53 protein-coding genes and 2 tRNA genes (2 of these 55 cut by a window edge) are annotated in these 56,137 nt (G+C 55.7%); 32 read left to right on the plus strand and 23 right to left on the minus strand.

What is annotated here, in order from left to right; genetic code table 11:
- On the plus strand, positions 1-474 hold the 3' portion of the coding sequence (locus ABDK75_RS01300) for a rhodanese-related sulfurtransferase (RefSeq protein ID WP_346004756.1). The gene continues 468 nt to the left of window position 1, outside the view; only the last 474 of its 942 coding nucleotides appear in the window; the start codon falls outside the window, past its left edge; the stop codon is at positions 472-474.
- Between the two features lie 344 nt (positions 475-818).
- Here the strand turns inward: ABDK75_RS01300 and uvrA are convergent, their stop codons facing one another.
- Positions 819-3,851, minus strand: coding sequence for an excinuclease ABC subunit UvrA (uvrA, locus tag ABDK75_RS01305; RefSeq protein WP_215749838.1), 3,033 nt, complete (start codon positions 3,849-3,851; stop codon positions 819-821).
- A 129-nt stretch (positions 3,852-3,980) separates the two neighbouring features.
- Between uvrA and ssb the strand changes: the two genes are divergently transcribed.
- Positions 3,981-4,562 carry a single-stranded DNA-binding protein gene (ssb, locus tag ABDK75_RS01310; RefSeq protein WP_086634612.1) on the plus strand — a complete coding sequence of 194 codons (582 nt, stop codon included), beginning with the start codon at positions 3,981-3,983 and terminating at the stop codon, positions 4,560-4,562.
- Between the two features lie 65 nt (positions 4,563-4,627).
- Here ssb and ABDK75_RS01315 read toward each other — a convergent pair whose 3' ends face one another.
- On the minus strand, positions 4,628-5,095 hold the full coding sequence (locus ABDK75_RS01315) for a GNAT family N-acetyltransferase (RefSeq protein ID WP_346004757.1): 468 nt from the start codon (positions 5,093-5,095) through the stop codon (positions 4,628-4,630).
- Positions 5,092-5,889, minus strand: a complete 798-nt coding sequence (locus ABDK75_RS01320; protein ID WP_346004758.1) for a helix-turn-helix transcriptional regulator — start codon at positions 5,887-5,889, stop codon at positions 5,092-5,094. Before ABDK75_RS01320 ends, ABDK75_RS01315 begins: the two co-directional genes overlap by 4 nt.
- Positions 5,890-5,973: 84 nt before the next feature.
- Here ABDK75_RS01320 and ABDK75_RS01325 point away from each other — a divergent pair, with 84 nt between their 5' ends.
- The 4 genes from ABDK75_RS01325 to ABDK75_RS01340 all read left to right on the plus strand — a co-directional run bounded on the left by ABDK75_RS01325 (position 5,974) and on the right by ABDK75_RS01340 (position 10,680).
- Positions 5,974-6,738, plus strand: a complete 765-nt coding sequence (locus ABDK75_RS01325; RefSeq protein ID WP_346004759.1) for a class I SAM-dependent methyltransferase — start codon at positions 5,974-5,976, stop codon at positions 6,736-6,738.
- Between the two features lie 73 nt (positions 6,739-6,811).
- The gene (gyrA, locus tag ABDK75_RS01330) at positions 6,812-9,652 is read left to right on the plus strand and encodes a DNA gyrase subunit A (protein ID WP_099211489.1); all 2,841 of its coding nucleotides are present in this window, start codon (positions 6,812-6,814) and stop codon (positions 9,650-9,652) included.
- On the plus strand, positions 9,645-10,163 hold the full coding sequence (gene coaD, locus ABDK75_RS01335) for a pantetheine-phosphate adenylyltransferase (protein WP_046900542.1): 519 nt from the start codon (positions 9,645-9,647) through the stop codon (positions 10,161-10,163). Before gyrA ends, coaD begins: the two co-directional genes overlap by 8 nt.
- Before the next feature lie 31 nt (positions 10,164-10,194).
- Complete coding sequence (locus ABDK75_RS01340; protein ID WP_099211491.1) at positions 10,195-10,680, plus strand: peptidylprolyl isomerase; 486 nt, start codon at positions 10,195-10,197, stop codon at positions 10,678-10,680.
- Between the two features lie 36 nt (positions 10,681-10,716).
- Here the strand turns inward: ABDK75_RS01340 and ABDK75_RS01345 are convergent, their stop codons facing one another.
- Positions 10,717-11,097, minus strand: a complete 381-nt coding sequence (locus tag ABDK75_RS01345; RefSeq protein WP_339406477.1) for a DUF6525 family protein — start codon at positions 11,095-11,097, stop codon at positions 10,717-10,719.
- A 132-nt stretch (positions 11,098-11,229) separates the two neighbouring features.
- On the opposite strand from ABDK75_RS01345, the gene ABDK75_RS01350 reads away from it, so the two are divergent.
- Positions 11,230-11,305 (plus strand) — tRNA-Lys (locus ABDK75_RS01350).
- 142 nt (positions 11,306-11,447) lie between these two features.
- Here the strand turns inward: ABDK75_RS01350 and ABDK75_RS01355 are convergent.
- Positions 11,448-12,287 carry a GntR family transcriptional regulator gene (locus tag ABDK75_RS01355; RefSeq protein ID WP_339406475.1) on the minus strand — a complete coding sequence of 280 codons (840 nt, stop codon included), beginning with the start codon at positions 12,285-12,287 and terminating at the stop codon, positions 11,448-11,450.
- Between the two features lie 53 nt (positions 12,288-12,340).
- Between ABDK75_RS01355 and ABDK75_RS01360 the strand changes: the two genes are divergently transcribed.
- The 5 genes from ABDK75_RS01360 to ABDK75_RS01380 all read left to right on the plus strand — a co-directional run bounded on the left by ABDK75_RS01360 (position 12,341) and on the right by ABDK75_RS01380 (position 18,846).
- Positions 12,341-14,677 (plus strand): TonB-dependent receptor domain-containing protein, encoded by a 2,337-nt coding sequence (locus ABDK75_RS01360; protein WP_346004760.1) that lies wholly within the window; start codon positions 12,341-12,343, stop codon positions 14,675-14,677.
- Positions 14,678-14,760: 83 nt separating this feature from the next.
- Entirely contained in the window at positions 14,761-16,074 is a 1,314-nt protein-coding gene (locus ABDK75_RS01365; protein WP_346004762.1) for a cation:dicarboxylate symporter family transporter, read from the plus strand.
- Entirely contained in the window at positions 16,071-17,114 is a 1,044-nt protein-coding gene (locus ABDK75_RS01370; protein WP_346004763.1) for an Ldh family oxidoreductase, read from the plus strand. Before ABDK75_RS01365 ends, ABDK75_RS01370 begins: the two co-directional genes overlap by 4 nt.
- A gap of 196 nt (positions 17,115-17,310) precedes the next feature.
- On the plus strand, positions 17,311-18,624 hold the full coding sequence (locus ABDK75_RS01375; RefSeq protein WP_346004764.1) for an AAA family ATPase: 1,314 nt from the start codon (positions 17,311-17,313) through the stop codon (positions 18,622-18,624).
- 63 nt (positions 18,625-18,687) lie between these two features.
- The gene (locus ABDK75_RS01380; protein WP_167386119.1) at positions 18,688-18,846 is read left to right on the plus strand and encodes a hypothetical protein; all 159 of its coding nucleotides are present in this window, start codon (positions 18,688-18,690) and stop codon (positions 18,844-18,846) included.
- Positions 18,847-18,868: 22 nt separating this feature from the next.
- Here the strand turns inward: ABDK75_RS01380 and ABDK75_RS01385 are convergent, their stop codons facing one another.
- Positions 18,869-21,514, minus strand: coding sequence for a 2-oxoglutarate dehydrogenase E1 component (locus tag ABDK75_RS01385; protein WP_346004765.1), 2,646 nt, complete (start codon positions 21,512-21,514; stop codon positions 18,869-18,871).
- Positions 21,515-21,598: 84 nt separating this feature from the next.
- Positions 21,599-22,573, minus strand: a complete 975-nt coding sequence (locus tag ABDK75_RS01390; protein WP_346004766.1) for an alpha/beta hydrolase — start codon at positions 22,571-22,573, stop codon at positions 21,599-21,601.
- 238 nt (positions 22,574-22,811) lie between these two features.
- Between ABDK75_RS01390 and ABDK75_RS01395 the strand changes: the two genes are divergently transcribed.
- From ABDK75_RS01395 to ABDK75_RS01415, 5 genes are all read left to right on the plus strand, one after another.
- On the plus strand, positions 22,812-23,129 hold the full coding sequence (locus tag ABDK75_RS01395; RefSeq protein WP_211509525.1) for a hypothetical protein: 318 nt from the start codon (positions 22,812-22,814) through the stop codon (positions 23,127-23,129).
- 80 nt (positions 23,130-23,209) lie between these two features.
- Entirely contained in the window at positions 23,210-23,848 is a 639-nt protein-coding gene (locus tag ABDK75_RS01400) for a 2OG-Fe(II) oxygenase (RefSeq protein ID WP_264648995.1), read from the plus strand.
- A gap of 27 nt (positions 23,849-23,875) precedes the next feature.
- Positions 23,876-24,919: an aspartate-semialdehyde dehydrogenase gene (locus tag ABDK75_RS01405; protein ID WP_064275290.1), complete on the plus strand. Its 1,044-nt coding sequence runs from the start codon at positions 23,876-23,878 to the stop codon at positions 24,917-24,919.
- 79 nt (positions 24,920-24,998) lie between these two features.
- Positions 24,999-25,886 carry an N-acetylmuramic acid 6-phosphate etherase gene (locus tag ABDK75_RS01410; protein ID WP_346004768.1) on the plus strand — a complete coding sequence of 296 codons (888 nt, stop codon included), beginning with the start codon at positions 24,999-25,001 and terminating at the stop codon, positions 25,884-25,886.
- Positions 25,887-25,899: 13 nt separating this feature from the next.
- Positions 25,900-27,000: an anhydro-N-acetylmuramic acid kinase gene (locus ABDK75_RS01415; RefSeq protein WP_346004769.1), complete on the plus strand. Its 1,101-nt coding sequence runs from the start codon at positions 25,900-25,902 to the stop codon at positions 26,998-27,000.
- 24 nt (positions 27,001-27,024) lie between these two features.
- On the opposite strand, the gene ABDK75_RS01420 is transcribed toward ABDK75_RS01415, so the two are convergent.
- Together ABDK75_RS01420 and ABDK75_RS01425 are read right to left on the minus strand one after the other, a co-directional pair.
- A complete protein-coding gene (locus tag ABDK75_RS01420) occupies positions 27,025-27,447 on the minus strand; it encodes a host attachment protein (protein ID WP_046900557.1) in 423 nt (140 codons plus the stop codon).
- Between the two features lie 130 nt (positions 27,448-27,577).
- The gene (locus ABDK75_RS01425) at positions 27,578-27,943 is read right to left on the minus strand and encodes a hypothetical protein (protein ID WP_167386120.1); all 366 of its coding nucleotides are present in this window, start codon (positions 27,941-27,943) and stop codon (positions 27,578-27,580) included.
- Between ABDK75_RS01425 and hemH the strand changes: the two genes are divergently transcribed.
- The gene (gene hemH / locus ABDK75_RS01430; protein ID WP_211508160.1) at positions 27,914-28,945 is read left to right on the plus strand and encodes a ferrochelatase; all 1,032 of its coding nucleotides are present in this window, start codon (positions 27,914-27,916) and stop codon (positions 28,943-28,945) included. The genes ABDK75_RS01425 and hemH overlap by 30 nt on opposite strands.
- Positions 28,946-29,003: 58 nt before the next feature.
- On the opposite strand, the gene ABDK75_RS01435 is transcribed toward hemH, so the two are convergent.
- Entirely contained in the window at positions 29,004-29,375 is a 372-nt protein-coding gene (locus tag ABDK75_RS01435; RefSeq protein WP_046900560.1) for a hypothetical protein, read from the minus strand.
- A gap of 270 nt (positions 29,376-29,645) precedes the next feature.
- Between ABDK75_RS01435 and ABDK75_RS01440 the strand changes: the two genes are divergently transcribed.
- From ABDK75_RS01440 to ABDK75_RS01455, 4 genes are all read left to right on the plus strand, one after another.
- A complete protein-coding gene (locus ABDK75_RS01440; RefSeq protein WP_215749873.1) occupies positions 29,646-29,924 on the plus strand; it encodes a hypothetical protein in 279 nt (92 codons plus the stop codon).
- An 87-nt stretch (positions 29,925-30,011) separates the two neighbouring features.
- On the plus strand, positions 30,012-31,349 hold the full coding sequence (locus tag ABDK75_RS01445) for a glycoside hydrolase family 68 protein (RefSeq protein WP_046900562.1): 1,338 nt from the start codon (positions 30,012-30,014) through the stop codon (positions 31,347-31,349).
- A 201-nt stretch (positions 31,350-31,550) separates the two neighbouring features.
- Positions 31,551-32,303, plus strand: a complete 753-nt coding sequence (locus ABDK75_RS01450; RefSeq protein ID WP_346004771.1) for a hypothetical protein — start codon at positions 31,551-31,553, stop codon at positions 32,301-32,303.
- Positions 32,300-32,911 (plus strand): hypothetical protein, encoded by a 612-nt coding sequence (locus tag ABDK75_RS01455; RefSeq protein ID WP_346004773.1) that lies wholly within the window; start codon positions 32,300-32,302, stop codon positions 32,909-32,911. The genes ABDK75_RS01450 and ABDK75_RS01455 overlap by 4 nt, the downstream gene beginning before the upstream one ends.
- Before the next feature lie 2 nt (positions 32,912-32,913).
- Here the strand turns inward: ABDK75_RS01455 and ABDK75_RS01460 are convergent, their stop codons facing one another.
- From ABDK75_RS01460 to metK, 8 genes are all read right to left on the minus strand, one after another.
- Positions 32,914-33,372: an NUDIX domain-containing protein gene (locus ABDK75_RS01460; RefSeq protein WP_346004774.1), complete on the minus strand. Its 459-nt coding sequence runs from the start codon at positions 33,370-33,372 to the stop codon at positions 32,914-32,916.
- Between the two features lie 115 nt (positions 33,373-33,487).
- Positions 33,488-33,564 (minus strand) — tRNA-Pro (locus ABDK75_RS01465).
- A gap of 59 nt (positions 33,565-33,623) precedes the next feature.
- Positions 33,624-34,355 (minus strand): signal peptidase I, encoded by a 732-nt coding sequence (lepB, locus tag ABDK75_RS01470; protein ID WP_346004775.1) that lies wholly within the window; start codon positions 34,353-34,355, stop codon positions 33,624-33,626.
- 89 nt (positions 34,356-34,444) lie between these two features.
- Positions 34,445-35,350, minus strand: a complete 906-nt coding sequence (locus ABDK75_RS01475) for an electron transfer flavoprotein subunit alpha/FixB family protein (protein WP_211502388.1) — start codon at positions 35,348-35,350, stop codon at positions 34,445-34,447.
- Positions 35,350-36,099: an electron transfer flavoprotein subunit beta/FixA family protein gene (locus ABDK75_RS01480; RefSeq protein ID WP_099211529.1), complete on the minus strand. Its 750-nt coding sequence runs from the start codon at positions 36,097-36,099 to the stop codon at positions 35,350-35,352. Before ABDK75_RS01480 ends, ABDK75_RS01475 begins: the two co-directional genes overlap by 1 nt.
- A 106-nt stretch (positions 36,100-36,205) precedes the next feature.
- Positions 36,206-37,846: an electron transfer flavoprotein-ubiquinone oxidoreductase gene (locus ABDK75_RS01485; protein WP_339406451.1), complete on the minus strand. Its 1,641-nt coding sequence runs from the start codon at positions 37,844-37,846 to the stop codon at positions 36,206-36,208.
- Between the two features lie 41 nt (positions 37,847-37,887).
- Entirely contained in the window at positions 37,888-38,583 is a 696-nt protein-coding gene (locus tag ABDK75_RS01490) for a tRNA (guanine(46)-N(7))-methyltransferase TrmB (protein WP_346005815.1), read from the minus strand.
- 4 nt (positions 38,584-38,587) lie between these two features.
- The gene (gene metK / locus ABDK75_RS01495) at positions 38,588-39,772 is read right to left on the minus strand and encodes a methionine adenosyltransferase (RefSeq protein WP_211502386.1); all 1,185 of its coding nucleotides are present in this window, start codon (positions 39,770-39,772) and stop codon (positions 38,588-38,590) included.
- A gap of 287 nt (positions 39,773-40,059) precedes the next feature.
- Between metK and ABDK75_RS01500 the strand changes: the two genes are divergently transcribed.
- Positions 40,060-40,857 carry an SDR family NAD(P)-dependent oxidoreductase gene (locus ABDK75_RS01500; RefSeq protein WP_064275659.1) on the plus strand — a complete coding sequence of 266 codons (798 nt, stop codon included), beginning with the start codon at positions 40,060-40,062 and terminating at the stop codon, positions 40,855-40,857.
- 24 nt (positions 40,858-40,881) lie between these two features.
- Here ABDK75_RS01500 and dapB read toward each other — a convergent pair whose 3' ends face one another.
- Entirely contained in the window at positions 40,882-41,628 is a 747-nt protein-coding gene (gene dapB, locus ABDK75_RS01505; RefSeq protein ID WP_346004777.1) for a 4-hydroxy-tetrahydrodipicolinate reductase, read from the minus strand.
- A gap of 45 nt (positions 41,629-41,673) precedes the next feature.
- Positions 41,674-42,054 carry a helix-turn-helix domain-containing protein gene (locus ABDK75_RS01510; protein ID WP_064275657.1) on the minus strand — a complete coding sequence of 127 codons (381 nt, stop codon included), beginning with the start codon at positions 42,052-42,054 and terminating at the stop codon, positions 41,674-41,676.
- A 93-nt stretch (positions 42,055-42,147) separates the two neighbouring features.
- Here ABDK75_RS01510 and ABDK75_RS01515 point away from each other — a divergent pair, with 93 nt between their 5' ends.
- Positions 42,148-42,753, plus strand: a complete 606-nt coding sequence (locus tag ABDK75_RS01515) for an FMN-dependent NADH-azoreductase (RefSeq protein WP_346004778.1) — start codon at positions 42,148-42,150, stop codon at positions 42,751-42,753.
- Between the two features lie 3 nt (positions 42,754-42,756).
- Here ABDK75_RS01515 and ABDK75_RS01520 read toward each other — a convergent pair whose 3' ends face one another.
- The gene (locus ABDK75_RS01520; RefSeq protein WP_346004779.1) at positions 42,757-43,935 is read right to left on the minus strand and encodes a globin domain-containing protein; all 1,179 of its coding nucleotides are present in this window, start codon (positions 43,933-43,935) and stop codon (positions 42,757-42,759) included.
- Positions 43,936-44,014: 79 nt separating this feature from the next.
- Between ABDK75_RS01520 and ABDK75_RS01525 the strand changes: the two genes are divergently transcribed.
- The 5 genes from ABDK75_RS01525 to ABDK75_RS01545 all read left to right on the plus strand — a co-directional run bounded on the left by ABDK75_RS01525 (position 44,015) and on the right by ABDK75_RS01545 (position 48,797).
- Positions 44,015-44,485, plus strand: a complete 471-nt coding sequence (locus ABDK75_RS01525; protein ID WP_211515748.1) for an Rrf2 family transcriptional regulator — start codon at positions 44,015-44,017, stop codon at positions 44,483-44,485.
- A gap of 135 nt (positions 44,486-44,620) precedes the next feature.
- Entirely contained in the window at positions 44,621-45,517 is an 897-nt protein-coding gene (locus tag ABDK75_RS01530) for a fructose bisphosphate aldolase (protein ID WP_346004780.1), read from the plus strand.
- A 125-nt stretch (positions 45,518-45,642) separates the two neighbouring features.
- A complete protein-coding gene (locus ABDK75_RS01535) occupies positions 45,643-46,206 on the plus strand; it encodes a histidine phosphatase family protein (protein WP_346004781.1) in 564 nt (187 codons plus the stop codon).
- Positions 46,207-46,345: 139 nt separating this feature from the next.
- Positions 46,346-47,497 carry an FMN-dependent L-lactate dehydrogenase LldD gene (gene lldD / locus ABDK75_RS01540; protein WP_346004782.1) on the plus strand — a complete coding sequence of 384 codons (1,152 nt, stop codon included), beginning with the start codon at positions 46,346-46,348 and terminating at the stop codon, positions 47,495-47,497.
- Between the two features lie 403 nt (positions 47,498-47,900).
- Positions 47,901-48,797 (plus strand): type 1 glutamine amidotransferase domain-containing protein, encoded by an 897-nt coding sequence (locus ABDK75_RS01545; protein ID WP_346004783.1) that lies wholly within the window; start codon positions 47,901-47,903, stop codon positions 48,795-48,797.
- A gap of 127 nt (positions 48,798-48,924) precedes the next feature.
- On the opposite strand, the gene dnaJ is transcribed toward ABDK75_RS01545, so the two are convergent.
- Together dnaJ and dnaK are read right to left on the minus strand one after the other, a co-directional pair.
- Positions 48,925-50,067 (minus strand): molecular chaperone DnaJ, encoded by a 1,143-nt coding sequence (gene dnaJ, locus ABDK75_RS01550; protein WP_346004784.1) that lies wholly within the window; start codon positions 50,065-50,067, stop codon positions 48,925-48,927.
- 118 nt (positions 50,068-50,185) lie between these two features.
- Positions 50,186-52,087, minus strand: a complete 1,902-nt coding sequence (gene dnaK, locus ABDK75_RS01555) for a molecular chaperone DnaK (RefSeq protein ID WP_099211549.1) — start codon at positions 52,085-52,087, stop codon at positions 50,186-50,188.
- A gap of 231 nt (positions 52,088-52,318) precedes the next feature.
- Here dnaK and ABDK75_RS01560 point away from each other — a divergent pair, with 231 nt between their 5' ends.
- From ABDK75_RS01560 to ABDK75_RS01570, 3 genes are all read left to right on the plus strand, one after another.
- Complete coding sequence (locus ABDK75_RS01560) at positions 52,319-53,446, plus strand: hypothetical protein (protein WP_346004785.1); 1,128 nt, start codon at positions 52,319-52,321, stop codon at positions 53,444-53,446.
- Positions 53,447-53,605: 159 nt separating this feature from the next.
- The gene (locus ABDK75_RS01565; protein ID WP_202207028.1) at positions 53,606-53,986 is read left to right on the plus strand and encodes a glycerol dehydrogenase; all 381 of its coding nucleotides are present in this window, start codon (positions 53,606-53,608) and stop codon (positions 53,984-53,986) included.
- Positions 53,986-56,137: the 5' portion of a PQQ-binding-like beta-propeller repeat protein gene (locus ABDK75_RS01570; protein WP_346004786.1), read on the plus strand. Its footprint extends 68 nt past the window's final position; only the first 2,152 of its 2,220 coding nucleotides appear in the window; it begins with the start codon at positions 53,986-53,988; its stop codon lies off the right edge, out of view. The genes ABDK75_RS01565 and ABDK75_RS01570 overlap by 1 nt, the downstream gene beginning before the upstream one ends.

Raw genomic sequence — 56,137 nt, forward strand, 5'->3', positions numbered from 1 at the left:
TCATTCCGGGAGTTTCCGGAGTGGTTCCGGAATCGACGCAAGGAGCTTGAGGCCAAGGGCCGTGTTCCAAAGATTGCCATGTTCTGCACGGGCGGAATTCGCTGTGAGAAATCCACGTCTTTTGTGAAGGCAGAGGGATTGGAGGAAGTTTACCATCTCAAAGGCGGTATTCTGAAATATCTGGAGACTGTTCCAGAGGAAGAAAGCCTTTGGGAAGGGGAATGTTTCGTCTTTGACCAGCGTGTTTCTGTGAAGCATGGCCTGGAAATTGGCAGCTACGATGTCTGCCACGCCTGTCGTCGTCCTGTCAGCGAGAAAGACAAGGCTTCTCCGATGTTCGTACAAGGCGTCTCCTGTCCCCATTGTCATAACGAACGGACAGAAGAACAGCGCCAGCGATATGCTGCCCGTGAGCTACAGGAGAAGCTGGCGCGCCAGCGCGGGAAAGAGCATCTCGGCACTCAGCAGAAATAACGAGCGACCAGTCAGTCGGTAATTTTTCTCAGAAGGGAGCAAATGGATTGTTCTGGTGAGGATAATCCGGACCGCTGAGCGCTGATGATTGTTCTAATCTGGCTGCCGTCTCGTATGTTGATTGTTGCCGCGGGGTTTGAGCAACATGCCCAATTGAAAGGGTATGGCTGCGTTTTTTGCGATTACTATTCTGGTGGCGCCTGTCGTGGGGCTGAATCTCTCCCTCCCTATCACTTTGGTCCGGACAATATGGGGACAACAGGTTTTGACAGTTTTTCTAGCCTGACTCGCGTAGTGTCCCTTGTTGTCCTGAAGAGCTGAGCTCTTCAGGACTTGATCAGGAATCAGACTTTGGTTTTGTTGCGTGAGCCTGAGGGGCGGCCACGAGGTTTCTTGTCCGCCACTATTTTTGCTTTAGGCACTTTTGTCGTTTTGGCTGGGGCTCGCTCCGCCTTTTGGGGCAAGCTGGCGGCAATCATCGCCTGAGTGATCCTTTTGCCTGTAGGCTCACGGTGCTGCCTGACACCGGGGGCATCCAGAAGGGGAGCCAGGAAGCGGCCAGTGTGACTTGCTTTGCAGGCAGCAATGTCTTCCGGTGTTCCTGCGGCTACGATTTTGCCGCCACCATCACCGCCTTCTGGTCCGATATCGATCAGCCAGTCTGCTGTCTTGATGACCTCCAGATTATGCTCGATCACCAAAATGGTGTTGCCCTGATCAACCAGCGTATGCAGCACTTCCAGCAGCTTACGGACGTCTTCAGTGTGCAGGCCGGTGGTGGGCTCATCAAGAATGTAGAGCGTGCGACCTGTAGCTCGTTTGGCAAGTTCCTTGGACAGTTTGACGCGCTGAGCTTCACCGCCTGAAAGCGTGGTTGCCTGTTGGCCCAGGGCGACATAGCCGAGACCAACCTGCTGGAGAATGGCGAGGCGGTCCCGAATTCTGGGCGCAGCCTGAAAAAACGGCAACGCCTCGTCCACGGTCATGGCAAGTACATCAGCGATGGAGTTGCCACGGAATTTCACTTCTAGCGTTTCACGATTGTACCGCGCGCCTTTGCAGGTGTCACAGGTGACAAAGACGTCAGGCAGGAAATGCATTTCGATTTTCAGGACGCCATCGCCCTGACAGGCTTCGCAGCGGCCGCCCTTTACATTGAAGGAGAAGCGGCCGGGTTTGTAACCGCGTGCCTTGGATTCCGGGAGTTCGGCAAACCAGTCCCGGATAGGGGCGAATAAGTCCGTGTAGGTGGCGGGGTTGGAACGGGGTGTACGACCGATCGGAGACTGATCGATTTCGATGATTTTATCGAGGTTCTCTACGCCTTCCAGTCGGTCATAAGGGAGTGGAGACTGGCTCGATTTCATGAGCTGCCGAGACAGCGCTTTGTAAAGGGTATCCACGACCAGGGTAGACTTGCCGCCGCCTGATACACCGGTGACCGCAATAAAGGTTCCCAGCGGGAAATCGACGGTCAGATCCTTGAGATTGTTTCCCTTGGCCCCAACCAATGTGAGTGTTTTGTCCGAGGTGCGTCGATTTTCCGGAACTGGAATAAACTTCCGACCCGACAGATAGGCACCGGTCAGGCTTTCTTTATTCTTGGCTACTTCCGCAGGAGTCCCGATGGCGATGACGTTTCCGCCCCGCGTGCCAGCACCAGGCCCCATATCGATAAGGTAATCAGCAGCACGGATGGCATCTTCGTCATGTTCGACGACGATGACGGTGTTTCCAAGGCGTTTGAGACGCTCCAGTGTGCCGAGAAGGCGCTCGTTGTCGCGCTGATGCAGGCCGATGGACGGTTCATCCAGCACATACAGAACGCCGGTCAGACCGGAGCCAATCTGGGATGCTAGCCGGATACGCTGGCTTTCACCCCCAGAAAGTGTGGCCGATCCGCGGGAAAGCGTGAGGTAGTCCAGGCCGACATCATCGAGGAAGTGCAGGCGATCCGTGATTTCGCGAAGAATGCGGCGTGCGATTTCCGCACGTTGTGGGGTGAGGGTAACCTCAACACCGGAAAACCAGTCCAGTGCCTTCCGGATCTGCATATCTGACGCTTCGGCGATGTTCAGGTCATTGACCTTTACGCAGAGGGCTTCAGGCTTCAGGCGTGCGCCATGGCAGGTGTGGCAGGGCTTTTCTGACTGATAGCGCGACAGTTCCTCGCGGACCCACATGCTGTCTGTCTGCGCCATGCGCCGGCGCAGGTTTTTGAGCACGCCTTCAAAGGGCTTCGTAACGGTATGGACCTTGCTGCCATCACGATACGGAATGGCGATGGCCTCTTTGGAACCGTACAGGATCAAATCCCTGGTTTCGGCTTTCAGGTCTCGCCATGGCGTGTTCATGGTGTCCCCGCAATGGCGGGCAAGAGCTGCAAGAGTTTGGTCATACCAGTCCGTGCTGGCACCACTCCAAGGGGCAATCACACCTTCAGAAAGTGTCAGTGTGTCGTCACTGACAATCAGGTTCTCGTCAAAATGGGTTTCCGTACCAATACCATCACAAGTGGGGCAGGCGCCCATCGGGGCATTGAAGGAGAACAGACGGGGCTCGATCTCCTCAATCGTAAAACCTGAAACAGGGCAGGCGAAACGTGAGGAGAAAACGATGTGGGCGGGGGCAGCTGTTTCTCCCGCACGCCTGACTTCTTCCGCGTAGGCGAGACCGTCGGAGAGTTCGAGGGCTGTCTCAAAGCTGTCTGCCAGACGGGATTCGAGGTCAGGTTTGACGACAATCCGGTCCACCACGACTTCGACATTGTGGCGGGTCTTGCGATTGAGTTCGGGGGCTTCGGCAATTTCGTAAAGCTCACCGTCAATTTTGACGCGCGTGAAGCCCTTGCGAGCCAGGTCTGCCAGTTCGCGTTTGCAGTCCCCTTTACGGTCCCGGACGACCGGCGCCAGCAGCATGAGACGCGTGCCTTCAGGAAGCGCCATGACGCGATCTACCATCTGGCTGACCGTCTGGGCTTCAATAGGGAGGCCGGTTGCGGGTGAATAAGGAACACCTACGCGCGCCCAGAGAAGGCGCATGTAGTCATGGATTTCCGTGATGGTGCCGACGGTGGAGCGGGGGTTCTTTGAGGTCGTTTTTTGTTCGATCGAGATGGCCGGGGAGAGGCCCTCAATGGAGTCCACATCCGGCTTGCCCATCAGTTCAAGGAACTGGCGGGCGTAAGCGGAAAGGCTTTCCACATATCGGCGCTGACCTTCGGCATAGATCGTATCGAAGGCGAGAGACGACTTTCCGGAGCCAGAGAGACCCGTGATGATCGTCAGGGAGTCACGGGGAATCGTGACATCGATATTCTTGAGATTGTGGGCGCGGGCACCACGGACACGGATCGAATGATTGTCTGGAAAGCTCACGAAAACCCCGGAATGTGCAGAAAAGCGATTGTGAAAAATCGGAACGCGCCTGAACGGCGCTGGATCAATTATAGATGGGCGTTTAGGATCATATGAAAAGAACAATTCGAGAAAATTGGTTGGTACGGAATGGCAGGCAGCGTCAATAAGGTGATTCTGGTCGGGAATCTGGGCAAAGACCCTGAAGTCCGGAACACGCAATCAGGTGGGAAGGTTGTCAATCTGACGATCGCCACGTCTGAAACATGGAACGACCGTCAATCCGGTGAGCGCCGCGAGCGTACGGAATGGCATCGCGTCGTCATTTTCAATGATCGCCTGGGCGATGTGGCTGAGCGTTTTCTGCGCAAGGGGCGCAAGGTTTACCTCGAAGGTGAGCTGCGGACCCGTAAGTGGACTGACCAGTCCGGCCAGGAGCGTTACACGACAGAGGTGACGATTGATCGGTTCCGCGGTGAGCTGGTGCTCCTCGACAGTAACCGCAGTGGCGGTGATGAAGGCGGTGGCTTCGACGGTGGTGGTTCGTCCTACGGTGGCGGAAGCAACAACGGCGGCGGCTTTGGTGGTGGAAGCCGGAGCGGTAGCAGTGAAGGCGGCTTCGGCGGTGGCTCTCGGAGTAGCGGCGGTAGCGCAGGTGGCGCGTCGGGCAGTCGTGGCGGTGGCTGGGATGCTCCGCCAGATAACGATCTGGATGATGAAATCCCGTTCTAAGGGATTTTCCGGAGAACCGGGCTGGCAGTGTCAGTCCGGTTTTTTTTATGCGTGAAAGGTCCGTTTTAGAGCGACAGATGAAGGAACTGGTTGAACCCAGAGGCCTGATAGTCAGCGAAGGGTTCGCCGAGTTGAAAGCCTCGGGCCTTGTAGAGCTTTAGTGCGGGTTCGAAAGAGGAATTCCGGCCGGTTTCAAGGCTGAGCTTTTTCAGGCCCAGAGAGCGTGCTCTGTGAATGAGATGATCCAGAAGAGTGCTGGCGATGCCCTGTCTTAAAAAATCCGGATGAGTACGCATGGATTTGAGTTCACCGTCGTGAGCACTCAATCGTTTTAGCGCACCAATGCCAGCAACGTGGCCGTGGTGATAGACAGTCCAGACCTCGATATCAGATGAGGTGAGAGCTGCCAGATCCAAGGCGAAGACATGTCCAGCAGGGGTGTTTTCGTGCATTCCGGCAAGGTGAAAGGCCAAAAGGTCGCGTGTTTCTTGGTCGGAAAAATCGGCTGGGCGGAGAGTGTAGTTCGGGTTCATGGGGTGGAATCCGGAGTGGCCGTGCTTCTGGCTAAAATGACGAGTTTATAGCCCGCATGAGCTGTCGGGATGAATGTTGTTTGATCGTAGTAGAGAAGGCCTTGTGTTGGATGTTGAAAGCTCCGCTGCCCTCCTTCTCTGGGGAGGACGCTCTGGTCTTCCCAGAAACGATTAAATTCCGGACTTTCTCTCTGAAGAGTTGAGACAAGTGTCTGAAAAGGTTTGGTACGGGCACTCGAAACTGTATCGGCCCGAAATTCGGCCAGAAGCCGCTGGGCGCGGGTTAGCCAGTCCGTAAGGAAAATTCGGGCATTGGGGTTCAGAAAAACATAGCGCAGCTGATTGGTCTCTGAGCTGTTCAGCCAGGTATTGAAAAGGATTTTGGCTGCGGAATTTGCGCTCAGAACATTCCACAAGGGATCTAGCAAATAAGCGGGGCTGGAGATCTGTTCCGGGAGGCTGAGAAGTGTGGCTGGTGCAGTTGGCTCGGTATGATCCCCGTGAGGGTCTCGCAGTTCTGCCAAAGTGAAAACGTAGCGTCTTTCTGTCGTGGACAGTTTCAGAGCCGTGGCAATCCGCGACAGTGTGGCGGATGAGCATGAGACGTCGCGTCCCTGTTCCAGCCACGTGTACCATGTCGTGCTGATCCCGCAGAGTTGAGCTGTTTCTTCGCGGCGCAGTCCTGGGGTGCGTCTGCGACGTAATGGAGTCAGCAATCCTGCTTCTGACGGGGAAAGCCTTTCGCGATGCGTGCGAAGAAACAGACCAAGAGTTTTGCGGCTGGACGTAGGCATGGTGCAATTTATACCATGATAAAATAGGATCTTATACCTGACTGTTTGTTGTCTGATGATGATCTCCAAAGGGAGAAAAATCAGATGGTTAGGCAGGCAGGACAATTTGCTGCGAAGCATTATGAAGACAGGGCGTCATCTTACGTAAATAGCGTGGTGCATAATCAGGGCGATGATCTGGACGTGATGGCTCGGGCTGTTCAGGGGCGCGGGTTTGAACGTGTGCTGGACCTTGGCTGTGGCGGGGGGCATGTCAGCTATGTTGTTGCGCCACATGTCGGGCAGGTTGTCGCCTGCGATGTCACGGCTGGAATGTTGGCTGCTGTAAGCCGGTCCGCTCAGGACCGTGGTCTTGGTAACATTGTTGTTGCACAGGGCGCCGCAGAAGCGCTTCCATTTGATGATTGTGTGTTTGACGCTGTTTTATGCAGGTTTAGTGCCCATCATTGGGAAGGTTTTGAGGCTGGTCTGAGAGAAGTGCGTCGCGTTCTGAAGCCAGGAGGTCTGGCTATTTTCGGCGATGTTACGGCTCCTGAAGACGCTATGTCCGATAGCTGGCTCCAGACGCTGGAATTGATGCGGGATATTTCTCATGCGAGGGACTATGCCGTGACAGAATGGGTGTCTGCTCTTGGAAGATCCGGCTTTGTTGTGGATGGCCTGATACGCAGCCGTTTGCGGATGGAATTTGAGAGCTGGGTATCGCGAACACGAACGCCGACGGAACGTGTAGAGGGCATCCGGTCGTTGCAGCGTGGTGCGCCTGTAGCTGTCCGTGAAAGACTGGGGTTGGAAGAAGACGGCAGTTTCCTGCTGGACGTGACCGTTTTTCAGTCTCACAGGCCATAATGGGGTGGGTGTGGCATGTAGGCCGCGCATGGGCTATGCTGTGCGGACTGTATTTTAGCGTGGTGGACCTGTCTTGACCGAGCTGAACGAGCCGACTGATATTGTACCTTCCGATCGTCTTCCGGTGACGATCGAGGAGGAGATGCGCTCCTCCTATCTGGCCTATGCGATGTCGGTGATCGTCTCGCGTGCCTTGCCGGATGTGCGTGACGGCCTGAAACCCGTCCATCGCCGCATCCTGTACGCGATGCGCGAGAGTGGGTTTACGTCTGATAAGCCTTACCGCAAGTCTGCGCGTGCGGTCGGTGACGTGATGGGTAAATACCATCCGCACGGTGACAGCTCGATTTACGATGCCATGGTTCGTATGGCGCAGCATTGGTCAATGCGCGTCAAGCTGATTGATGGACAGGGTAACTTCGGTTCGGTCGATGGCGATAGCCCGGCTGCCATGCGTTACACAGAAGCCCGTCTGGCCAAGTCTGCGTCGTTCCTGCTGGATGATATTGAGCGGGATACGGTTGATTTTCAGCCGAACTACGACGAGAGCGAGCACGAGCCCAAGGTTCTGCCAGCGACGTTCCCAAATCTTCTGGTGAATGGCGCTTCGGGTATCGCGGTCGGTATGGCCACGAACATCCCGACGCATAATCCTGGCGAAGTTATTGATGCCACGCTGGCGATGATTGCCAATCCGGCGATCGAGCTGGATGAGCTGATGCAGATCATCCCCGGCCCGGATTTCCCGACCGGCGGAATCATCATGGGCCGCAGCGGTATCCGCAAGGCGTTCGAGACAGGGCGTGGGTCTGTTCCCGTCCGGGCTCGTGCTGAGATCGAGGAGATCCGCAAGGATCGCCAGGCGATCGTCATCACCGAGATCCCATATCAGGTGAACAAGGCAACCCTTCAGGAGAAGATTGCCGATCTCGTTCGTGCGAAGGAAATCGAAGGCATCTCCGATATCCGGGACGAAAGTGATCGTTCTGGAATGCGCGTTGTCATTGAGCTGAAGCGCGATGCGACGCCGGAAGTGGTGCTGAACCAGCTCTATCGCTTCACGCAGCTTCAGACGTCCTTCAGTGTCAATATGCTGGCACTCGATGAGGGCAAGCCGCGCACGATGGGGCTGATGGACGTTCTACAGGCGTTCATTCGTTTCCGCGAAGACGTCATTCTGCGTCGCGCACGCTTCGATCTGAACAAGGTTCGGGATCGTGGGCATCTGCTGGTTGGCCTTGTGCTGGCTGTTGCCAACATCGACGAAGTGATCGCGCTGATCCGTTCTGCCCCGGATGCCTCGACAGCGCGTGAGCTGCTCATGGCGCGCGAGTGGGATGCGAGCGAAGTTGTGCCGTTGCTGGAGCTGATCCAGGACGAAGGCAATGTCATTTATGATGGCAAGGTTCGCCTCACAGAAGCGCAGGCTCGCGGTATTCTCGAACTGCGTTTGCAGCGTCTAACCGGTCTGGAACGTGAGAAGATCCAGGGTGAGCTGAGCGAAGTTGCGGCCAAGATTGCCGACCTGCTCGACATCATTGGCAGTCACACTCGTCGCATGGATGTCATGCGCAATGAATTGCTGGCGGCCCGGGCTGAAATTGCCACCCCACGGATGTCGGAAATCTCCGATGCGCTGGGCGATCAGTCTGACGAAAGCCTGATCGAGCCGGGTCAGATGGTTGTGACCATCACGCGTGACGGTTTCATCAAGCGGACGCCGCTTGAGATGTTCCGCTCACAGAACCGCGGTGGGCGTGGTCGTACGGCGTCTGGCCGTCGTGGCGATGACGTCATTATTCGCAGCTTCAATGCCCATACCCACCAGTGGGTACTGTTCTTCTCTTCGGGCGGCAAAGCTTATCGCACCAAGGTCTGGCATCTGCCGGAAGCGTCTCCGACGTCCAAGGGGCGCGCGCTGGTCAACCTGCTTCCAGAGCTTGGTTCGGACGCTATTACAGCGGTGCTGCCGCTGCCGCAGGATGAAGAGCTGTGGGAAGACCTACACCTCACCTTTGCGACCGCCAGCGGCAATGTTCGTCGTAACCGCCTGAATGATTTCCGGAATATTCGGGCATCTGGTCTGATTGCGATGAAGCTGGATGAGGGCGATTCCCTCATTGGTGTGGCGACGTGTCGTGAAGGTCAGGACGTGTTCCTGGCAACGAAGAACGCGCGCTGTGTCCGCTTCCAGATCACCGATGATACGCTGCGTGTGTTTGCCGGCCGTGGCAGCTCGGGCGTGCGTGGTATCCGCCTTGGTGATGGGGATGCGGTGATTTCACTGTGCATCCTCAACCATGTGGATGCCAGCGTTGAAGAGCGTGCGGCCTATCTGCGGATGGCCAATGCAAAACGTCGCGCCGAAAATGCTGCGTCGGCAGAAGGTGCTGAAGAAGAAGTGGTGTCCGGTGACGAAGACACTGTGGAGATCGCTGGCGATCTGACGCAGGAGCGCTTCGAGGAGCTGGAACATCAGGAAGAAATTCTTCTGACTGTGACGGATGGCGGGTTTGGCCGTCGTTCCTCCGCCTATGATTATCGTGTGTCGGGCCGTGGCGGTCAGGGCATCACGAACATGACCTTCTCGGCCAATCGTCGTGGCAAGGAAGTGGTTGGGACGCTTCCGACTCTGGATGGCACGGATGTCATGCTCGTGACCGATACGGGTCGTCTGATCCGTCTGCCGGTGTCTCAGGTGCGTGTCATGGCACGTCAGGCCAGTGGTGTGACGCTATTCCGCCTGAACGACAGTGAGACCGTGATCTGTGTCTTCCCGGTTGTGGAAGATGATGGAGAAGAGGGCGACCTGATCGAAGGGGATGTCGTGGCAACGCCAGACGGTACAGTGCCTGTTGATGGCACTGTGACGGACGGTGAGGCTTCTGTGGGTGACGCAGCCCCTGATGCCTGAGTGGCAGACTGATCCGCGTGTCGGGTTTTATCCCGGCACGTTTGATCCGGTGACGTTCGGTCATCTGGATATTATCGACCGTGCGTCTACTCTTTTTGACCGCCTGCTGGTTGGTGTGGCGGTCAATGAGGGGAAGCAGCCGCTTCTGACGCTGGAAGAGCGTCTGGAGATGATGCGGCAGGAGGTCTCGAAATTGCCTCATGCGGACCGGATCAGGGTTTTGGGGTTTGATACCCTATTGGTCGATGCCGTACGTAAGGCTGGCGCCGGGACGGTTGTGCGCGGCCTTCGTTCTGCGGGGGATTTCGACTTTGAAAGTCAGCTCTCTGGGGCGTTGCGTCGTCTGGCGCCGGAAATTGAGACGGTCTTTCTGCTGTCTTCCGAAGGGCATCGCACGACGGCCAGTCGGATTGTGAAGGAAATTGCCCGTCTTGATGGCGATATTTCCTCCTTTGTCAGCGAAGATGTTGCAAGTCTCGTCTTGTCGAAACTGGGTCGAAGGGCGACATAGGAACCTTCATTGATTTCTGGAAGGTTCCAAGATGTCTGAGACCGCAGTACCCGACGGCAATAAGCTGGTTTTCGAACTCAAGAGCGGCAAGGTCGTCATTGAGCTGCGCCCTGATCTGGCGCCGCTGGCTGTGGAGCGTCTGAAGCTTCTGGCGAGCGAAGGTTTTTATGACGGTGTGAAGTTCCACCGTGTGATCGAAGGCTTCATGGCACAGGGCGGCGATCCGACTGGCACAGGCACCAGCGGTAGCAGCTACCCGGACCTGAAGGCCGAGTTCACGGACAAGGCAAAGTTCGAGCGTGGCACACTTGGCATGGCCCGTACGATGGCTCCGCACTCTGCAAACAGCCAGTTCTTCATCATGTTCCAGGACGTGCCGTCCTTGAACGGTCAGTACACGATCGCTGGCAAGGTTGTTGAAGGCATGGAGTATGTCGATCAGATCAAGCGTGGCGCTGGCTCGTCAGGCGTCGTCAAGGATCCGGACACCATCGTTAAGGCTTATGTAGAAGCCTGAAGCTGTTTGGGCTGTTCTGAGTGTCTTGCGGGACGCTCAGGCAGCTTGCTGCTTGTTCTCTGGTGTGCGCAGGACTGTCACTCCTGCGGCATCATGAGGGTAGGGCGAGCCGCATTGAGCGGTGTAGCGCTCTGAAAAGGCCTCGCGTTCGAGGCGTTCACAATAATCCAGATATTTGATCAGGGCTCGCTCGGCACGCGGAGTGCGGCCGTAAATGCGCTTGTAGTGCTTCCACAGGATCAAGGCGTTGACGGACCAGGCATCATAGACGTGTTCGTTCAGGCGTCTGCGAATGGCTGCTGGAAGCTGGTCGAATGCATCCCACTCGTTCCCCTCAAAGCGTTGCCAGATTTCATGCCGTACAGTGCGATCGTTTAAGGCGGAGTGAGTGGTCAGGTTGTTATTTTTGGAGCGCATACGGGGGCTTTTTCAGGCTCTGAATCGGTAGTATTTAATACGTTATAACATAACCAAAAAAATTCTAGTGCTGTTTTCCGGCTGCTGGAGGTTGACCTCCATAGTGGTTGTGGGGTAGCCATCCGCTCGGATGAACCGGTAGCTCAGTTGGTAGAGCATTCGACTTTTAATCGAATGGTCCTGGGTTCGAGTCCCAGCCGGTTCACCATTTTCCTTTTAGATCAAATATGTTTGGAAAACTTCGCCTAGGGCGAAGCATATTTGATGATGGGCTCCGTCAGCCCTGCGCCATTAGCAAGCAACGCTTTCAAGCTAATGATTTCGTCCCAAGCCAATATGCGATGTCAGCCTCACGGCACGAAAGAAGCTTTGCCACGGAGTTGGTCCGCACAGCGTGGTTTCATTTTTTTCCGGATGCTGAGTGCTTTATCAAGATGCGTCAGATGGGCATCCATGATCTTTATGGCATCTTTTACCTTGTTTTTGCGGAGTGCGCTTACAAGTCGACGGTGGTTGTCGCAGGATTGCTGCGCGTCTGCCTTGGATTGATACAAGGTGGCGATCAGCACGATCCGGGTTGTCAGTTCTTCAAGAATGTTGGCCAGAATAGAATTCCCAAGCGCTGCGGCAAGGTGAACGTGGAAGTGGCCTAGAAGGTAGCTCCGACGACCCAGGTCATTCTCATCGATGGCACGCTGTTGCTCCAAGACATGTGCTTCGAGCTGCTTGATCATCTCTGCACTAATATTTTTCTGAGTCATGAGAAGACCGATTTCAACAGATCGGCGTGCTTCGATTGTTTCCCGGGCTTCTTCGACGGTAGGTTCAATAACGAACCAGCCTCTTCTCGGTGAGACTGCCACAATGCCTCGGCTACTGAGGCGCATCATTGCTTCTCGCACCAGTGTTCGCGAGACCCCGAAGATCTCGCCTAGGTCTTTTTCTCCCAGCCGCTCTCCTGGTGAAATCTCTTCAGAAAGAACGGCCTGTATGATTCTGTTCTCGATGACATTGCTGCTTGCTGGCTGCATCGATTTTTTCCGGTCTTCCATGGCAGCTTTTATGCGCCTCCTTTTTTGAGGGAACAAGCACAACAGAAGATCCGAAAAAGGAATATTCCGGCTTCGATCATTTTTAATGTGGAACAAGAACGGTTTGTATTCTATCTGGTATACAAGATTTGCCGACATGGTGAATTGCGACACATCCTGACTGCTTCACATCGCCGATCTGGAAATGCCCGATGTCCCTTGTTTCGCCCTGCCGCTCCCGTTCTGCTCTCTCATTGCGCGTCACGCTTCTGTCCACAGCTCTTCTGTCCTGTGCAGGCAGCGCGGATGCTGCTGTAGTGGCGGCGAAGCGGAACTTGCATCCCATTGCCAAACATGGCTCTGGAACAGCACGGCATCGTACAGTTGATGCTTCCGCGGCGAGTAATGAGGTCGTTCACGTTAATGCCCGGCGCGGTGTGACTGGCGCAGGTCAGCATGAGGCGCATTCTGAAACGGTACTGTCCCGTCAGGAGCTTCAGAATCGCAACGTCCGTCAGTTGACAGACATCGTTCGTGTTGCGCCAAATCTGACTATTCAGCCGTCTTTTGGAAGCTCTGCACTGAACTTTGCATTGCGCGGTGTCGGGCTGATGGATTTCACCCAGAACAACACCCCGTCCGTCATGCCGTATGTCGATGGTGTGGCCTATCCGGTGAGTATTATGACTTCGGGTATGCTGTTTGACATGGATGACATTTCTGTCGCGCCTGGTGCGTCCGGTTTCACGCATGGGCAGTCCACCACCGGTGGTGAGATTAATTTCCACACGGGTGATCCTACCCCTGAGTTTCATGCGGGCCTGACGGAAGACATTGCAAGCTATGGTCGCAACCGGGTCGAGGGGTTTGTCTCCGGGCCAATTTCCAAGTCGGTTTCGTTCCGTTTGGCAGGGCAGTCCATGACGGGGGGCGGCTTCCAGCACAATTCGCAGGGCGAAGGCTACGGCAACTCCAATATCGGAGCGCTTCGCGGCAAGCTGCGCTGGAAAATCGACGCAACATCGACGCTGGACATTGGCGGGCACTGGACGACTGACCAGTCCGAGACGTCTTCGGGGCATAATTTCTATAACAGCTACGGCGTTCCTGTGACGTCAGATATCATGCAGACGGAATGGGGACTTGATCCGCGGTTTGCGAAAATTATCGGTATCAACGGAGCTAATCAGAAGCCAAGGGAAGACAATATCTTCTGGGGGGCGAATGTCCGCTATACGAAGGACTTCAGCTGGGGCCGGTTATGGACGCTGAGCGCTTTTGAAGCTGTTGACGAGCATGAACTGACCAACCAGACGAACTCGGTCGCGTCCTATGGCAATATGTTCCGCAACAACCAGACGAATGTTTTCTCGCAGGAAGTTAAGCTTGAGTCCCGGAATCCGCATGCTCGCTTCCACTGGGAAGTCGGCATGTATTACAGCCGTGCACGGATGGCGCAGAATTTCTGGTATGATTCATCAGACCGGCCTGGGACGACACCGCTGAATGAGACGTCCTATCGTCAAAATCAGCAGAACTTCAATCAGTATGTTCAGCTTTCATATCGCATTCTGCCGAAGCTGACCCTGATCGGGGCGATCAGCCATGAGTCGGACGACCGGCAGATGCTGAATGTTGTCAGCGCTGATTACGATCTGAATACGGGTGCCAGAACGCATGTGCAGAACTTCGGCAATTCAGGGGCACTGACAAATCAGTTCGCTGGACGTGTCGGGGCACAATACCAGTTCAATCCTAGCGTGATGGGCTATGTCATGTTCTCGCGTGGCTTCAAGCCAGGAGGGTTTTCGGCCAACATCACCCAGCAGGCCAGCCAGCTAAAGCCGTTCAAGGCCGAGCAGGTTCTGACGTATGAGGGTGGTTTCAAAACGATGCTGTTCAACCGGCGTCTGCGCTTTAATGCAGCCGGTTTCTATTATGATTATCGGGACCAGCAGCTGCTCGGGACCATCCTTGTGCCACCGTACGGTGTGCTGGGCGGCTACGTGAATGCACCGCGCTCCAACATTTATGGCGCTGAGTTCGATATGGAAGCACATCCGTTTCATGGGCTCGTGCTGACACAGAATTTTGGATACCAGAACGGCTCTTACTCTCAGTTCCAGAGCCTAAATCGCAGTGCCACAACCGCCCAGTTTGCCTCAACGGGTGTCTGGTCACCTGTGAATACGAACTATAATGGCTACAACATGGGGCTGGCCAATCTGACTCTTTCAGGAGCGGCTACCTACACCTGGTCCATGTTCCATGACTACAAAATGACTTTTGACGTCGATTATAATTATCGCGGCGCACAGACGCAGCCGCAGCATATTGGAGATGGCGGGATCTACCGTGCTCCGGCCTATTTCCTTGTGAACTCGTTCCTGACGTTTGCGGCACCGAAACAGCATTGGTCTGTATCGGTTTATGGGCAAAACCTTGCTGATCGCCGTTACTGGCTTTCTGGCGGGACGCAGGCCACTTTCTATGGCGTCATGCCGGGTCTGCCACGTTTCGTAGGCGCAAAAATGAACGTAACGTACTGAAAGAATAATCAGGACCTGAGCCGGAGTGCAGAGCCTCTAGCCGGCGTCAGGTTTTCTGAAGGAACGACGGGAAGAAGGTCTGGATGACGAGCAATACGAGCCTTTCGAAAGATGCGAAACGCAGGTTTCGTCCAGGGATTTTCTCTCAGGTTGTGATTGCAACTCTGATCGGGGTTCTGGTTGGTCTGTTCGCACCGCATGTTGCAGGGCAATTCCGATGGCTCACTGATCTGTTCCTTCGTCTGATTCTGATGGCGGTCGGCCCGCTGCTGTTCTGTATTGTCGTGACGGGTATTACGGGCGCGGGATCGCTAGGTGCTGTGGGACGACTGGGCTTTCGGTCCCTGATTTATTTCGAGGGTATGACCACGCTCGTCCTGCTGCTGTCGGTTGGGGCAGCAATGCTTATCCGGCCCGGACAAGGACTGACTTTTACGCCCAGCCCTGAGGATGCCCATATCGTGGCATCCTACGCTGCGAATGCTCACCTTCTGCACGGGCAAGGTTTTACCGGGTTCATCCTGAGTCTTGTTCCACGGTCTCCGGTTGCCGCTTTCGCCGAAGGGAACATTCTCCAGATCCTGTTTTTCGCCATTCTGACAGGATGTTGCCTGAGCCGGATTGGGGACGCTGGTGCACCTGTTACACGCCTGATTGAAAGTCTCTCGACGCTTTTTTCAAGAATGATGCGCCTGATTATCGCTCTGGCGCCGCTAGGAGTGTTTGGGGCTGTTGCGACGACGGTAGCAGAGTACGGACTGGATGCTATCGGTCGGCTTGCGTCGTTCGTTGTGCTCTATTTCGCAGCTATTGCAGTTTTCATTGTTGTGCTTTTGGGCGGCTGCCTTTTGGCGTGCGGTGTTCATCCGTGGCGCTTTGCCCGTTATTTCCGTGAAGAGATCCTTATTGTCACGGCGACGACCAGCTCTGATTCAGTTCTGCCAAGCATCATGGCAAAGCTCGAAGCCATGGGCGTTTCCAGGCAGGTGGTTGGCTTGGTCGTTCCTGCCGGGTATTCGCTCAATCTGGATGCACTATCGATCTATCTCGGCTTTGCCATTGTGTTTCTGGCCGATGTGACTGGTACGTCTCTGACGCTGACGCAAATGCTCTCTATGTTGGCGACGGCACTGATTACGTCCAAAGGGGCTCATGGAGTTCCGGGGATTGCGATCGTCGTTCTGGCTGCCACGTTGGCTGCTGCTCCTTCCATTCCGCTCTCCAGTCTTGTGCTTCTTTTGGCGGTAGACTGGTTTATCGGAATTGCCCGGGCTGTTGGTAACCTGGCAGGAAACTGTGTTGCTCCTGTTGTTATGGCGGCGTGGACTGGGGCGCTGGATCGTCAGCAGGCCCGACATATTCTGGCTCCCCGTGCGAAAATGGAGCTTCCGTCATGAGCAGCGTGACAAAGCTTTTGTATTATCCGGAAGCGTTGCTGTCTGAGCGTGTTCACGTGTGTCTGGTGGAAGCCGGAGCGCAGGATGCAGACGCCGAAGCCACGACCCGGGCTTTGCTTCATGCGTCTCGTATCGGGGTCGACAGTCATGGTGTTCGGCTGGTGGGACATTATGTGCGGCTTCTGCGGTCTGGCGGGGTGAATTCCCTGCCTGTGCCTGTCTTCACCAGAACAGGGCCGGCAACTGGGCAGTTGAATGCTGATGGCGGCCTGGCTCATTCTGCGGCCTATCGCGCCATAGATGAAGCCGTGGCGTTAGCTCGGGGCGCTGGAATTGGCGCGGTTGGAGTGCATCATTCCTCGCATTTCGGAGCAGCTGGCGCGTATGTCGTTGAGGCTGCAAGACAGGGAATGATCGGTTTGATCATGAGTAACTCTGACGCAGCCGTGTCTCTGTTTGGGGGCGCCAAGCCATTTCACGGAACAAACCCTATTGCGATGGCCGCCCCGACTAGTGGTTCTGATCCGTGGCTTATGGACATTGCGACGTCCTCAATTCCATTCAACCGCGTTAAGCTCTATCGCTCTCTTGGCTTGTCTTTACCATCAGGTGTGGCTGCGCGTGATGACGGACTACCCACACGGGATGCACAGTCAGCTGCGTTTCTTCAGCCACTCGGTGGGGAAGAGTTTGGTTTCAAGGGAGCTGCACTGGCTGGGCTTGTTACCATACTGGCAGGCGTTCTGACGGGGGCGGCACTAGACCCGGTTATGGTTGGCACTGATGAAGAGCAGAGCGACCGGAAGCGGCAGAACGTTGGCCACTTTGCAATCGCCATAGATCCAGCAAGATTTATTGGCCAAGCGGCCTATGATCTTGCGATGCGCTCTTATCTTGATCTTTTAAGAGATGGTCCGTCCGTTAATTCGCATAATCCTGTTATGGCGCCGGGTGACCGGGAGTGGCAGGAAGCTCGAAAGCGTGCCGAGACAGGGATTCCGGTCGATCCCGACACGCAGCGAATTCTTGGTTTGATTTGAGGGCATAATTTATTCCCCAAAAATAGCAATCGGCACGTCTTGGTTAGGACGTGCTGTTTTTTTTGGGGGGGAGAGGAGGCAGTCAGACCCAAACTATACCTCGCTCTATGTCATCAGTTTGCGCCCGTGCTGCTTTTTTCCTGGTCCATTTGTCCTTTTGGTGGAGAAGGGGGCGAGATTGTGAGAAGGAGACACCATGGTTGCGCTCACTCCTTCTCAGAAAACGGCTCTCGATGAAATCATCAAGGCGCATGCTGAAAAGCGGCCTACGCATTTACTGACGGGGTATGCCGGGAGCGGTAAGACGACCCTGATGCAGGAAGTGGCCACGCATTTCCTTCGTTTGAATGTTGTGACCGTGATTACGGCGCCGACACACAAGGCCACGGCTGTACTGCGAAGCAAGGTGGACAAGACAGTCGAGTGCCGGACCATCCAGAGCCATTTGAGCCTTCAGCCGTCATCTCAGGGTGGTAAAACCACTCTTGTACGCGCGAAGCGCCCGCAAACCATTCCGGATGGCGTGGTGATTGTGGATGAGTGTTCCATGATTTCGCGTGAGCTGATGGGGTGGATCCGGGATTTGCTCAAATACTGCTTCGTGCTGTTTGTGGGTGATCCAGCGCAGCTTCCGCCGGTCGGGGAAGACGCTTCTCCGTCTTTTGCTGTCCCGTCGACATCGCATCTTGAGACAGTGGTTCGGCAGGCGGCGGGTAATCCCATTCTGGAGGCTGCTACGATCATCAGGCAGAGTCAGGGTGGCGATGTGGACTGGAGCTGGGTTCAGGATGCCCGGAAAGGCTCCTCCGGGTTATTCGTCCCCAAGGATGTTGAAAGCTGGGTGCGCAAGGCCTTCACGTCTGATGCATTTGACGCAGACAATGATAGCTTTCGTTACCTGTGCTGGACGAATGACCGGGTTCATCAAGTGAACCAGATGGTTCGACAATGGCGGTATGGGGAGACGATTGATCGTCCCTTTATGCCGGGAGAACGTGCCGTCGCGCGTGCGCCTTTCAGTCGACAGAACGAAGACAAGAGCCGGCAGCAGATTGCGACTAATGAAGAAGTTCTGGTCATGGATATTCAGGCGTCTCGTTTGTCGTACCGTTTTGACGCCTGTGGATCTCTGGCGGCATGGACAACGGATTTACCAGCTTGGGAGCTGACTGTGCTCACGCTGGCAGGAGAAGAAATTACCGCGCATCTGGTGCAGGATCCGCGGGATCTTCAGAGCGTGGACCGTCGGCTGGTTCAGGAAGCCAAACAGGAGCGCAAACGCTGGCAGCAGCGGTTTGCGTTTCAGAGTGCGCTGCTTAATTTGCAGGCCATTTATGCCATGACGGTGCATACGTCTCAGGGCAGTACGTTCCGGAATGTTTTTGTGGATCTGGGTGACATTCGACGTCGGGCAGGAGGAAACCCTCTTGAGACCCAGCAGCTTTGTTATGTAGCCCTGACCCGCGCGACGGATATGGTCTTTCTCGTCAATACTGGCTCTGCGAACTGAAAACTGACGGTTGATTTACTGAGATTTCCGTTGGTGAGCTCGAACGAAACAAGGAATAGGGCGATGCGGGTAAAAGTTGGTCTGGCTCTGGCACTTCTGGTGGCTCTGGCTGCTTGCGGGCCGGATTATGGTGGACAGGGTTCACGCCAATATCGGGGAGATGGGTTCGGTAATACGGGTTCAGGTCGGAGCAGTTATGGATATCAAGGTGGCCCAACCTGAAAAGCGTTTGCTGGCCTGAGCGTCAGGCCAGCGCGTCCTGCACCAGTTTTTCCTGCTGCGCCGCATGTGCACCAGGAAGACCGGTTGCAGGAGAGGCAGCACTTTCACGGCCCACATAATCAGGGCGCTGTACCTTGTGACCGCACTCCCGAAGAGCGCGCTCGATCCGACGATCAACAAAAATCCAGGCACCATTATTTTGGGGCTCTTCCTGGCACCAGACAATCTGTTCAGCAGCTGGATAAAGCTCCAGTTGCTGGATCAGGGCGTGATGAGGGAACGGATAGAGCTGTTCCAGCCGGATGATGGCCACGTCCGTGCAGGACTTCCGCGCCCGCTCGGCAGTCAGGTCATAGAAGACCTTACCGGAACACAGGATAATTTTTCTGGGGTTGGTAATGGTTTGCGGGTCTGCCAGGACTGGCTGGAAACGCGTGTGCGGGCCCATCTCAGCAAGCGCAGAAACGGCTTCCTTATGGCGAAGCAAAGACTTGGGCGTGAAGATGATCAGCGGCTTGCGGCAGCGGCGCGCAATCTGGCGGCGCAGAGCATGGAAATAATTAGCCGGGCTTGTGATGTTACAGACGCGCAGATTGTTTTCTGCACACAACTGAAGAATGCGCTCTGGTCGCGCGGATGAATGTTCAGGGCCGCCACCTTCATACCCATGAGGAAGAAGGAGCGTCAGGCCGGATGTACGAAGCCACTTGGTTTCCCCTGAGGCGATGAACTGATCCAGAATGACCTGTGCGCCGTTGGCGAAGTCTCCGAACTGGGCTTCCCAGAGAACCAGTGTGTCCGGGTCGCCGAGGGAATAGCCGTATTCGAAGCCTAGCACTCCGAACTCGGAGAGGGGGGAATTCCAGAGGTGCAGTGGGGCCTGATGGGGGGCGATATGGGCGAGGAGCGTTTCTTCCCGTCCCGTTTCCTGATCAAACAGCACAGCATGACGCTGGCTGAAGGTGCCGCGCCGGCTATCCTGACCTGACAGGCGCACAGGATGCCCGTCCATTGAGAGGGTGCCAAACGCAAGGGCTTCGGCTGTGGCCCAATCGAGAGGGCCACCGTCCGCGACGGCTTTGCCTCGGGCGATAATCTGACGTGCAAGGCGGGGGTGAACGTTCAGGCCCTCTGGAATAGTGCCAATGGCCTCTCCGATCATGCGCAGACGTTCCATCGGAACGCCGGTCATGGGTTGGATACGTTCGGGTTCATCCTGGAGGCGGGTGGAATCCTGTGGTCCGTCTAGCCAGTCGGTTGCGTTTGGCCGGTAATGCTCGGAGGCTGCGAATTGCTCTTCCAGTCTTCTCTGGAAGTGCTGCCACATCTCCTCAACCTGATCCGACGTCAGAATACCTTTACGGATCAGGGTATCGGCATAGAGACGACGCGTCGTGGGTCGGGACTGGATGGCATGGACCATGGCAGGCTGGGTGAAGGCGGGTTCGTCGGTTTCATTGTGGCCATGGCGACGGTAGCAGACGACATCCAGTACGACGTCTGCGTGAAAATCGCGGCGCCATTCATGTGCCAGCAGGGCTGCCCGCGCGACAGCGTCCGGGTCATCGCCATTGACATGCAGGATGGGGGCCTGAACGGATTTGGCGATGTCCGTGTTGTAGACACCGGAATGAGCGTCAGATTGAACGGTCGTGAAGCCGATCTGATTGTTGATGATGACGTGGACGGTTCCGCCTGTGCGGTAGCCTTCAAGTTTGGAAAGGCCCAGCGTTTCATAAACAACGCCCTGCCCGGCGAACGCAGCGTCTCCATGAACAAGAATACCAAGATGGTGATCGCGGTTCTTGTCTTTTTCACGATCCTGATCAGCGCGGACGCGACCGAGAACAACAGGGTCTACGGCTTCAAGATGAGACGGGTTTGGCAGGAGGGAAATACGCAAGGTGTGGCCTGCGTGTTCCATCGTGGTGGCGGTGCCGAGATGGTATTTGACGTCGCCAGACCCTTGGATGTCATCTGGTTTGAAGGACGCGCCAGCAAATTCGCTGAAGATTGCCGCAAAGGGCTTCCGCAGGATATTGGCCATAACGTTCAGTCGGCCGCGATGTGGCATACCCAGCGATACAGATTTTGCCCCATCGCGTGCAGCGGCATCGATCAGGGTCCGGAGGGCGACAATAACGCTCTCTCCACCTTCCAGACCAAAGCGGCGCATTCCCATGAAGCGCTTTTGACAAAACCCTTCAAAGCCCTCTGCACGAGTCAGGGCCAGAAGAATGCGCTCCGGCTCCATCGCTGGCGTCGAAGATGACGTCTCAAGCCGGTCGATCCACCATTGTCTCTGCTGCGGGTCCTGAATGTGCATGAATTCGGCACTTAAGGTACCAGAATAGGCGCGGCGCAGGCGAGCAAGCAGATCACGGTCTGCGTCGGGTGGGCTAAGCTCAGGGATGTGCGGTGTTGGTGCGAGACCGAGTGGATCCAGGCGTGCGAGAGCGTGGCCTCGCAGACGATAGGCATTTTTCAGGGCCTCAGCGCTACTGTCCGACGTGTCAGTCGTCGGACGTTCAGCACCAAGGGTTTCGAACAGGGCGGCGAAAGCTGGGTCCACGGACGCAGGATCGGTCTGCCAACGGGCATGAAGCTCAGCCAGATAGACAGTGTTTGCGCCGTTGATGGCATCGCGGTCGTCGCGGTGATCGCCCATGAAAAATCAGTCTCCAGTCACAGGGGCGCGAACTCTAGCCCATCAGAGCAGGTGGGGGAACGCATTTGGATAATGCATTCCGTGTCAGTCTCTAGATGGGGTGAAGAACCGCTTCATGGAAGTGATTCGTCTGTCGAGGGTACGTTTTGCCACAGGAGTTGCTGTCACATCAAAGGTATGGAAGGCCCCAGGGACGATCTCCAGTTCCACGGAGACCCCGCTTCGGATCAGTCGTTGGGCGTAGAGCAGGTCTTCTTCGAGAAACAGATCCAATGAGCCGATTGTCATAATGACAGGGGGCAGCCCCGAGAGATCGCTGGCGCGGGAGGGCGCGGCATAGGGAGAAATATCGTCAGCGCCAGGCAGGGAGGGTGCGAGAAGAATCCCCCAGGCGTAAGTGTTACTGGCACGCGTCCAGACGAATTCTCCCGCGACGGGAGATGGGTTTACCTCTTTGTCGATCGTCCGGTCATCCAGCATCGGATAAATCAGGTTTTGAAAGAGAATGGCTGGCCCATTACGGTCTCTGGCCAGCAGGCAGACAGCCGCCGCAAGATTCCCGCCTGCGCTCTCTCCGGTAACGGCGGTCTGATCGCGGCGAATATTCAGGGCGTCAGCGTTGTCATGAATCCAGCAGAGCGTTGCGTAGGCATCTTCAATGCCACCTGGGAAAGGTGTTTCTGGTGTGAGGCGGTAATCCGGGGAGATGACAAGGCAGTTCAGATCCTGGGCAAAGCGGCACAGCTCGGCAGTGTTCTGTTCGGGGCGTCCAGCGCAGTGACCTCCACCATGGAAGTGCAGCAGAACCGGACGTGGTGTGGAGCTTGTCTCTTTAGGTTGAACGGTCAGAAGGCGGATGGTTCTGTCGCCGTCAGGGGTTGCAGGGATGTGACGTTGTTCAACAGTTACCTGAAAATCTTCAGCTTTCTGAAATGCTTGCGCGGCGCGGTTCTCAAGGGCGTTTCTCAGGTCCGGAAGTGTTTCTGGTGTCAGGTCAGTGGCAGGAAACTGGTTTAGGGTCGGAAGGAGTTCCGGAAGGACAAGTCGCGCTGTATTCATGAGAGCATTCCTGAAAAATGGGAAACCTGATCTTTAGAGCATTCCTGAAAAATGGGAAACCTGATTTTTTGGTGGCTTCAACGTCTGCCTGAAGGGGAGGTTTGAGGCATCATGTTTTAAGGCAGAGCGAAGTTTGCCATAAAATTGCCGCAACTTTTGAGCGGCACGCAGCGTCATACAGGCAGTGCCTTCTGGCAGTTTCTGGAAATTGCGAAGGACATGTCGAGGAGTTCAGCTCATGCGTGCTCTGCTTGTCTGTCTATTTTTAGCTGTCACGACCCTTATGACGCCGGATGCTTCGGCTCAGGGTCTGGAAAGTGGTATGCTGTCCGTACGGATGAGACTTGCTGAAGATGCAGGGATGTCTGGTGTGGACCGGCGGTTGATTGTTTGTCGGATCAATCCGCGTCTGTTGCATACGGTCTGGGTTCCGAACGTGAAAGAACCGCGTCAGCCGCAGGTTTGCACGGGCGGCGCTAACCGGCTTGGGGCGGGATATGTCCGCTATCTGTCAACCAGCCGCGTTTCAAAGGCGCAGAAGCCACTTCGCGGGTAAGTTTCTTTCGTGAGAGTTGGTGTTGGCGTTTGTGGAATAGGTCTTGCCGGGTCGTTGGGGCAGGGCTAGCCTCGGCCACTATGTCCAACATTTCTCTCGATTATGATGCTCTGGCGCATACGCCGATTGCGGAGAAGCCTTTCCCGCATGTGGTTGTGCCGCATTTCATCAGCAATGATGATCTTCAGTCCATTGTGGCTGATCTGCCGGACATGCAGTCCGGCGGATCTTTTCCGCCGGAGGCGCTGGAGCTTACACCTCGTGTGAATAGCATGATCGAGGAATTGCAGGGTCCTTTGCTCAAGGACCTGATTGCGGAGAAGTTTGGCCTGGACTTGGCGGATGCACCGACCATGCTGACGGTTCGTGGTCGGACGCGTGAAAAAGACGGGCGCATTCACCGGGATTCCGAAGCCAAGCTGGTTACCGTGTTGCTGTATCTTAACCCGCGAGACGAAGACTGGTCTTCGCGGGATGGGTGTTTGCGTCTGTTGAATGGCCCGGATGATGTCGAGGACTATGACGTCGAAGTCACGCCGGCTGAGGGAACGCTGCTGGTGTTCCCTAATGGTCCGACAACGTGGCACGGACATCGGCAGTTTATCGGGACGCGGTATGCGATCCAGCTCAATTATATGGCAACGGGCCGGAAGGCTCGGTACGAACTGGGGCGGCATCGTCTTTCGGCGCTGGTCAAGCGCCTGCCTTTCGTAGGCTGATTTTTTTACAAGGGAACGGAAAACATCATGGGTTATCGGGTTGCGGTTGCGGGCGCCACGGGAGCGGTGGGGCGCGAGCTGCTGCGGATTTTGGCAGAGCGTAATTTCCCTGTGGACGAGGTCGTGGCACTCGCGTCGCCGCGCTCTGTCGGACGGGAAATTTCCTTTGGCGACAAGGCAGTGCTGAAGGTTCAAAACCTTGAGACGTTTGATTTCAAGGGGTGGGATCTGGCGCTGTTTTCGCCGGGCGGAGAAGTATCGGCGATTTATGCGCCGAAGGCTGCCGCTGCGGGTTGTGTCGTGATCGACAACACGTCCCATTTCCGTATGGAGCCTGGTATTCCTCTGGTGGTGCCAGAGGTGAATGCGTCTGCGCTGAAAAAGGCGCGTCGCGGAATCATCGCCAACCCGAACTGCTCAACGGCGCAGATGCTTGTCGCGCTGAAGCCACTGCATGATCTGTTCAAGATCAAGCGGATTGTCGTCTCGACCTATCAGGCCGTTTCCGGTGCGGGCAAAGACGGAATGGACGAACTGTTTGGGCAGACCAAGGGCACCTTCGTGAACGACCCGCCGACGGTGGCTCAGTTTACCAAGCAGATCGCGTTTAACGTCATTCCGCACATTGATCGTTTCATGGAAGATGGAGCGACCAAGGAAGAGTGGAAAATGGCGGTTGAAACCCGCAAGATTCTGGATCCGGACATTCAGGTTCTGGCGACCTGTGTCCGTGTTCCGGTTTTTATCGGCCATTCCGAAGCGATCAGCATTGAGTGCGAGAAGCCGATTGACCTGAAGAAAGCTCGTGAGGCTCTGCGCAAGGCTCCTGGCGTCATTCTGCGCGATGTACGCGAAGACGGCGGCTATGTGACGCCGATTGAATGTGTCGGGGAGGATGCAACGTATGTGTCTCGCCTGCGCATTGATCCGACAGTCGAGAATGGTCTGGCACTTTGGTGCGTCTCGGACAATCTTCGCAAGGGTGCAGCACTGAATGCCGTGCAGATTGCGGAAAGCCTGGTTGAACAGGGTCTTTTGAAGAATGGAGCCTTGTTTCCTGTAAAGGAATAAGGGAGTTTTCTGAAGTTCTGGCGCGTCTGAAGGGAAACTTTCAGACGCGTTTTTTATGTCGAGATGAAAAGGGTCATTCGTGACTGTTCCCCGCACAGAAACGGTTCTTGAAGCCAATCAGACTATTGAACTTCTGCCTTTGAATTCGCTTCTGGGACGGCTGTTGGACTCCCAGAAAGAGGCTTTGGAGCGGGTCGAAGAAGCACTCCCGTCCATTGCAGCCGCGGTTGAGGCGAGTGTGCCCCGTCTTCAGGCTGGCGGTCGGTTGATTTATGCTGGGGCTGGAACGTCTGGTCGTATTGGGGTTCAGGACGGGGTGGAACTGACACCAACGTTTGGACTGCCGCCTGAGCGGCTGGTTTTGCTACTGGCTGGTGGTGCTGGTGCAGGGACGCAGGCTGTCGAAGGCGCAGAAGACAGAGAAGATCAGGCGCGCGTTGATCTTGGAGCATACGGGCCCACGCCGAATGACGTGGTCATTGGTGTCGCGGCGAGTGGCAATACGCCTTACACCTGTGCTGTTGTTGAAGCCGGGCGTGAGGTCGGGGCTTTGACAATTGGGGTAAGTGGAAACGCGCATTCGCGTCTTCTACGCAGTGCTGAAATCGGGATCAGTCTTCCGACGGGCGCTGAAGTTTTGGCTGGCTCCACGCGGATGGCAGCAGGGACGGCCCAGAAGGTTGCGCTTAACCTGTTTTCTACCGCTTTGATGACGCGCCTTGGGCATGTCTATCGCGGGCGTATGGTCGATATGCGAATTAGCAATGACAAGTTGCAGTTACGTGCCGAGCGCATGGTGTTCGAATTGGCTGGGGGAACGGACGAGGAAGTTCGTGATGCGTTGCGGTTGGTTGGCGGCAATGTAAAGCGGGCAGTTCTTGTGAGAAAGGGTGTGTCTGTCGAGAAGATTGAGACGCTTCTTCAGGCGCATAACGGCAATCTGCATACGGTCCTGGCCTCTCTCTGAAGGTAAAAACCTGATGTCTTTCGAGAATATGCAGTGGGCCATTGGTCTCATGAGTGGCACGTCTCTTGATGGGGTGGATGCAGCTCTGGTGCAGACGGATGGGGAGCGAATTGCTCAGTATGGGCCAGCCGTGACGGTTCCCTACGACTCTGCTTTGCGGGCTCGACTGCGCCATTTGTTGGATCATGCTGCACATCTGGCAGAAGATGATCCGGATATTTTGGCTGCCGAACGGGACGTAACGCTACGGCATGTGGATGCTGTTCGGGAGCTTATGACGCTGGCTCCAGATATTCGCCCTGATATCATTGGCTTTCATGGGCAAACTGTCCTGCATCAGCCGGAAAAAGGGCGAAGCTGGCAGATTGGTGATGGAGCGCTTCTTCAGGCGGAGTGTGGCGTCCCGGTTGTTTATGATTTCCGTGCACGGGATCTGGAATGTGGTGGTGAAGGCGCGCCATTGGTGCCCGTTCTGCATGCCGCACTTTTGGAAAGCGAGACGCAGTCTGTCGCTGTTCTGAATATTGGTGGCGTGGCAAATGTCACCTTGCTCGGGCCGAACACAGAGGGGCAGCGTCAGGTCTGGGCGTGCGATACCGGACCGGGAAATGCTCTTCTGGACGACTGGGCGGAGCGCCATACTGGCGTTGCGTGTGACGTCGATGGCGCGTTAGCGAAAAAAGGGATGGTAGACAGAGCTATTTTAGAAAGCTTGCTGGCAACGCCATATTTTCAGCGTGAAATGCCAAAGTCGTTGGACCGTTTGAGCTTTCACGCTTCTGCCATGCAGGCCGTTGAAGCGCTTTCTACTGAAGACGGTGCTGCGACACTGCTGGAGTTTACGGTTGAAGCGATTGCTCGAACACCCATGCCAGTCAAACCCGCTAAGTGGTTTGTCGCTGGAGGGGGACGCCACAATCCAGTTTTGATGGAGCGTTTGCGCTCACGTTTGGGATGTCTCGGGTTCGTCGATGATCTTGGATGGGACGGAGACGCACTTGAGGCCCAGTGCTTTGCGCTTCTGGCCGTCCGTTATGTACGTAATCTTCCTTCGTCGTGGCCACAGACGACTGGGACGGAAAAGCCTTGTGTGGCAGGCCGCTCAGCACGCTGAGCGGTCTGCCTGTCTGCTCGGATTTTAGACTGATGCAAGTTCCGGCCAGCCCGTTTCCGGACGGTCCAGATGCTTTAGCAGTTCATGATCCGGGGTGTTCGTAAGATCTTTTGTGAGGCTTTTGAAAAGCTTCTTGGACGTTGGCTTGTCCAGGCTTTCACGGATGTCGTGAAGAGACTGCGCTGGAGCTATAAGAAGGATTCCCTCAACATTGCTGTCCTGTGCAGCCTTGTTGATGTGAGCCGCCAGATCTTTCGCGAAGTGTGTCTTGAGCTGCTCCTTTGGGCTTGTATGAGCAGCCTTGAGCGAACCTACATCCTTGGCTGCGTCTGAGCCCTTATGGATATCGAAGTTTTCGATTGTTCTGAGCTGTGAGCCTTCCAGGCGAAGGAAACGAGCCTTTTCACCATCAGCGACGACGTAGATGACGGGGTCTTGGGTTGCCATTGTATCAGATCCTTTCCCGATCAATCAGATTGGTCAGGATCTGAACGTGGGCGGAGCGCTGGGGTTGCCCTTCCAGAAGGGCTCACCTCGATTCTTCAAGGCTTAGGATCATGATAAAAAAGGATATTTTTCAGTGAAGGTTATTTTTTTGACGTTTGGATGAATTTTTCTCTTGAATACCGACGGCGATATGATCACTCTCAGTATTGAGCCCACGGAAAACTTTCCCAGAGGGTTCAAGGAGGCAAATATGGCTCTGATGAATACTTTCATGCCGTATATCGGAACGATCGGTGCTGTAATGGCGGTGATCTTTTACAATGCTTCCCGCCGGGTTGAACAGCCAAGTCTTTCCTATGCACGTGTAAAGCGCCGACGATAGCGTCCCGAAAGGGACGCGCATCCCTCGGTTAATGTGTTTTTTCTCTTTCGCCATTTGTAGCCCTGTTTCACACTGAAGGGTACTATGGCCTTCTTTTTCAAAAAACCCCAGCATGCCTCTCCGCCTCATGGACGGACAGGCATCCTACTTCTCAATCTCGGTACGCCTGATGACACCAGCTATTTGGCGGTGCGTCGGTACCTGAGTGAGTTCCTCTCCGATCGGCGCGTTATCGAAAGTTCGCCGCTGATCTGGCAGCCCATCCTGCAGGGCATCATCCTTACCAAACGACCATTTGCCAGCGGTGCAAACTATGCACGAATCTGGGATCGGGAGGAGAATGCCTCTCCGTTGCGGGTCTATACCCAGCGTCAGGCTGAGAAGCTTCGCCTTCGGTTAAAAGCAGACGGTGTCCCTGTTGAGTGGGGCATGCGCTATGGCCGCCCATCTGTTGCGCAGGCTGTTGAAAGTTTGATGGACCAGGGATGTGACCGTATCGTCAGCATTCCACTTTATCCGCAATACTCCTCAGCAACGACCGCCACGGCTAACGATCAGCTTTTCCGGGCATTGATGAAGCTGAGAAAGCAACCAGCTGTTCTGACGGTTCCGTCTTTTCCAGATCATCCGGCATTTGTACGGGCCTTGGAAACATCTGTGTTGAAGACGCTGGAAAGCCTTTCCTTCAAGCCCCAACGAATTGTGGCGTCGTTCCATGGATTGCCAAAAGTCTGTATCGAAAAGGGCGACTCGTATCAGGACGAATGTGTTCGTACGATCGCTGCCTTGCGTCAGGCATTAGGGCTTTCTGAAGAGCAGATGCCGCTGACGTTCCAGTCGCGCTTCGGGCCGCTTGAATGGATTCAGCCTTATACGGCCCCTTATGTAAGTGCTCTCCCGAAGCAGGGCATCACGAAAATTGCAGTTATCATGCCGGGCTTTATGGCGGACTGTATTGAAACGCTGGATGAAATTGGGAATGAACTTCGAGAAGAGTTCATGGAAGCGGGCGGCGAAGAATTTGCCCTTGTGCCCTGTCTGAATGATTCAGACGAGTCGGTTGACCTTCTGGAGGCATTGTCTCGTACAGCCCTGAGAGGGTTCGGAGTAGGTTGAAACTGTTTGGATACTCATGAAAAAGGCCCGGCTGTTACCAGCCGGGCCTTTTTTGTTTTTAGTGCTGCGGCGCCTGCGGAGCTGGCGCATTTGTGCCTGGCTCGGGGTGTTCTGCGTCGTACCACTGAGCCTTCTGGTTCACGGACGTCGCATCGTGGTGGCTCTGCCACCAGCCGCCGGTATTCGGGGCTGCCGGATGCTCCTTGTCCCAAAGAGCAGCCTTCTCCCGCAGATCCTTGCGATACAGGTGGCGGCGATACATGCCAGCGGCGCATCCACCAACGGCGCCAATAACACCATGGTGGTTGGCCAGATGTCCGCCTACGGCACCGGCTGCACCGTACTTGATGCAGCCACCCGGTTCGGCAAGGGCCGGGGTAGCGGTGAGGAGGGCGGCCAGAGCCAGAGCAGAACGCATTGAGCGTGTCATGGAAGTTTCGTCTCTCTTATCGGTCTCTTGGAAGAAAGAGACTTTCTGAATGTCGAAACTAGGTATGTGGGGGGAAGGTTTCAACTCTCTGGCGAGTAGAGATGGTTTTTAGGGTTGTGTTGCGGCCAGGTTTTTCATATAACTGTGGCATTGAGCCATTAATCGTTAAGCAGATGGCTCAATCATCAATATCAGAAAATGATTTTCATAAGAGGCTGACTCCACGAGGGGGCAGCCTCTTTTTTTATGAGCCTATTAGGATTTCAGGCTGTGGATATTTCGGGTTTTGATCTTTCGGGTCTGCTTGCTGACATTCCGGCCCGCTATGAACTTTGGGTGGCTCTGCTGATTATTGGCTGCAAGCTGATAACGGTTTTCTTGCCGCCTCCACAAAATACATCACGGTTCGGCGGAATTTACCGCGTCATTACCCTTCTGGGGTTGAACTTTGGCTGGGCTGCCAATCGTCTTGAGCGGCAGGTCGGTAAAGTGACTTCAGCTTCTGGGAGTGGAGAAAGCGTAAAGAAGGACGCTTCTCCGAAAGCGTAAAATACTCTGGCTCCCGAATTACTTGGAATTTTTTCCTGAGAGCCAGAAATTTTTTCAAATACTTATTCAGTATGGATCAGTAAAATTATGAATGCTATTTCCTCCCAGTCTCTGGTGCAGGCAAATTTTTCGCGTCCTGTTCCAACCAAATATCCTGTTTCTCGCTGGACGATTGCGGATGCGCTGAAGGTTCGTACAGACGATCCGACGACGACCATGCCGGTGATCGATTACCAGTTTCCCATTATGTCCAATGACGTCATGATCTGGGACAGCGGTGCGCTGCGTGACATGCACATGCGTACCGTGACGTTCAAAGGCTGGTTCGTCCTGTGGTCGCTTGCCGTGGACAAGATCGATAAGACCAACGCCAAGATTTATGACGAATGGCACTCCCGCAATGACCGCGCTTATATCGGCTACTGGTATAGCCGCGATGGTGTGGAGTGGACCTGGGGCGGCCGACTGTTCCAGACCTCTGCCGATCTTCGTCCGTGGGAATGGTCCGGTTCTCTGGTGATGCGTGAGGGCACCGAGAACAAGGTGGATATGTTCTACACGTCCGTCGGTGCGCCTGATGGCAACTCTGTTCCGGCGGTCAGTTCCGGCACTATTCATGCAGATGACAAAGGTGTCTGGTTCGACGGCTTTGCCACAAGCACGGAAATGTTCAAGGCAGATGGTGTTCATTACGCCAATGCGTCTGAAGATCCATATTTTGACTTCCGTGATCCGCAGCCGTTCATCAATCCGGGCGATGGCCAGCTCTATACGCTGTTTGAAGGCAACGTCCCCGGTGCGCGCGGCCAGTTTGTTATCGGCACCGATGAAATGGGTGCGGTTCCGCCAGGATATGCGGTGGATGCTGGCGCACAATATGGTGCAGCAGCGATCGGTCTGGCCCGGTGTGTCTCCGGCTGGCGCAAGGGGGATTATTCCCGGTGGGAACTGATGCCTGCTCTGGTAACGGCTCTTGGCGTGAACGATCAGACCGAACGTCCCCATTTCGTTTTCAAGGACGGTCTGACCTATCTGTTCACGATCAGCCATCACTCCACGTACACGGGCAAGAGCACGGGGCCTGATGGCGTTTATGGCTTTGTGTCCGAGAAGGGTATTTTCGGCCCATACAAGCCCCTGAATAGCTCAGGGCTTGTACTTGGTAATCCGTCTTCGCAGCCGTATTCGACGTATTCGCACTTTGTGGATGCGGAGGGCTATGTTCAGTCCTTTATCGATACCATTCCGGCTGCCGGTCAGAATGCGGAAAATCCGGATACTTACCGGATTGGCGGTACACTTGCACCGACGGTTCGTCTGGTTCTGGATGGTGATCGGACGTTCCTGACAGAAGTCCATGATTACGCGCAGGTTTTTGCCCAGTCTGCCTGGCCGGCCTCTCTGGCGTATGACGTCAGAGCCTGAGTGTCAGAGGCTCAGGTTAAAAAGATCTGAGATTTTTTGATAAGGCGTTGATGAAAGCCACTCCTTTACGGGAGTGGCTTTCATTGTTTTCGGAGCGTTTTGGCATGTGCCTTGGCTTTGCTTCGATCAGAACGAAGAACTCCCTGCAAATACGGCATGCCGCTCTGGTTTCTTCATTCTCTGTGCGTGGAGTGTTGATGAATGATTGAGCGTAGACTGGGCAAGTTGCCTCCGCGTTATGATGTACGAACCTATCGGCTTTCGCCCGTTCTGACGGCGCGGGTTCCAGACGTTCCAGAGCACCAGGACTGGTCCCAGGGGGTGCCCTATCAGATGTGGGGTAATGATCAGTTCGGATGCTGTGCTTTTGCAGCTCATGCGGCTTTGACAGCAACCTGGACAAAAGTGGCTCAGGGGCTGGTATTGCTCTCCAGCGAACAGGTTCTTCAGAACTATGGGGCTGTCACGGGATTTAATCCGGTAACGGGTCAAAATGATAATGGCACGATTTTGCTGGAGCAACTGCAATACTGGAAGAGCACTGGATTTGTTCGGCCGGGGCAGACACGAGATTATCTGACGGCTTACGGTATTATTGATTCCCATTCAGTGAGCGGTATCAAACGCGGTATTTCCTATCTGGGCGGCGTCTTGGCAGGGGTGCAGGTTCCGCGCGGGTTCATGAGTCTTCCATTAGGTACCGATTGGGATTGGGATGCTGTGCAGGACCACGTTTTTGTCGGAGGACATGCTATCGCGCTGACGGGGTACACACCGGACGGTGTATTTTTTAATACATGGGGCAGCCGGACCTTCATGCCGTGGAATACGTTCCTGAAGATTTGTGATGAGGCCTATGGGCTCGTTAGCAGACAGAACTGGCTCACAGTGCAAGGTCTTTCGCCAAAATCTGAAGACGTACAGGCCCTTGTTGCTGAAATGAGCGCAGCATGAAGCCGATATATTTTTTGCCTGTATGGTTGATGCTTTCAGGATGTGTCTTTGGTTCTGGTGAACAGACTTCGGTGAGTGCAGCGTTGGCCGGTGTTCAGAAGGATCTGGCTAAAGCTGGTGTCGTGAGTGTTTCCGAGGTTCAGGACTGGTCCGCAGAGCAGTCTCATCGCTTTGATGGGAACGTGCGTGCGCTACAATGTTCGCAACATACTCTGGACCCGGTTGTCGCGCTTGTTTCCGGGCCAGTGACAATGCAGCTAAATGGTAGTTTGACGCAGTCTGGTTCATTTTCTGTGTCTGCGCTGACAACTGTGCCTGTCATTGGCATTGCGGCAGATGCCAGCCGTTCAAAGACGCAACAGTTGAGTTTGCCCGTTCAATTCGTGCCATTGTCTGCTCTTCCTGACGCGGAGATGCAGCGTGAAGTGGAATATGCCGGCGCTCTGCTCGGGCAACCTGGCGATGTTCGGGATAAAGAGGCAGGCAGAATTCTCAATGCGCGGCAGGCCTTGTACACGCATATTCACAGCCTTCAGGCTCCAGAAATTCTAGCGGAGTGTCAGCCGAACCAACCCGTGCATCCCTTTGTCGGGCTGAAACCTTTTTGAAATCAGGGGGGGTGTCCTGACAGCGCCGTAGTCAGGAGATCAAGCAGACGTTCCGGAAAAATGATTTCGGTTGTCTGTTCCAGTTCACGTCTAGACCACCAGTGATGGTCCTTGAGAACGTTCTTTTCGTTGGGCGTCCAGCCGGAAGAGGAGAGCGTGGTCTCTGGTGCACGAAGGGCAAAAAAGCGCTCGTCAGCTAAAACAGTTTCACCATCGGCGAGCGTCAGGACAAATGTTCTCTGACCAATTTCAGAGCTGAGAAAGGGCGCGTTTAATCCTGTTTCTTCGTGCAGTTCGCGTTTTGCCGCCTGAACAAAATTTTCTCCATCCTTCAGGCTTCCGCCAGGCGTGGACCAATAACTTCGCCCAGACAATGCGCCTGAGGAGTGAAAAAACCTAAAGAGAAGGACGCGATCCTGCTGATCCAGAACCAGTAATCGGGCAGCGGGGCGTTGACGCATAGCAAACCTCCCGAGAACTGTTGGGGCCATGATTTTAGTATATGAAATTAGGACACGGTTAGAGCGTCAAGTAACTACGCTCTGATCAGATTTTTCTGATAATCCGCTTATCGGCTGGTCGGAGTGAGAGGATTCGAACCTCCGGCCCCTGCGTCCCGAACACAGTGCTCTACCAGGCTGAGCTACACTCCGGCCGACGGCGCTTCTCCTACCGGGAATTTGCTTTCGTGGCAAGAGGATGGGGTGAAAAATCAGATGGAAACCAATATTCTTTTGATACTTTTCCAAGAGAACAGAACGGTAATCGCACGACCCTGAAGATTCCAGATTGGAAGAAGGCCTACACCGCCTTCTGCGACTGAAACACGGGAGTCAGCCGAATTGTCTCTGTTGTCTCCCATGACGAATAATCTTTCTGCCGGGACCGTAAATTCGGGGACGTTATCCAGAGGTCCATGGGTCGTCAGTTTGACAATGTCATGGTGAATTCCGTCTGGAAGCGTTTCTTCATAACGCTCAGCAGAGTAAGTATGCCCGCGACTGTCCTCTTCTTGATCCGGACCCGTATCTCTCCAAGGCAATATTTTCCCGTTCAAGAGAATTCGACCATCCATTAGCGCAATTCTGTCTCCAGGAAGACCGATGACGCGTTTGACCCATGTTTCATGAGGATTTGCGGGGGCTCGAAAGACAGCGATGTCGCCTCGGTGTGGCAAATGCCTAAAGATGCGTTTTTGCGTCATTTGGGCGAACGCGTAGCCAAAGGGTAGAGAGGCTGTGCTTAGGCCATAAGAAGGTGCAGAAACGATAATTTCGTCACCGATCTTTAAGGTCGGTTGCATCGAAGCCGATGGAACGATGTAAGCCGCGCCAAGCGCTGTATGAATGAATAGTACACCCAAAACAGGTGGCAGCGCAGGCAGCAGTTTTCGGAAAATCTGAAGATGTTTCATTGCGGTCTCTCCAAGATCGGAGAGTGCCATACGGCCGGGGTTCCGCAACTTAAGCCTTGGACAGGCTATGTCAGGAAAATTGCAGGTGACCTGTCATAATGGTCACCTGCAAAGACGTGTTAGAGAGCTTTTTCGAGTGCCGGAAGCACTTCAAATAGGTCGCCCACGATACCGTAATCGGCAACGCGGAAGATCGGGGCTTCAGGGTCTGTGTTGATGGCCACGATCACGCGGCTGTCCTTCATGCCAGCCAGATGCTGGATTGCGCCAGACAGTCCGACGGCGATGTAGAGTTCTGGTGCCACGATCTTGCCGGTCTGCCCGACCTGCATTTCGTTCGGAGCAAAACCAGAATCCACCGCCGAACGGGACGCACCAATTGCGGCATTCAGCTTGTCAGCGATCGGCTCAAGCAGCTTGAAGTTGGCTGCATCCTTCATGCCTTTACCGCCAGAAATGACCACCCGGGCAGATTCCAGTTCCGGACGATCGGACGCTGACAACTCAACCTTCACGAAAACTGACTTTTCGCTGGCTGGGGCTTCCAGTGTTTCAACCGCTGCAGAACCGCCATCTTTTGGAGCAGGATCAAAGCTGGAACTGCGAATGGTCAGGACCTTGATGCTATCGGCAGAACGAACGGTTGCCAGTGCATTGCCCGCGTAGATGGGACGCACGAACGTCTCGGCGTCCTTGATCTCCACAACATCCGGCACAGGTTGTACGTCAAGCAGGCCCGCCAAGCGCGGCAGGATATTCTTTCCGCTTGCAGAGGCAGACGCCACGATGTGGCTGTAGTCCTTTGCGATGGACGCAAGCAGGTCGGCGGCAGGCTCCGCCAGATCCGTGGCCAGAGCTGGCACGGATAGAACCCGCTTTACCCCAGGAAGGGCTGCGGCGGCGCTGGCGCCTTCACCAAAAACGATGGCGTCTACATCGCCAAAGCGTGCGGCGGCTGTCAGGGCTGAACGTGACGCCTGACGAACTTCACCATTCTCGACTTCGAGCAGAACAAGAGCGGTCATCAGATCACCTTCGCTTCTGTCTTGAGCTTTTCGACCAGTTCGGCCGCACTGCCCAGCTTGATACCTTCCTTGCGTTCCGTCGGCTCGGCGACAGATACGATGGTCAGGCGGGAGGCCAAATCAACACCGAGATCTGTAGCCTCAAGCGTTTCAAGTGGCTTCTTGCGAGCTTTCATGATGTTCGGGAGGGACGCATAGCGCGGCTCGTTGAGGCGCAGATCGGCCGTCACCACGGCGGGAAGCGCCAGCGAGACAACTTCCGTACCGCCGTCGATCTCGCGAGCGACTTCAATACGACCATCCGCAACGGTCACTGCGCTGGCGAACGTGCCCTGAGGCCAGCCGAGCTTTGCTGCCAGGATCTGGCCCGTTGCATTCATGTCATCGTCAATGGCCTGCTTGCCCATGCAGACAAGACCCGGCTGTTCGCGTTCGACAATGGCTTTCAGCGCATTGGCGACGGCGCGGGGCTCAAGAGTATCATCTGTTTTGACCAGAATGGCCCGGTCTGCACCCATGGCCATTGAGGTACGCAGGATATCCTGCGCGGCCTGAACACCAATGGTCACCACGACCACTTCGGTTGCCACGCCTTTTTCGCGTAGGCGGATGGCTTCTTCCACCGCAATTTCATCGAACGGATTCAGAGACATTTTCAGTCCCTGCGTTTCGACACCACTACCATCGGCCGCTACACGTACCTTGACGTTGTAATCGACCACCCTTTTGACTGGGACCAGAATTTTCATCGTGATCTTTCGCTGCTGACGCCGCTGGAAAAACGGCCGCCACCGTAGCGGAAATGGATCAGGAAGTCACATTCCGGTCAGGAAGCGGCCCGTCTGTTTTAAGGATTTACATCCCGACAGGGTAGTTCGGGCCGCCGCTACCTTCTGGCGTGCACCATTCAATGTTCTGCGTCGGGTCCTTGATATCGCAGGTTTTGCAGTGGACGCAGTTCTGCGCATTGATGCGCAGTGACCAGTCATTTTCTGCGCTCTTTTCCTGCTCATACACACCTGCCGGGCAGTAACGGCTCTCTGGCGAGTCAAACACGTCATGATTGACCGTGCGCCAGATGGACTCGTTACGCAGCTTCAGATGGACAGGCTGGTTTTCTTCGTGATTTGTCGCACTTAGGAAAACCGAGCTGACACGATCGAAGGTCAGGACATTGTCTGGCTTCGGATAGTCGATCTGCTCGCACAGCGCCGCTGGACGTAAAGTCTCATTGTCTGCGTGCGGATGATGCAGGGTCCAAGGTGCGCGGCCGCGCAGGATCATGCTGTCGATGCCAGCGTAGAGCGCGCCAGCCTTCATGCCCCATTTGGCAAAAGCCGGACGGATATTGCGGACATCGCGCAATTCGGACCAGAGCCAGGAATTGCGGACGCGCTCTGTCAGGCTTGAAGCTTCTGTACGCTCAGTCTGGAGCGCTTCGGCTACAGCCTCAGCGGCCAGCATGCCGGACTTCATGGCGGTATGTGTTCCCTTGATTTTGGGAACATTCAGGAAGCCTGCCGAATCGCCCGCCAGAACGCCGCCGGGGAATGTCAGGCGGGGAATGGACTGAAGCCCACCTTCCGAGAGCGCACGGGCACCGTAGATCAGGCGCTTTCCACCTTCAAAATGTTCCCGGAATGCCGGGTGCAGCTTCGTGCGCTGCATTTCCTCAAAAGGCGAGAGGTAGGTGTTGCTGTAGTCGAGGCCGGTCACGAAGCCGTAGCTGACCAGATTTTCCCCGAAATGATAGAGCCATGCGCCACCGTAGGTGTGGTCGTCCAGTGGCCAGCCGAAGCTGTGCTGGACGAGGCCGGGGCGATGCTTCTCCTTCGGGATCTCCCAGACTTCCTTGATGCCAAGGCCGTAAGTCTGGGTATCGACATCCTTGCGCAGGCCGAAACGCTTCATGGCGTGGGCGCTCAGCGAGCCGCGTGCGCCTTCGGTCAGGATCGTCTGCTTGGCACGCAGAATCATGCCGGGCGTGAAGTTGGAGCCATGCGTGCCATCGCGCTCAATGCCCATATCGCCTGTAATCACGCCAGCAACGCGATTGTTCTCAATGAACAGTTCAGCGCCCGCAAAACCGGGGTAGATCTCAACGCCCAGCGCTTCTGCCTGTTCACCCAGCCAGCGGCAGACTTCCCCTAGAGACACCACATAATTTCCGTGGTTCGCCATATGGGGCATGACACGATCCAGATAGGGAATCTGAATGGCGCGCTTTTCCGTCAGGAAAAGCATGCGCTCTTCCGTGACTTCCGTATTCAGGGGCGCACCAAGTGAGCGCCAGTCTGGCAGGAGTTCCTCAAGCGAACGCGGTTCGATGACAGCACCAGACACGATGTGCGCACCGATTTCGCTACCCTTTTCGATCAGGCAGACCGAGGCGTCCGGAGCAATCTGTCGCAGGCGAATTGCCGCGGACAGACCGGCGGGGCCACCACCGACCACCACGACATCGAATTCCATTTCTTCGCGTTCGATCTGGGTCATGATGTCAGGAACTCACTGTAGTCAGATAAAGGGACGGCGCCTCAAGGGCGCCGGGTAAATGTCCAGTAGAAAGGCTGTCGACCTTCCCGGAAGGCTTTGGCCTCATATCGGGTTGGGGACCATCCTTCGGGACGTTCCGTTTCCGGAGGCGGTGCATCAAACAGATCCTGTTTGCCCATCACTTCCGTCACCCATTCCTGATAGACCGGGTGATCGCTGGCGACGCGCCAGATTGCTCCGGGTTTCAGAACGCGGTGAACCTCCTTGAGGTTTTCCGGGTGGATGAAGCGGCGCTTCGCATGGCGTGACTTGGGCCATGGATCCGGAAACATCAGATAAGCCCGATCCAGACAATTGTCCAGCATATCCTTCAGGAGTTGCCGAGCGTCTTCTGGCCAGATCCGGAAATGAGGCGGAGGCTCGGCTGTCTCGTCCTGTCCTTCTGGGACAAGACGAGACATAAGTGAGCATAAGCCGTTCTCGAAAACTTCAGAAGCAATGTACCCGACATCCGGGTTCATTTCAGACTGGGCAGCGGCATGCTCGCCGCCACCAAATCCGATTTCGAGAAAAACGCGCGATACAGGCGTAGAAAATCCGGCTGTCGGATTTTCAGCAGACGCAAATGTAAAGCGCGGCAGCACGTCTTCGAGAAGGCGCTGCTGCCTGGCCCGGAGCGGATGGCCGCGTTGGCGGCCGTAAAGCCGCTCCGGCTGGGGTTTAAGAGACTGTGTCAGGGTCTTACCTGTTCAGTGCGTTACGGAGGGTGTCGACCAGATCTGTCTTTTCCCACGTGAAGTTGTCCAAAGTCTCATTCGGCACACGACCGAAGTGACCATAGGCAGACGTCGGAACATAGATCGGGCGGTTCAGGCGCAGGTGCTTGCGGATGCCGCGCGGGGACAGATCCACAACTTCATTGAGGAGCAGGCCAAGGCGTGCTTCGTCGATGTCCTTGCCTGTGCCATCGAGGTCCACATAGACCGAGAGCGGCTTGGAGACGCCAATCGCATAGCTGAGCTGGATCGTGCAGCGATCTGCAAGGCCAGCAGCCACAACGTTCTTGGCAAGGTAACGCGCAGCATAGGCAGCCGAGCGGTCAACCTTCGTGGGGTCCTTGCCGGAGAATGCGCCACCACCATGAGGGGCTGCACCGCCGTAGGTGTCCACGATGATCTTGCGGCCGGTCAGGCCAGCGTCGCCATCCGGGCCACCAATGACGAAGTTGCCGGTCGGGTTCACATAGAACTCGTCTTCCGGGCAGCTCCAGCCATTCGGCAGAACGTCATTGACCACGCCGCGAAGCGTTTCGCGGATCGTGTTCTGGCTCATGCCTTCAGCGTGCTGCGTGGAAATTACAACAGACGTGACGCCAACCGGCTTGCCATCGACATAACGCAGCGTGACCTGGCTCTTCGCATCCGGAAGAAGGCCAGCACCGCGGGCGTCGCCGTTCTTGCGGTAGTCGCGAATACGCTCAAGGATCGTCTGGGCGTAGAACAGCGGAGCCGGCATCAGGTTTTCGGTTTCGCGCGTGGCGAAGCCAAACATGATGCCCTGATCGCCAGCGCCTTCGTCCTTGTCGCTGCCACTGTCCACGCCCTGGGCAATGTCAGCAGACTGTGCGTGAAGGTAAGACGTGATGTCAGCCGTCTTCCAGGAGAAGCCAGCCTGGTCGTAGCCGATGTCCTTGATGGCCTCACGGACGCGGTCGATCAGTGTGTCTTCGACGGCCTCGGGGCCACGGACTTCACCGGCCAGAATGACACGGTTCGTGGTGACCAGCGTTTCACAGGCAACGCGGGCTTCCGGATCGGCTTCAAGGTAAGCGTCCAGAACTGTGTCGGAGATACGGTCTGCCACCTTATCGGGATGGCCCTCAGAAACAGATTCAGAGGTGAACAGGAAATCGCCGTGATTGCGCACTCAGGGACCTCGCAGGGAATGAGTGGTGAGAAGGGCTGCAGACGTCATGACGAACGGATGCAGCATTCAGGAGAGGCACGGCTTGGCGGAATTGAACGCAGGGGTCAAGGGGCTTAGGAAAACTTGGACATTTTTTCTGTGAAATCCAAAGGGAAGTCTTTGGAAAATCAGGAAAACCGACAGGAGTATTCACGTTTTCTCATGGTGCGAAATCAGGGGGAGACGACCGCCTTCGATCTCGATATTGTGGGCCGCAGGTGAAAGCACCGTATTTTCATGAGGCACCAATGGCGTACGTCGTAAGTTTCTTTAGCGGTAAAGTCTGTCTTGTTACGGGTGCCGGGGGCAATATTGGCCTCGCGACTGCACTCCGGCTGGCAGAAATGGGCACGGAAATTGCTCTGCTCGACATGAATCCGGATGCACTGGCCAAGGCGGAGGCCGCTGTGCGGGAGAAGGGCGTGAAAGCTGCGTCCTATGTCTGTGATGTCACATCCGAGCAGTCAGTGATTGATGTCGTCGGCCGCGTTGTCGAAGAGTTTGGAAAAATCGATTTCCTCTTCAACAATGCCGGATATCAGGGTGCCTTTGCCCCGGTTCAGGATTATCCGTCCGAAGATTTCCCGCGTGTTCTGAACATCAATGTCACAGGCGCCTTCCATGTGATGAAGGCTGTCTCACGGCATATGATCGAGAACGGTTACGGCAGCATCGTGAATACTGCCAGCATGGCCGGTGTAAAAGGACCGCCGAACATGGCGGCTTACGGGGCATCCAAAGGTGCCATCATTGCCCTGACGGAAACTGCAGCCCAAGATCTGGCGCCCTACAACATCCGCGTTAACGCCATCAGCCCAGGCTATATGGGCCCTGGTTTCATGTGGGATCGACAGGTGGAACTACAGGCCAAGGCCAACACGCAGTACTTCTCCACCAATCCTGAAGAAGTTTCCAAGCAGATGATCGGCAGTGTGCCGATGCGTCGTTATGGCGATATCAGCGAAATCCCAGGTGTGGTGGCGTTCCTTCTGGGCGACGACTCCAGCTTTATGACGGGTGTGAACCTCGAAATCTCGGGCGGCTAACCGCCTGGTTCTCCGCCGGAAAGATCAGTCTTTCCGGCGAAGAACATCTGCCATGCCGTAAAGGCCAGGAGGCTGATGGGCGAGCCAGCGTGCAGCCATCAGTGCACCGCGGGCGAAAACCCGTCGATCCAGCGCACGATGAGACAGGGTGATCTGTTCATCTGCGGCCATGAAGAGAAGATCATGCTCGCCAATAATCTGCCCTCCACGCAGTGAGGCAAACCCAATAGCGCTATCCGGTCGCGCGCCGTTCTGATCCAGGCGAGCAACATCCTCGAATGCTACGTTTCGTCCTTCAGCAACTGCGCGTCCAATGGCCAGCGCGGTGCCGGACGGTGCATCAACTTTCTGCCGGTGATGAATCTCTACAATTTCCGCATCATAACCTGGCAGCCCTGCGCCAAGCTGCTTCGCGAGCTCCAGAAAAAGCGTCAACGCCGGGGAGAAATTGGCAGCCTGTAAAACCGGAATATGTTTTGCAGCGTCGCTCACGGCAGCCTGAGCCGTAGCGTCAAGGCCGGTCGTTCCCAGAACCCACGGGCACTTTGCTGCTGTGAAGGCTTCTGCGTGGGTTGCTGCGGTTGAAGCATGGCTGACGTCGATAATGACGTCGCAGCGCGTCGCTAATTCTGCCGGGTTAGTGGTGATGCTGCGTGCTGCATCTGCGTGACGGGACAGCCCGCCAGCCAGGGATTCTCCCGCTTCTTCGGCGCAGAGAGCGCCCAGACGTCCAGTGATGCCAGCGATACCGATGCGGGGAGAAGTCGTCATAATCCGTGCCTGACCGTCAGAAACTGTTGGGCGCAACCTAAGGGATTATTGGCGTGCGTCAAAACGGAGGCGAGCATTTTCAATCTGATCCCGGTGTGTGACAGCCCAGCGTCCGAAGGCTTCGGTAATGCTTTGCAGAGAGTGCCCGAGATCCGTCAATTCATAATCCACGCGAGGCGGAGTGGTAGGGGTAACGGTGCGGGCAACCAGCCCATCGCGTTCCAGATTGCGCAATGTCAGCGTGAGCATGCGTTGTGAAATACCTTCGATGGAACGACGCAGTTCACTAAAACGCATGGAGCCATCTCCCAGCATCCGCACGATCAGGATGCTCCACTTGTCTCCCACGCGCGCCAGAATGGCCCGGACAACGGCGCATGTATCGCTCTCATGAGCTTCTGGAGGGGGAAGGGTACTAACATCCATGTGCCTATGATCCCTGAATGTGCCGTCTTGCGGAGGTAAGGAAAAGGTTTCTTATCATGTGCTGGTTACGATCAGGAACCGAAAGAGATTACAATGAAACTGCTTCATATCGATTCCAGCATTCTTGGCGGATATTCCGCAACACGCCAGCTGAGTGTGGCGATTGTGGACCGCTATCGTCAGAAGCATCCGGATCTGGACGTTATATCCCTTGATCTGGCAGCGAACCCGCTTCCTCACCTGGACGGCGAAGCTCTGTCTTTTCTGGGCAAGGACCTTACGGAAGACGCTGCCTCCAACAAGGATCTGGTCGCGGGCGCGAAAGCCCTTTCCGATTTTAAAGAGGCCGACATTCTCGTACTCGGTGTGCCGATGTACAACTTTGGCATTCCGAGCCAGCTCAAGGCATGGATTGATCGCATCGCCATTGCCGGACAGACATTCCGCTACGGTGCAAATGGTGTCGAAGGACTTGCTGGCGGTAAGACCGTGATTCTCGCCGTGGCGCGTGGTGGCATTTATTCGGAAGGCACGCCGCAGGCTGCCTTTGAGCATCAGGTCACTTATCTCAAGGCCGTTTTTGGCTTCCTTGGCGTCACGGACGTGAAGGTCATTGAAGCAGAAGGCCTGGCAGTCAATGGCGGCAATGATCGCCCTCGCATTCTCGCAGAAGCGGAAAGCGTCATCGCCGCCCTCTGACAATTAGTCTGTCACGCCGGTATCCGGTCCGAACGTCTCATAACGCAGACGGTCGGCCGGAATGCCGGCTTTTGAGAGCCCCTGAATCATGTCACGCATGAACCCTGTTGGGCCGCATAGGTAGCAGGTGGCGTTTTCCGGAATGCGATCAGCGATCCATGCTGCATCCGGGCGTCCGTCGACGGATGTTAAGCGTGTATGAAGCGTAATCGGGCTTTTCGCCGCTTTGGCAAGGCTGTTTAGCTTTCCGGAAAACGGTGCGGCCGTTTCAGAATGGGCAATCTGAATAATACTAACCGCTGGTGAGGTTGCCTGCGCTGCCAAAGACTCGATCATCCCGATCATGGGTGTCATTCCAATGCCCGCACAGATGAAGGCGAGCGGTGTGTCGCTCTTCTGGGGAAGGACAAACTCACCTGCTGGCGGCGACAGTCGAACCTGATGGCCCTTGCATTCCGAACTATTGAGCCATGTGGAAACCACACCGTTCGGAACATGGCGCACGCTAATGGTGTAGGAATCGTGGTTGGGGCGCGATGTGATGCTGTAGTTACGTCTGGTCTGCCCATGTCCCGGAATATTTAGGTCCACACCCAGATATTGGCCGGGGATAGCCTGAATGACGGTTTTGCCATTTACAGGCTTCAGTTCCAGCGTCGTGACATTGTCGCATTCGCGCGTTGCATTGATGATCGTGAAGTCGCGCCAGCTGGTCCAGCCGCCTTCGGCATGTGTGCTGGCGTCATAAAGCTGGCCTTCCCGGCCCATCAGAATGTCAGCCAGAGCCCAGTAAGCACGGCCCCATGCATCCAGAATTGCAGGTGTCGCGGCGTCTCCCAGAACATGTTGAATCGCGCCGATCAGGGCAGTGGCCACATGTGGGTAATGCTCTGGAAGAATTTCCAGGCTGACATGCTTCTGGGCAATGCGCTCAACCGCTCCGCCCATCACTCCGAGATTATCAATGTTCCGGGCATAGGCCAGGACGGCCATGGCGAGCGCGCGAGGCTGCGTTCCTTTGGATTGATGGGTTGGGTCAAACATCTCAGCAATGGCCGGATCAGCCAGAAGGCGGCGGTACATCTCACTGGTTATGTCGAGACCATGCGCTTCGAGGGCCGGAATGGTCGCCTTGATGATGGCAATGACGTCTGGCGTGAGGCTGCGGTCGGAAGAGGACATGATGGGTCTTCTTAAAGGTGTATAACAAATACATCTTTAAGCGCGTGACTTCTGACTGTCAATCTGCCAGAGGACTCGTATGCGCCTGACCCTGCATACCGACTATGCCTTGCGGACCCTGCTCTACATCGGGGCACGCCCGACCGTGCGCGTCTCTATCCGCGAAATTGCCGAGGCATACGGCATCTCGGAAAACCATCTGGTGAAGGTTGTGCATCGTCTGGGGCAGGGGCGTTTCATCACCACCGTACGAGGTCGTGGCGGTGGCCTGACGTTGGGCCGCCCGGCACAGGACATCGGTGTGGGAGAGGTCGTCCGGTTTACGGAAGACGATATGATGCTCGTGGACTGTGAGGGCCGGGCAACAGGAAGCCGTGCCTGTGTTCTGTCTCCTTCCTGCCGCTTGCGTGGCGTGCTGGGAGAGGCGCTTTCCGCATTTCTGGGCGTGCTCGATCGCTACACTCTGGCAGATCTTCTTCAGCCTGCGGATCTGGCGAGACTGTTTCCAGAATTAGCCGACCCCCCGTCCAACAATATTGAAAAAAACTGATTTCCCTGCCGCTCCAGCAGGGTTGAACCGCGTCCTTTGGGTGATCCGTGCAATGTGATTGGAAGAGTCTCCAATCCCGCGCGAAGGTCAGTCGTTACTTCTGGTCATGTGACTGAAGAAAAGGATGTAGTGTTCATGCCTGATGCAAAAATGGCCGAGCAGGTGTCAAAAACTCCCGGATTTATCGCGGCTCTTGATCAAAGCGGCGGATCGACTCCCAAGGCTCTGGCACACTATGGCATCGGGCCGGATGCCTACTCGAACGATGCGGACATGTTCCGTCTGATGCACGAAATGCGCGTTCGCATCATTTCCTCTCCTGCTTTCCAGAGCCACGAGGTCCTTGCTGCAATCCTGTTTGAGAAAACAATGGATGGCACGGTCGAGGGCACGCCGGTGCCGTCCTATCTCTGGAAAACCTGTGGAATCGTCCCGTTTCTGAAGATCGATAAAGGTCTGGAGGACGAAAAGGACGGCGTTCAGCTCATGAAGCCCATTCCGGGCCTGGATGAACTGCTGGAACGAGCGGCGAAGCTTGGCATATACGGTACCAAGGAACGGTCAGTGATCCGTCTGGCCAATCCTGCTGCCATTAAGAGCATTGTTCAGCAGCAGTTCGATATTGCGGCGCAGGTGGCATCGCACGGACTCGTCCCCATCCTTGAGCCGGAAGTGCTGGTGAAGAGCCCGGAAAAGGCTGAGGCTGAAGCGCTTCTTGAAGACGCTGTTCTGAGTGGACTGGAAGCGCTTCCGGGAGATTATCCGGTTATGCTGAAGGTGACGTTGCCTGAAAAGCCGGACCTGTATGCTCGCGTGATGAAGCATCCGCGCATGCAGCGTGTTGTCGCGCTTTCAGGCGGTTATCCTCTCGATGAAGCGTGCCAGAAGCTCAAAGCCAATCATGGCATGATCGCCAGCTTCTCGCGGGCTCTCGTGGATGATCTGCGCGTTTCACAGTCCGATCAGGCGTTCAATGAAACCCTGAGTAATGTCGTGGACAAGATTTACGACGCTTCTGTTCACAAGATCTGAACAGCGGCTTGAGAGGCGGGGTGAGCGTACGAATCATTCGCCTCTGATCCAGAAACTTCAGCAATCCAGCTTCGGGCTGGCAAAGGGCTTTCAGTTACTGAAGGCCCATAGGGAAGGCATGCGTCATGAGCACCACCCTCTGGCTAATTCGCCACGGCGAAACAGAATGGACCATCAGCGGCCAGCACACGGGGCGTACGGATATTGCCCTGACGGAAAACGGACGTAAGCAGGCGCTGTCTCTGAAGAGCCGGTTAGAACATCAGAACTTTGATCAGGTGTTCACCAGCCCGCTTCAGCGGGCGCATGAAACCTGCATTCTTGCCGGGCTGGGCGATCAGGCTCAGATCGAGCCTGATCTCATGGAATGGAATTATGGCGTGTACGAAGGGCTCACCACGCCGGAAATTTTGAAAGCCGAGCCCGACTGGTCTTTGTGGACGTCTGACGTGGAAAATGGCGAGACGGCCGCCCAGGTTCAGAAACGGGTCAGTGGCTTGCTGGAGAGGCTGACGGCACAGGGAGGAACAATTGCCCTGTTTGCGCACGGTCATATTCTCCGCAGCTTGATTGGTGTGTGGATTCATAATGATGTGCGACTTGGGGAAAATCTGGCCCTGGATACGGCATCAGTGTCTGTTCTTGATGTTCATCGGGGCGTACGCGTTTTACGCAGGCTGAATGCCTGATCGGCAAGGATGAGGAGCCAGTGCCGCGTTCCCGCCGGGAGTTTTGTGCAACATAACGTCAGGGCAGACGATAGTGCCTTGGTTGTCATCAAACAGGCTGGCAGTCTCCCGTTCATTGAAGACTCATGGGAGCTGCCAGATGATTATTTCCTCAGCCACTGATTATCGTGAGGCAGCCCGACGCCGTCTGCCGCCTTTTCTGTTCCAGTATATTGATGGCGGTTCCTACGCAGAGCAGACAATGCGGCGGAACATCACAGACCTTGCAGATATTTCCCTACGGCAACGCGTCTTGAAAAACGTGTCCGGTTTGACGACCGGGACTGAGTTGTTCGGGCGCAGACTGAATATTCCTGCGGTTCTTGCCCCTGTGGGACTGACGGGCATGTATGCTCGCCGCGGGGAAGTGCAGGCAGCAAGGGCTGCGGCGCGTAAGGGCATTCCTTTCACGTTGTCCACAGTATCGGTGTGTCCCATCGAGGAGGTGCAGGGTAGAAGCCCGGTGCCCATCTGGTTCCAGCTTTATGTTCTCAAAGACAGGGGATTCATGAAGAATGCCTTGGAACGCGCGAAAGCTGCGGGCATTACGACTCTGGTGTTCACCGTGGATATGCCGACGCCGGGTGCGCGTTATCGTGATGCTCATTCGGGAATGTCCGGCTCCCATGCCAACATCCGGCGTTATCTTCAGGCCGTGACCCATCCTATGTGGGCTTGGGATGTGGGTCTTCGTGGCAGACCACACGATTTGGGCAATATTTCGCGCTATCGCGGAAATCCAACCAAGCTGGAAGATTATATCGGCTGGCTCGCTAATAATTTCGATCCGTCCATTAGCTGGAAAGATCTGGAATGGATCCGCGAGTACTGGGATGGACCTATGATTATCAAGGGTATTCTCGATCCTGAGGATGCCAAAGATGCTATCCGTTTCGGTGCGGATGGTATTGTTGTTTCCAATCATGGTGGTCGCCAGCTTGATGGTGTCCTCTCCAGCGCTCGCGCACTTCCGCCGATTGTGGATGCCGTGAAGGGCGACCTGAAAATCCTGGCAGATTCAGGCATTCGATCCGGCCTCGACATCGCCCGGATGGTTGCGATGGGGGCGGATGCTGTTTTGCTGGGGCGCGCCTTCGTCTACGCGCTTGCTGCCGGTGGCCAGAAAGGTGTGGAGAATGTGCTCGACATCATGGAGAAGGAGCTCCGTGTTGCCATGACCCTGACAGGGGCGAGTGCCATATCCGATCTGACACCAGAGAGTCTTGCGCGGTTGGCTGCGGAGTGCAGGTGATCTTTTTCGAACTCGTGCCGCATAAACTGAGGCGCTGTTCCAAACGCTATATCGGGGCGTTTTGACCCATCTCGTACCCGTTAAGGGGCAGATTTAATAATTGCGGATTAAAGAAAAAAGATCCGCAATTTTAAAAGCTGTAGCAATCAGCCCCGGCGTAGGTTTGCCCCGATCAAAGGTCGCTCTACTCGCGAGCTCGAAGCATGTGCCTCAATGAATGGATACAGAGGAAATGTTCCCGGTTTCTGCGACACGTCACCAGAAGAGCAGCTCTAAAACTGGCGACTTTCAGACTTGATACGGTTCTGGACTGAAGCCTGATGATCGGTCAGCATTCAGTAACTGCCGCTCGTCGTATGGCGGCGCTTCACGGGCCTTTCTCCACACGAAAAGGATGATGTTCATGCTGCGCGGTATAGCTCTCACCCTAGTCCTTGTTGCCACCACACTCTGTGGGTCCAGTCTTCAGGCCAAGTCACACAGCCAGAGTAAGGGGCACGTACTGGTCGTTCTTTCCAGCGCAAATGAACTCACATTGCGCAACGGTCAAAAATATCCCACGGGCTTCTATCTCAATGAATTTGCAGTCCCGGTAAAAGCCCTGATCCAGGCTGGCTATGAACCCGTATTCGCTGACCCGAAAGGCAATGCTGTGAAGTGGGACGCACACTCTGCATCCCCTCGATATTTTGGAGGCAGTGAGAAAGCTTTGCAGGATACGATACAGTTCGTCGAAGGCCTAGACTCACTCAAACATCCCCGCTCTCTTGCTTCGGTCAATGCTGAGGGGATTGATGGCTATGTTGGGATCGTTATTCCCGGTGGCCATGCACCACTAGAGGATCTGATGACCGATCCTGATCTGGGGAAGATCCTGCGTGCTTTCCACTCTGCTGGAAAAACGACCGCTCTTATCTGTCATGGTCCTGTGGCACTGGCGTCCAGCTTGCCAGATGCCAACGGTTTTCATGACGCGCTGATGACCGGCAACATGAATGACATTCGCCAACTGGCAGCAGGGTGGCCCTACGCAGGCTACCGTATGACCGTTTTTTCGATACCAGAAGAGCACTTCGCCGAAACGCATCAACTCAACGGACAAGTTTTTTTCTACCCGGCTACTGCGCTGACGGATGCGGGAGCTACTGTTGAGACGGCCAAAGCCTGGGCTCCTAACGTCGTGACAGACCGTGAGCTTATCACGGCACAGCAGCCGTTTTCCGATAAGGAATTTAGTGCGGCTTTAATAAAAGCTCTCGATAATCAGACAAAACCACAGGACGTGCCGTCGCTTAAATGACGTCTCCTGATAGCGTTCATGTCTGTGACTGAATGTGGAAAAATAATAAATCCCCACAAAGATGCGAGCTAGCAGAAGGGATTTTCCAAAAAAATACCCCTCCGTTTCGGGAGGGGTATTTTTAAAATCAGCGACCTTCGAAGAAATCACGGACCTTGGCAAAGAAGCCGCTGTTTTCAGGGCTTGCCTTGGCGTGATCGTCACCCGCTTCTTTCTCGAACTCTTCAAGAAGTTCGCGCTGGCGCTTGGTCAGGTGATGCGGTGTTTCCACCGAGACCTGAATGTACATGTCGCCACGGGCAGAAGACCGCAATACGGAGAAGCCCTTGCCGCGCAGGCGGAAGGTTTCACCTGTCTGCGTCCCCGCAGGAATGCGGACACGGGTGCGGCTTCCATCAATAACAGGAACCTCAACCTCCGTCCCCAGCGCAGCCTGCGTCATGCGCAGCGGAACGCGGCAGTAGATATTGGCGCCGTCACGCTGGAAGATGTCATGCGATAGGACCGAGACGTGCACATACAGATCGCCGGGCTGTACACCTTCTCCCCCAGCTTCACCGCGGCCTGCCATGCGGATGCGCGTGCCATCCTCAACGCCAGCCGGGATTTCGATCTGAAGGGTCTCAGTCTTTGCCTGCGTGCCTGTGCCTTGGCAGACCTTGCACGGATTGCGAACCGTACGCCCTGACCCATGACAGGTGGGGCAGGGACGCTCGACAAGGAAGAAACCCTGCTGCGCGCGGACTTTACCCGCACCGTGGCAGGTAGCGCAGGTCGTGCCGCCACCACCGGCATCTGCGGAGCCCGAACCATGACAGGACTCACACGCAACGCGCGTGCGGACTTCAACGCTTTTGGTTACGCCGGAGAAGGCTTCGGTCAGACTGATTTCAACCTGAACCTGAACGTCAGCACCTGTACGACGTCCGCCGCCACGGCGGCCGCCCATCATGTCTCCGAACATCTGGTCAAAGATGTCCCCAAGACCACCAGCGCCGAAACCACCAAAGCCTCCGCCGCCGCCCATTCCACCCATGCCTCCGTCGAAGGCTGCGTGTCCGTACTGGTCGTAGGCTGCGCGCTTCTGCTCGTCCTTCAGGACGTCATAGGCTTCGTTGATTTCCTTGAATTTCTGCTCGGCTGCATCATCACCAGGGTTACGATCCGGGTGATAACGCATGGCCTGCTTGCGGAAAGCTTTCTTCAGCTCATCTCCGGAAGCAGTACGCGAAACTTCGAGGCTTTCGTAGTAATCGATCTTCGTGGCCATGATCGGTCCTTGTCTGAGGGCCGGAAACAAGAATGGCGCCCACCCCCTTGCGGGAACGGGCGCCCTTCGGAAAACAGGTCAGGCGGGGCGGGAAGCCCCACCTGGGGAAGTCACCCGATCAGTGCTTCTTGCTGTCGTCGACGTCTTCAAAGTCGGCGTCCACAACGTTTTCGTCCTTGGCTTCCGCACCCGCAGCTTCACCACCCTGCTGGGCCTGATCTGCCTGATACATGGCCTGGCCAACCTTCATGGCAGCCTGCGTCAGACGCTCGCTTGCGCTCTTCAGCGTTTCGACATTCTCGCCACCCAGAGCTTCACGGGCTGCTGCGATAGCGGCTTCTGCTTCAGACTTGTCTGCAGCCGGAACCTTGTCGCCACCTTCCGTGAGGGACTTCTCGGTCTGGTGGATCATGCTCTCGGTGCTGTTGCGCAGCTCGACCAGCTCGCGCTTGGCCTTGTCAGCGGAAGCGTTCGCTTCAGCTTCCTTGACCATGCGATCGATGTCACCGTCGGACAGACCACCAGAAGCCTGGATCTTGATCTGCTGTTCCTTGTTCGTCGCCTTGTCCTTGGCGGACACGTTGACAATACCGTTGGCATCGATGTCGAACGTAACTTCAATCTGCGGAACGCCACGCGGTGCCGGAGCAATGCCCTGCAGGTCGAAGTTGCCAAGCAGCTTGTTGTCAGCCGCCATCTCACGCTCGCCCTGATAGACCTTGATGGTCACGGCGTTCTGGTTGTCTTCAGCCGTGGAGAAGGTCTGGCTCTTCTTGGTCGGGATCGTCGTGTTGCGGTCGATCAGACGGGTGAATACGCCGCCCAGCGTTTCGATACCCAGCGACAGTGGCGTCACGTCGAGGAGCAGAACGTCCTTCACGTCACCCTTCAGGACGGCGCCCTGAACGGCTGCACCGATAGCGACCACTTCGTCAGGGTTGACGTTGCGTGCCGGATCCTTGCCGAAGAATTCCTTAACCGTCTCGATGACCTTCGGCATACGGGTCATGCCGCCAACGAGGATGACTTCGTCAATCTCGCTCGTGGACACGCCAGCATCTTTGATAGCCGAACGGCACGGACCAAGCGTACGCTGAACCAGATCGTCAACCAGGCTTTCCAGCTTGGCACGGGACAGCTTGACGACAAGGTGCTTCGGGCCGGACGCATCAGCCGTGATGAACGGCAGGTTGATCTCGGTTTCCTTGGAAGAGGAAAGCTCGATCTTGGCCTTTTCAGCGGCTTCCTTCAGACGCTGCAGAGCAAGCTTGTCGCCACGCAGGTCGATGCCCTGGTCCTTCTTGAACTCATCAGCCAGGAAGTCGATGACGCGGTTATCAAAGTCTTCACCACCCAGGAACGTATCACCGTTCGTGGACTTCACTTCGATCACGCCGTCAGAGATCTCGAGAATGGAAACGTCGAACGTACCACCACCAAGGTCATACACAGCTACCGTGCCGGAATCGCGCTTGCCAAGGCCATAAGCCAGTGCAGCTGCGGTCGGCTCGTTGATAATACGCAGGACTTCGAGGCCAGCGATCTTGCCAGCGTCACGAGTTGCCTGACGCTGTGCGTCGTTGAAGTAAGCCGGAACCGTGATGACGGCCTGTGTAACCGTTTCACCGAGGTAGGACTCGGCCGTTTCCTTCATCTTACCAAGAACGAATGCAGCGATCTGGGACGGGGCGTAATCTTCGCCACGGGCGCGAACCCATGCATCGCCGTTGTCGCCCTTAACGATTTCGTAAGGGACCATGCCCTTGTCCTTGGCGACGGTCGGGTCATCGTAACGACGACCGATCAGACGCTTGACGGCATACAGGGTGTTGGTCGGGTTTGTGACAGCCTGACGCTTCGCGGCCTGTCCAACCAGACGCTCACCGTTTTCGGTGAATGCGACCATGGACGGCGTCGTACGTGCGCCTTCGCTGTTTTCAATAACGCGGGTCTCGTCACCTTCACGCACTGCAACGCAGGAGTTGGTCGTGCCGAGGTCAATACCGATGACTTTGCTCATAATATGTCCTTTCAGCGGCTCGCTTCGGCCCTGTCAGGCACCGGGGCGAGCCCTTGTGACGTAAAATCCGATCCATCAAGGGATCGTGTTTCCGAGACCAGATTTAGGCGGGGCAGCAAAGTGTTTCAAGCCTTGGTGGTAACATCTTTCATGAAAAATATACGTTCGCCTCATTCAGGAAACGGTTGTGACTTCCGCTTGGCCACGGAATGGTCCACTTTGAGATAAGTCATGAAAATTAATCTGATATTCCGGGCCACGCCCCTGGCTGCACTTATCTGTCTTGCTGCCTGTGGGCCGATAGGGCCATCCAGGCTTCAGCATGACGAGCTTGAATACTCGCGCGCTCTGGGCGAATCCCAGAAGCACGAGATGCTCCTGAATATCGTTCGCCTGCGCTATGCCGATCCGCCGACGTTTCTGGATACGACGCAGGTCATTGCCGGATATAGCGTATCCAAGAGCGTGAGCGGGGGCTTCTATGCCTATCCTGCCACTGCTGTCGGCAATTATCTCTTCGGAACGGGGACAATGACGTCGGGCGAAAGCCCGACCTTCACCTATCAGCCGGTGACGGGGCAGCAATACGCCGAGAATATCGTGCGGCCGATTTCTCCCACCGTTATCATGCCCCTTAGTCTCGGTGGTCTTCCCATTGACACCCTCTTGCGCCTAACAGCGCAGTCGATCGATGGACTGTCCAACGTGCGAGGGCTGGGAGCAGGGCCGTTTGGTGGAGGCTCTGTCCGCTTTTATCTCCTGCTGCATGATCTGCGTCAGCTTCAGATCGCAGGCGCGATGACTATCCGCATCACGACTGATGCGCCGCCCCCAACGGATGATAGCAATAACAAGAAGGGCTCTTCCAAGCCGGAAAACGGTAACGGACAGGAGCATTCCTATCTGGTGCTCTCTTCAACGTCCGATAGCAGCCTTCTTTCGACGCAGGCGGAAGTGCGTCGCCTTCTGCATCTGGATGCCCAGGCTGAAGAAGCGGAAATCGTTTACGGCCCCTATCCGAAGCATCCCGGGCAGATTGCCATTCTGACGCGCTCGATGCTCGCGATGCTGACACAGTTGGCTTATGAGGTTGAGGTTCCGGAAGAAGACATCAAGGTAGGCCGGACACCGCCGACGATCGGGCAGGTGGGTATCGAGAACCGCCCGGAAGTTGTTATTCATTCAGGACACAAGGTCCCCGACCGCCGATATGCCGCGGTAGAATACAACGACATGTGGTTCTGGATTGATGAGAAAGATTTCCAGAGCAAGCTTGCCTTTACAATGGTTCAGGTCCTCAGTGCCTTGGCAGCCACGAACCATACAGGCGGGGCAGTGGTCACAATTCCAGCTGGATAATCCCAATATTTGCTGAAATACTCATTTTTCAAATAGTTCCAAGCACGTTTTTGTTACCGAAAACACGCCTTTGTTAAAGGATATTCAGAAGAACTCTAATGGACCTCGCTGGATAATCGACATACCGTCCCGGGTATTCAGTCTGGGAGGCATCCGGTTATGCCGAATATTAACGGCACGAAGACTCTGACGGAGTGGCTGACGCTGCTTCTGGGGGTCGTTATTCTTCTTGTGGGCCTGATCTTTGTCATCATGGGGGCAGACCTCGCGATGCTGGGTGGCTCTGTTTACTACGTCATTTGCGGCATCGTGTTGGTTGCCAGCGGGGTGTTCATGGTGATGGGACGCACGCTTGGCGGGTTCCTGTACCTTGGCGCGCTGGCCTACACATGGGTGTGGTCCTTGTGGGAAGTCGGGTTCAGCCCCGTTGATCTTCTGCCGCGTGCTTTCGGTCCGACCATTCTCGGCATTCTCGTGGTCCTGACCATTCCGGTTCTTCGCCGCCTGGAATCCCGCCGTACACTCAGAGGAGCCGTCTGATGCGTCGGTCTCACCTTCTCGCAACAGCCGCAGGCCTCGCGCTCGCCTGTTCGCCTCTTGCTGCTCACGCTCAGTTTGCGCCCGCAGGTTCCGGTGGCTCACCGACTGCGGCAGTTCCTGGGCCAGGGAACGCAAATGAGCCTACGGAAAGTGCTCCGAAAGAGCAGAGCTATTTTGCTGGTCCGTCTCCCTATGCTCCGCAGGCTCCAGGCGTAAATGCTGCCAACCTGCCGGATATTGATTCGATCGATCCGTCAGAAATTCCAGCGATGGCTCCGCAGCAGAGCGCAAATCCTGCTCCTGGAGACTGGGTTGCTTACGGCCGTGATGATCACCAGACACGCTATTCACCGCTGTCTGAAATCACGCCTGAAAATGCTGGCAACCTGAAGGTCGCGTTTACCTATCATACGGGCAGCTATCCCCGTCCGGGTCAGACCAACAAATGGGCGGCTGAAACCACACCGATCAAGGTGGGTGACGGCCTTTACATGTGTTCGGCCATGAACGACATCATGAAGCTGGACCCGGTCACGGGGAAGCAGATCTGGCGTCGGAATGTGGATGTGAAGTACCACTCCATTCCCTATACGGCAGCCTGTAAGGGCGTGACGTATTTCACGTCGTCCGTCGTGCCTGAAGGGCAGCCCTGTCACAATCGGCTTATCGAAGGCACGCTCGATATGCGCCTGATTGCTGTTGATGCGGCAACGGGTGAGTTCTGTCCGAACTTCGGTCACGGTGGTCAGGTCAACCTGATGCAGGGTCTTGGCGAGTCCGTTCCGGGCTTCGTTTCCATGACCGTGCCGCCACCGGTTGTTGATGGCGTTGTCGTCGTCAACCACGAAGTGCTGGATGGTCAGCGTCGCTGGGCACCATCTGGTGTGATCCGTGGTTACGATGCTGAAAGCGGCAAGTTTGTCTGGGCCTGGGACGTTAACAACCCGACCGATCACAGCCAGCCAACGGGCAATCGTCACTATAGCCGCGGTACTCCGAACTCCTGGGCTGCACTGACGGGCGATAATGCTCTTGGTCTGGTGTACGTTCCAACCGGAAACTCAGCAGCCGACTACTACAGCGCCCTGCGTAGCGATGCCGAGAACAAGGTTTCTTCCGCAGTCGTGGCGATTGACGTCAAGACGGGTGAAGAAAAGTGGGTTTTCCAGACCGCCCATAAGGACGTCTGGGATTATGATATTGGCTCTCAGGCAACCCTGATGGATATGCCTGGCCCTGACGGCCAGCCCGTTCCAGCTCTTATCATGCCGACGAAGCGCGGTCAGACGTTCGTTCTGGATCGCCGGACAGGTAAGCCAGTTCTTCCCGTCGTAGAGCGTCCGGCTCCGTCACCAGGTGTCATTCCTGGCGACCCACGGACGCCGACGCAGCCTTGGTCTGTCGGGATGCCCGCTCTGCGCGTGCCTGATCTGAAAGAGACGGATATGTGGGGCATGTCTCCCATTGACCAGCTCTTCTGCCGGATCAAGTTCCGTCGTGCGAACTACGTTGGTGAATTCACGCCGCCGAGCGTTGATAAGCCATGGATTGAATACCCAGGCTACAATGGTGGCAGTGACTGGGGTTCCATGTCTTATGACGAGAAGAGCGGAATCCTGATCGCGAACTGGAACATCACCCCGATGTACGACCAGCTCGTCACCCGCAAGAAGGCCGACAAGCTTGGTCTGATGCCGATCGACGATCCTAACTTCAAGCCAGGTGGCGGTGGCGCCGAAGGTAATGGTGCCATGGACGGAACGCCTTACGGCATCGTCGTGACGCCGTTCTGGGATCAGTATACGGGCATGATGTGCAACCGTCCGCCTTACGGCATGATTACGGCGATCGACATGAAGCACGGTCAGAAGGTGCTCTGGCAGCATCCGCTGGGAACGGCTCGTGCCAATGGTCCATGGGGTCTGCCGACAGGCCTTCCCTGGGAGATCGGAACACCGAACAACGGTGGTTCTGTTGTGACAGGTGGCGGTCTGGTGTTCATCGCAGCAGCTACGGATAACCAGATCCGTGCCATTGACGAACACACCGGCAAGGTCGTGTGGAGCGCAGTGCTGCCGGGTGGCGGTCAGGCCAACCCGATGACCTACGAAGCCAACGGCCATCAGTACGTTGCCATCATGGCAGGTGGTC

It is taken from the genome of Gluconobacter sp. OJA (genome assembly GCF_039638325.1).
GTDB lineage: Bacteria > Pseudomonadota > Alphaproteobacteria > Acetobacterales > Acetobacteraceae > Gluconobacter > Gluconobacter cerinus.

Excerpts from the sequence above, each read along its gene's own strand:
- ssb (WP_086634612.1), top strand. The coding sequence starts at position 3,981 with ATGGCAGGCAGCGTCAATAAGGTGATTCTGGTCGGGAATCTGGGCAAA.
- ABDK75_RS01315 (WP_346004757.1), bottom strand. The coding sequence starts at position 5,095 with ATGAACCCGAACTACACTCTCCGCCCAGCCGATTTTTCCGACCAAGAA.
- ABDK75_RS01320 (WP_346004758.1), bottom strand. The coding sequence starts at position 5,889 with ATGCCTACGTCCAGCCGCAAAACTCTTGGTCTGTTTCTTCGCACGCAT.
- ABDK75_RS01325 (WP_346004759.1), top strand. The coding sequence starts at position 5,974 with ATGGTTAGGCAGGCAGGACAATTTGCTGCGAAGCATTATGAAGACAGG.
- coaD (WP_046900542.1), top strand. The coding sequence starts at position 9,645 with ATGCCTGAGTGGCAGACTGATCCGCGTGTCGGGTTTTATCCCGGCACG.
- ABDK75_RS01340 (WP_099211491.1), top strand. The coding sequence starts at position 10,195 with ATGTCTGAGACCGCAGTACCCGACGGCAATAAGCTGGTTTTCGAACTC.
- ABDK75_RS01345 (WP_339406477.1), bottom strand. The coding sequence starts at position 11,097 with ATGCGCTCCAAAAATAACAACCTGACCACTCACTCCGCCTTAAACGAT.
- ABDK75_RS01355 (WP_339406475.1), bottom strand. The coding sequence starts at position 12,287 with ATGTCGGCAAATCTTGTATACCAGATAGAATACAAACCGTTCTTGTTC.
- ABDK75_RS01360 (WP_346004760.1), top strand. The coding sequence starts at position 12,341 with ATGTCCCTTGTTTCGCCCTGCCGCTCCCGTTCTGCTCTCTCATTGCGC.
- ABDK75_RS01365 (WP_346004762.1), top strand. The coding sequence starts at position 14,761 with ATGACGAGCAATACGAGCCTTTCGAAAGATGCGAAACGCAGGTTTCGT.
- ABDK75_RS01370 (WP_346004763.1), top strand. The coding sequence starts at position 16,071 with ATGAGCAGCGTGACAAAGCTTTTGTATTATCCGGAAGCGTTGCTGTCT.
- ABDK75_RS01375 (WP_346004764.1), top strand. The coding sequence starts at position 17,311 with ATGGTTGCGCTCACTCCTTCTCAGAAAACGGCTCTCGATGAAATCATC.
- ABDK75_RS01380 (WP_167386119.1), top strand. The coding sequence starts at position 18,688 with ATGCGGGTAAAAGTTGGTCTGGCTCTGGCACTTCTGGTGGCTCTGGCT.
- ABDK75_RS01385 (WP_346004765.1), bottom strand. The coding sequence starts at position 21,514 with ATGGGCGATCACCGCGACGACCGCGATGCCATCAACGGCGCAAACACT.
- ABDK75_RS01390 (WP_346004766.1), bottom strand. The coding sequence starts at position 22,573 with ATGAATACAGCGCGACTTGTCCTTCCGGAACTCCTTCCGACCCTAAAC.
- ABDK75_RS01395 (WP_211509525.1), top strand. The coding sequence starts at position 22,812 with ATGCGTGCTCTGCTTGTCTGTCTATTTTTAGCTGTCACGACCCTTATG.
- ABDK75_RS01400 (WP_264648995.1), top strand. The coding sequence starts at position 23,210 with ATGTCCAACATTTCTCTCGATTATGATGCTCTGGCGCATACGCCGATT.
- ABDK75_RS01405 (WP_064275290.1), top strand. The coding sequence starts at position 23,876 with ATGGGTTATCGGGTTGCGGTTGCGGGCGCCACGGGAGCGGTGGGGCGC.
- ABDK75_RS01415 (WP_346004769.1), top strand. The coding sequence starts at position 25,900 with ATGTCTTTCGAGAATATGCAGTGGGCCATTGGTCTCATGAGTGGCACG.
- ABDK75_RS01420 (WP_046900557.1), bottom strand. The coding sequence starts at position 27,447 with ATGGCAACCCAAGACCCCGTCATCTACGTCGTCGCTGATGGTGAAAAG.
- hemH (WP_211508160.1), top strand. The coding sequence starts at position 27,914 with ATGGCCTTCTTTTTCAAAAAACCCCAGCATGCCTCTCCGCCTCATGGA.
- ABDK75_RS01425 (WP_167386120.1), bottom strand. The coding sequence starts at position 27,943 with ATGCTGGGGTTTTTTGAAAAAGAAGGCCATAGTACCCTTCAGTGTGAA.
- ABDK75_RS01435 (WP_046900560.1), bottom strand. The coding sequence starts at position 29,375 with ATGACACGCTCAATGCGTTCTGCTCTGGCTCTGGCCGCCCTCCTCACC.
- ABDK75_RS01445 (WP_046900562.1), top strand. The coding sequence starts at position 30,012 with ATGAATGCTATTTCCTCCCAGTCTCTGGTGCAGGCAAATTTTTCGCGT.
- ABDK75_RS01450 (WP_346004771.1), top strand. The coding sequence starts at position 31,551 with ATGATTGAGCGTAGACTGGGCAAGTTGCCTCCGCGTTATGATGTACGA.
- ABDK75_RS01455 (WP_346004773.1), top strand. The coding sequence starts at position 32,300 with ATGAAGCCGATATATTTTTTGCCTGTATGGTTGATGCTTTCAGGATGT.
- ABDK75_RS01460 (WP_346004774.1), bottom strand. The coding sequence starts at position 33,372 with ATGCGTCAACGCCCCGCTGCCCGATTACTGGTTCTGGATCAGCAGGAT.
- lepB (WP_346004775.1), bottom strand. The coding sequence starts at position 34,355 with ATGGCACTCTCCGATCTTGGAGAGACCGCAATGAAACATCTTCAGATT.
- ABDK75_RS01475 (WP_211502388.1), bottom strand. The coding sequence starts at position 35,350 with ATGACCGCTCTTGTTCTGCTCGAAGTCGAGAATGGTGAAGTTCGTCAG.
- ABDK75_RS01480 (WP_099211529.1), bottom strand. The coding sequence starts at position 36,099 with ATGAAAATTCTGGTCCCAGTCAAAAGGGTGGTCGATTACAACGTCAAG.
- ABDK75_RS01485 (WP_339406451.1), bottom strand. The coding sequence starts at position 37,846 with ATGACCCAGATCGAACGCGAAGAAATGGAATTCGATGTCGTGGTGGTC.
- ABDK75_RS01500 (WP_064275659.1), top strand. The coding sequence starts at position 40,060 with ATGGCGTACGTCGTAAGTTTCTTTAGCGGTAAAGTCTGTCTTGTTACG.
- dapB (WP_346004777.1), bottom strand. The coding sequence starts at position 41,628 with ATGACGACTTCTCCCCGCATCGGTATCGCTGGCATCACTGGACGTCTG.
- ABDK75_RS01510 (WP_064275657.1), bottom strand. The coding sequence starts at position 42,054 with ATGGATGTTAGTACCCTTCCCCCTCCAGAAGCTCATGAGAGCGATACA.
- ABDK75_RS01515 (WP_346004778.1), top strand. The coding sequence starts at position 42,148 with ATGAAACTGCTTCATATCGATTCCAGCATTCTTGGCGGATATTCCGCA.
- ABDK75_RS01520 (WP_346004779.1), bottom strand. The coding sequence starts at position 43,935 with ATGTCCTCTTCCGACCGCAGCCTCACGCCAGACGTCATTGCCATCATC.
- ABDK75_RS01525 (WP_211515748.1), top strand. The coding sequence starts at position 44,015 with ATGCGCCTGACCCTGCATACCGACTATGCCTTGCGGACCCTGCTCTAC.
- ABDK75_RS01530 (WP_346004780.1), top strand. The coding sequence starts at position 44,621 with ATGCCTGATGCAAAAATGGCCGAGCAGGTGTCAAAAACTCCCGGATTT.
- ABDK75_RS01535 (WP_346004781.1), top strand. The coding sequence starts at position 45,643 with ATGAGCACCACCCTCTGGCTAATTCGCCACGGCGAAACAGAATGGACC.
- lldD (WP_346004782.1), top strand. The coding sequence starts at position 46,346 with ATGATTATTTCCTCAGCCACTGATTATCGTGAGGCAGCCCGACGCCGT.
- ABDK75_RS01545 (WP_346004783.1), top strand. The coding sequence starts at position 47,901 with ATGCTGCGCGGTATAGCTCTCACCCTAGTCCTTGTTGCCACCACACTC.
- dnaJ (WP_346004784.1), bottom strand. The coding sequence starts at position 50,067 with ATGGCCACGAAGATCGATTACTACGAAAGCCTCGAAGTTTCGCGTACT.
- dnaK (WP_099211549.1), bottom strand. The coding sequence starts at position 52,087 with ATGAGCAAAGTCATCGGTATTGACCTCGGCACGACCAACTCCTGCGTT.
- ABDK75_RS01560 (WP_346004785.1), top strand. The coding sequence starts at position 52,319 with ATGAAAATTAATCTGATATTCCGGGCCACGCCCCTGGCTGCACTTATC.
- ABDK75_RS01565 (WP_202207028.1), top strand. The coding sequence starts at position 53,606 with ATGCCGAATATTAACGGCACGAAGACTCTGACGGAGTGGCTGACGCTG.